Consider the following 56,329-nt stretch of genomic DNA (forward strand, 5'->3'; position numbering starts at 1 on the left):
CCAAATGCAACAGTAGCTGTCGTTGGAGCTGGCTTAAGTGGCGTTGAAGTAGCAAGTGAACTTCGTGAGAGCCGTTCTGATTTAAAAATCTATTTATTTGATCGAAAAGATAGAATTTTATTCCCATATCCAGAGAAATTAAGTAGATACGTAGAAGAATGGTTTGTAAAGCATAAAGTTACTATTATACGAAACTCTAACATTACAAAAGTGGAGCCAAATATTGTGTACAACCACGATGAACCACTTGAATGCGATGCAATCGTCTGGACAGCTGGTATTCAAGCAAGTGAAGTTGTTCGAAACCTTCCAGTTGAACAAGATGGTAGCGGAAGGGTTGTTTTAACGAAATATCACAATATTCCGAATAATGAGCATGTTTATGTGGTCGGAGATTGTGCAGCACTTCCACACGCACCATCGGCACAGCTTGCTGAAGGTCAAGGAGAACAAATTGTCCAAATATTATTAAAACGTTGGAACAATGAGCCTCTTCCTGATGAACTACCTGTTATTAAATTAAAAGGTGTTCTCGGTTCTCTCGGCAAAAAACACGGATTTGGTTTACTAGCAAACCAACCATTAATGGGGCGTGTACCAAGATTATTAAAATCCGGTCTTCTTTGGATGTACAAATATCATAACGGTTAATACTTTAAAGGCTGTCTACTATGTAGGCAGCCTCTTTTCATCAGTTGAAAAAATATTTTTCTATAAAAAGAAATTATCAGAAATGTTTTTCTCAATATTGATTCGTAAAATTTTCTATTTTTATATTAAAAACTATTGATGAAAAGTGTATGCTATTTGTAAGTTGTTTTTATTATTTCCTTTAGGACCGAATTCATTCGGTCCTATTTTTTATGTGATAAATACTTTTATAGGAGACATTACATTTCACTTATGAACTTAGCGAAACTAAACGATCGAATAGAAGCGAAGAAGAAAGAATTGATCTATCTCGTTGAGAAGTATGGATTCACTCATGATAAAGTGATTTCGTTCAGTCAAGAATTAGATCGTTTACTTAACTTATTAATAGAGCTCAAAACGAAGAAAAAACGTTGCTCTTTATAACCTTATTTTTCTATTTTTCTCTCTTTTTTGATACGATATAAAGTGAAACTTTAATCAGTGGGGGTTTTGTTCATCCCCCACTGATTATTAGTTGAACCAATCGGGCTTTTACGGGCAGCCCGACCCCCACCTAACTTCTTTGCTTTCGCTGAATTTTAAGGTGGGGGTCTTACTGCCCGGTGAATAGCGGGATAACTAGAATCAGAAAGGAGCAATTTATGTTTATATTAAAAGACGTTACATATAAAGATATACTTCACATTCCTTATTTACAGATTCAAAAAGAAAAAATCACTTGTATTATTGGTGAAAGCGGGAGCGGAAAGAGTACATTACTTCGTATGCTAAATGATTTACAATCTCCAACATCCGGTACAATCGAATATAACGGAAAACCAATTTTCGACTATCCCCCTATTCAATTACGCCGTGACGTAGTTATGCTCGGGCAAACTCCACCTATTTTTGACGGCACAGTTAAAGACAATCTATTAATGGGACTTCGCCTTTCCGAAAAGAATTTCCCAAATGATAGTACCCTACGGAACGCATTACAAACTGTTAACTTAGACAAACAATTAGAAGATAATGCCTCCTCTTTATCAGGCGGTGAAAAACAAAGGCTTTCTTTTGCTCGCATCATACTCATGGATCCGCCAGTCTATTTATTAGATGAGCCAACTTCGGCATTAGATAGTGATACAGAACGTCGCGTTATGAAACAATTCACTGCAATAGCAAAAGAAAAGAAAAAAACAGTCATCTTCATCACGCACTCGCAACAACTTCCAGAAGAAATCGCAGACGATATTATTGAAATTAGTAAAGCAAACGGTGTAACTAGAAAGGAAGTGCTCTCAGTTGAAGGGCGTTATTGAACTCCAAATTTGGCAACTTGCCGCTGCATATATTTTCATTCTTATTTTAATTGGGCTTGTGAGGTTAAAAGGAATACCGCGCGAGAAACAAATTACGATCGCAACATTCCGTATGACCATTCAGCTCGTACTTGTTGCATATGTCCTTACATACGTATTTGAAAATAGTAATCCGTTTTATACAATAGCTCTCATTACTTCTATTACTACATTTGCAATTTTTAACATTTATAAACGAGTTAATATTCCGATGTCAAAAGAACTAAAACGAGTAGCCGCTCTTTCTATGGTTGCTGGATCAATCGGACCGCTACTACTATTTATCTTTGTCATTATCGGTCATGACCCTTGGTATGCTCCGCAATATATCGTTCCTATTGCCGGCATGTTAATCGGTAATGCTATGACCGGTATTTGTCTCGGGGCAAATACCTTTTTAAACAGTATGAAATCACAAAGAGATCATATCGAAGGTACACTTATGCTCGGCGCAACACCGAAAGAAGCAACTGCTCCTCTCATTCGAGATGCTTTCGATTCTGCTATTTTACCAACAATCAATTCCATGGTCGGAATGGGAATTATAAGCCTCCCCGGCATGATGACTGGTCAAATATTATCCGGCGTATCACCATTTACAGCGATCCAATATCAAATCGCCATCATACTCGGTATTTCAGGGAGTACTGCTTTCGCTGTCATTATCTTCTTACAGCTTGGATATAAAACATTCTTTAATAAGCGGTGTCAGTTGAAAGAGGTTAAAGTGAGTTCATAACTTTAGGAGTGAACTATAGTAACTGGTACACCGTTCACGGTAAACGAAATTATATCGACTTACCGAAAAAAAATTCCAAAAAATAAAAAGGGAGGCTATTCGCCTCCCTTTTTTACTTACGCCTTCTTAACGAACTGTGATTTTAACTTCATAGCTCCGAAACCATCGATTTTGCAATCAATATCGTGATCTCCATCAACTAGACGGATGCTCTTTACTTTCGTACCAATCTTCACAACTGAAGACGTTCCTTTTACTTTTAAATCTTTAATTACAGTAACAGCATCGCCATCTTGAAGAACGTTTCCGTTCACATCTTTTACAACTTTTGTACCATCATTATTTTCAGCTTCCGCTTCTTGGCCCCACTCATGTGCACATTCTGGACATACGAAAAGAACACCATCCTCGTACGTATATTCTGAATTACATTTTGGACAATTTGGTAAAGTAGCCATAAATTCATTTCCTCCGTTCATTATTTATACGTAAAAATTAAATGTAATTTTTACATCTCGATAAATAAAATTTGTATAGCATTTCTTTATACTGCCATAGTCTCACGTTATTGACAAGCCTACCTCAAATTCTCATTTTTTATTGTATTTTACAAAATTTCAATTCGTATGGTGTTCCCAATAAAAAAAGAAGAACCTTCACAAGATTCTTCTTTTCAAAATTAACGAGTTCTCACTAGAACCCCCAACTATTTTCTTCAATGTAAAATTGATACTCTTCTAATTCTTCTTCACTTAACTTCTTATTATTTTCATATACTTCTTGCCATTCGAAATATTCTTCACTGAAATAAACAGCAAATTTAATTTTCACGTTTTTCTTCTCAGTATAATCATAACCAGTAAACTCTACTACGTCATAATCTTTTTCTTTCTTCACAAACTTCCAAGTTGGATTATCAGTCATAACCTCTAAAGTAAATCCTTCATCACTTGAACGAACAACATTTTTAATATTTGGTTCAGTTGGTAAAAGGGAGAGTCCGAACATAGCTCCACCAAATACTATCCCCACTATAACTTGTAAACCAATCATACCAGCAACACTAGCGCCACCCTTTGATTGTAAGTAATACGCCTTCTCATGATCAGGCATATCTTCTGCCTTATGTAAAACACGAACAGCGTGCTTATAATATAAACGGTTTCCTTGCCATCCAGTAAATATCATCATTCCTAATTGAAGAACTAAACTAAATGTTAAATAAATCCCATCTGGAATATCTATAAAAGGAGTTACAACTATACTAGGTACCGCCAATAATGTAAGTATAATAAATAACTTATACATTTTACGATGAGCTAACCAAAAAGATGGGAAGAAAAAGGCTACCCAATTCCATGTATTCTCTTTTCCTGGATTTTTTACTTTGCCCCATTTAAAGTCATAATAAGCTGTATTCTTTTGAATAACTTTATGTAATTCTTGTGGAGAAATTGTTTCTTGTAAAACTGTGTCCTTCACGTACATCATCCTTCTCTTATTTCTATATAATTTTATTGTATAGAAATAAAAATAAGGAATCTAACAAAAAAGACATATATTTCACAAAAATGAACGGAAATCGAATATATTCCGACAATTATCCGTTTTTTATTTCATTTTACTTTTAAATATATTAAAATACTTTTGAATGATGCATTTAATACACTAAGTTAAACATTTTGTAATAAAGAATGTTTCACATGAAACTATCCATATTTCGTATTACCTTTTCTACCTGCTACAAAATAAAAAAGACGCCCTTTTCAAAAAGGCGTCTTTTTATAGTTGAAAATTTACTAGTAAATAAAACAAATTGTTTAATAAATGAATGCCCCATGGAACGAGTAATTTATTTGTTTTTTAGTAATACCCCCTGTTGTTTTTCCGTTTTCTTCCCTACCATTTCTCTCTACACGTCTCAATCAAGTAAAGCAAATACCTCTTCGTCATATCAGCCCGTCTCCAAATAGAAAGTTTCTTCTTCCCCTTTGGATTATGCCGCATGCGCTCTACTTCTTTTAATAAAGACTCCCATTCTTCCTCTGAACGTTCTAACAAGTATTGCAATCCTCTATCTTTTGAGACGATTGTTTTATGATCTAACGTATATAAAATGCGTCCCATTGTAACGACAGCTGATTCTACCCATTCTTCTATGAAAAATAAATAGGGACGATTCACTTTTTCACTCCAGTAATGCTCTACGTTATATTTCATTGTGTGTACTACATCATCCCATTTTATTTGAAACGGAAGGTCTTCTGCTTCTTTCCCGATAACTGTAATGCCTTGGTTTTTCAACGTCCACCACGTGACCGCATTAATATCCCAATGACCAATATCGGCCTTACCATCTGCACAATACACGTACTCATTTATTTCATGATTGTATTTCCCTAAATCAGCAAGCGGAATATACATTCCGTCCATTCTTTTACCTAGCGTACTTTCACTCATTTTCTTATGCAGTTCTACAATTTGTTGTTTTTCAGCTTCATTCACGTAATCATTTATTACTACAACAAAGTCAACATCGCTCGTTTCTATATGAAATGCTCCTAGCGCGATGGATCCGTAAATGTATACCCCGACTATTTTTTCATCCGAAAAAATTTCTTTTAATTCTGCAATGTACTGCCCCATTAACTGTTTTACTTCTGCTGGTAGAGCATGCTTCACTACATTTTCCACATCGATCCCTCCATATAAAGTGAAACTTTAATCAGTGGGGGTTTTGTCCATCCCCCACTGATTATTAGTTGAACCAATCGGGCTTTTACGAGCAGTTATCTCCCACCTAACTTCCTTGCATTCACCGGGTTTTGAGGTGGGGGGGTTACTGCCCGTTAATGCGGGATAAAAAAAGCCTTCGCAAATTCGCAAAGGCTTCCTGATTTATAAATATTTCTCGATTTCTTCGTAAACATCCTTCAAACGAGGATTTCCTTCTCCAACAATTTCTCCATTCACAAGAACGACTGGATAAAATAAATCTTCTTCTACTACGCGCTCTGCGAATGCTTTTTTATCTTCATCTTCTTGTTCTTGTTGAAAATCAATATACTCGAAATTAAATTTATTTTCTTGTCCTTCATATTTACGACCAATCGCCGCTTGTAACCACTCAAACGTTTCTGTTGAAGATGGCATCCCAACGCAGCTCGCACAAATTACTTTCGTCCCATACACTTGAACATTAACCATTTCTTCTCCCCCACTTCTTGTTTCAACAGTATATTCAGATGTCTTAGTACATAAGCACATCATTTTACAAATTTATTCTATACCCCTATACTGAAAAAACACGTTGTAAACATGATAAAATATTTCGACAATAAAACAAGAAGAGAAAAAATAGATTTTCCCCTCTATCTTGATTATAATAAAACTGATGAAAGGAGTCGATAAAAATGGAAAACCCACATATGCAAGAACAAGTACTAGAAGTATTAGATAAATTACGTCCATTCTTACTTCGCGATGGCGGAGACGTTGAATTAGTAGACATTGAAGAAGGTATCGTAAAACTACGCCTTATGGGTGCATGCGGAAGCTGCCCAAGTTCTACAATCACACTAAAAGCTGGTATCGAACGCGCACTACTTGAAGAAGTACCAGGCGTTATTGAAGTAGAACAAGTATTTTAATTAAAAGCGGAAGCGGCTCGTTCAAAGCTACTTCTAAGAAAAGAGGCCAATATTGGTCTCTTTTTTGTATATGTAAAACTAAACTACTAATTCTCCTCAAAAAAACACCTTTCCTAAAAGGAATTCCCTCCCACAGCGAAGAAATATATATTTCACCATTTTTAACACACAAAAACATAATTGGAAATTATTATTAAAAAATGCGATAATTAATTATATGGTGAATCGTTCACAGAGATGGAAGTATAGGGGGACAGCTCATGCCAAAAATCAAAAATATCTCTTCTACAATTCAAGAATTAGAACAAAAGAAAGAATATTTATTAAGCCTTTCACCAGTTATTCCAACATGGAATACAAACTATCAGCCTTTATTTAAAGAAATCCACCAAGGATTATTAAAAAAGGTAAATGAAAAGATCGAAAAACACTATGTCATAATAAATATATGTTCAAATAAAAAAGTCAGCGTATAAATTTCATACAAAACGTGTGTATTTCCACAAAATTGTAATATTTTAACCGAATGTCCCAACTTTTATAAGACATCATTTGCTATCATATTATAATACATACCTTTGGGATATTTTTTATACAGTGAGATATAGGCTTCTTCTATGTATAAAAAAGAGACCTCAATTGGTCTCTTTTTTATACTTTTAAGATAGCCAATCTAATTTCCTAATGCCTAACTTATCAACTGGTAAACGAAATGACTCGTAAAAATGATTCATAAATTGCTCAGTGCGCTTCACATCATGTAAAATGATTTCTAAACGAGCTCTATATATGCCTTTTTGTTCTTCGTTTCCTGTTTGATAATATCGTTCAACCGTTTCAAAGTAGTGAAGCGGGAACAGAAGCCTTGCGAATAATAATCGCCAACCAAATGAAGAGAGCGAATAATTACGTTCATAATCTGTAATAAATTGAACTACCGTTTGCTCCCAGTCTTTCTTTTTTTCTATCATCATATATCGAATACATTCTGCTATGTCCCTACTTGGGTGATCATATACCCAATCAAAAGGAAGTTTTAAGCGCTTCGTTTGATGCCATAATAGAGGTGTAAATCGTTCTTGGCAAATTGTTGCTGCGTCAGTGATTTGTGGCGTATCGTCCATTTCTGTATCGACAACATATTGAATTGCATTTTCTGCAACTCCTAAGTAATACGGGAAGGATTCAATAAACAATTGATCGAATACGTCTGAAGGATGGTTCATCACTTGCGATTGCCAAAATCTTTCTAATTGGTCGAGCCTTTTTTCCCATAATGCTTTCCATTCACCAATGCGGCTTAATTGCTCAACTTCTTCCGGAAAGAATGCACCACGTTTATGAAATATAGAAAGCTCACTTCCTAATGATGTAGCATGTCGCTCTAACATACGCATACCTTTTAATAAGCAATAATTTTTTTCTTCTATCTCACTTACATAGTAGCCGTGTATAGTTGGAACGAAAGTCGAAACAGTTATATCCCCTTGCTGGTTCATATAATCACTGAGCTTTTTCATCTCTACAAGTACTTCTTCCTCCATTTCTCCAATTGGAACAAGTACATAAATTTTATTGCGAATCCAAAAGCTTTTATAGGGGCCAAGGGGGATTAATTCTTTAACATGCATGTGATAATGCTCATAAATATGCTGAATCATCGCAGTCGCCACCTATGGTTTTTCTTTATATATATGAGCTTGTGCTCGCCTTTCATTCCTATGCACATGATAAAGCAACGAAACGTATACAAATACTAAAAAGAAAAAAAGGTGATAAACATGAAAGAATCAAATCAACTACAAGAAAGAGCATTACAACTATTACAAGAACGCGGTGTAACAATTGACGATATTGCTGAACTTGTTCATTTTCTTCAAAAGAAATACCATTCAAATTTAGAGATGTCAGAATGTCGCTATAACGTTGAGCGTGTACTATCAAAACGAGAAGTACAAAACGCACTTATTACAGGCATTGAACTTGATGTCCTTGCTGAAAAAGGACTATTAAGTCAACCGTTACAAGATATCGTAAAACGCGATGAAGGACTATATGGAATCGATGAAGTTATAGCACTTTCTATCGTTAACGTGTACGGTTCTATCGGTTTCACGAACTTTGGATATATCGATAAATTAAAACCAGGCATTTTAGAATACTTAAATGATAAATCAACTGGAAAGGTGCACACATTCCTTGATGATATCGTTGGCGGAATCGCTGCCGCTGCTTCAAGTCGTTTAGCGCACCGAGCTGAGCATTCAGAATAAAGTGTCTAGGCCGTCAGTTTCATACTGACGGCCTTTCATATTCCATAAGCATAAACTCTCTTCCACGGCTCCAAAAAACGGGTCCTACTTGAAATCCAATATTTTTATATAGCCTAATCGCTCTCTCATTAAATGTCGCTACACTCAGTCGAAACATTTTCGAATTCAATTCCTCAGTAGCAAATGCTATTCCCGCTTGAAAAAATATTTCCCCCATCCCTTTCCCTGTCAAATCCGGCTTCATTCCAAGTCCGATATCTACAACATCTTCTCCCGCATATAAATTGGCATTTCTTCCGCCTGGAACTTGTGCATTTTCTCCAAAACAAAAATAGCCGATGAATTCTCCATTCTCTCCGCAACAACCGTAATACGTCCCGTCTAGCAACTCTTCTATTACTTCAGCATCTCCTGAAAAACTATATAAATTGTACGGTTCCTCATACGTCCACATATTTATCTCATTCGCTTCTTCCTCTGTTAATTTATGTATTTCCATTCCTCTCGCTCCTTATCAAATATTATATATATGTACTCATTCATTTTTTACATCCAATTTCCCTTTAATCGTAATATGCATAATTACATACGCACACTCATTTCAAAAATGCTAAAATTTATTTGAATCGCTGTTGTTACACTTCTTGATTAAGAAAGACCGTTAACCGGAAAATTAACGTCTTATCAAACTCAAGCAATTAGCACATTTTGTCATCATGAAAGACACTCGAAAGAGTGTCTTTTTTTCTATACCGGAGCAGGACCTGCTCATTTACAAAATAAACGCATAAAGTAATATAACTCTTTACACGCACTATTCCCTTTCTATACGTTGCGGTGTTCGTTGCGACAGATTCGGATAATAAAAAGCACTCCAGCCAGAGTGCTTTTTACTTTCAAACAAGGAGGTTACATAATATGGATAGTACTCTCATATTTAATTTCGGCATTGGTATTGTCATCATTTTATTTGTTTTATTTGTTCTTTGTATGAGCGGGGTATAGCAATCTTTTATGCTGATAACTCCTTTAAAGTATCACTTAATTTGAACTTTCTTAGTTGTAATGAAGCAATCAATGCTGCCCCTGCTCCAAGTATCACACTAGCTAGAGCCAATATGAAAACTTGATTATACGGAATAATAATAACCGTTAACTCTAAGCTTGATAACACAATATAACTAAACAAAATCCCGCCAAAAATGCCAATACAACCAGCTATCGCTCCAAGTAAAGTTCCCTCTAATAAAACAATCCGTCTCATTTGCTTCGGAATAGCTCCTACCGCACGAATCATACTAATTTCTGCACGTCTTTCATGTAAACTTGCGACAATCGCATTCATTAATCCTATACCAGAAATAATAAAAATAATGACAACTAACAAACGAATTAACATCATCATTTGCGATAATAACTGCTCCTGTTCTTTTAATAAATCATAGCTATTAATAACTTCTACGTTCTCTTTATTCTTTGTAATTTCTTTTACTTGCTTCTTAATCGCTTCAAATGATTGATTAGAATTTGTCATAACTTGAATTGCTTCATATCCTTGCACGTGAAACTTATCACGGGCCCATTGTTCATTAACAAAAACATCTGATGATCTTAGCCTTAATCCTTGCTCAATAATCGAAACGACTTTAATCGTTTGCTTTTCTTTTCCTTTCCCTTGTACTTCAATCGTATCCTGTAACTGAAGTCCTAAATTTTTAGCCGTTTCCTTCGTAACGACTCCCTCTCCCTCTTGTAATGGCTTGTTTAATTTTTGCCCTGCAATCACTTTCGCCTTTGTTACTTTCTCATACGACACAATATCGTTACCTACAACTTCGATTGAATCGTAGTTAAAATTATTTTTTTTCGCAAATTCATACCATTCTTGATTTGCTTTTTTAAAATCATAATTTACAAGCTTCGCTGTAAAGTCAGTAACATTTGCTACGCTCTCTTCTACACCATCAACTTTTTTAACCTTCTCCGTCCAACTAAATGGTAATACTTCAGTACTTTGCGACTCTATTGGAATTCTTATTACTAAATCAGCTGGTAAATGTTTTTGTAACCCATCTTTCATGCCTTCGTAAATAGAGTTTATATACATCGTTCCAACAAGTGCTAACATAAAACCAAATGCTAGTATAGCAACCGACACAGCTGCCTTATTCCGATAACGAATTACATTCCGGCTACTAATCGTCGTTTCAATTCGTAATATCATTTGAAGTGGTTTTGCAATCACTGGTGCTATCATCCGAATAAACAACGGAATCGCAAATAACAAACCGACCGCAAATAACAGCGCACCTATCGCACTTGGATTAAAACCGATATACCGCTCTAATACGTGACCCGTTAGTCCAATAACAGTACCAATGATTAGAATGCTACCACTAAAAGCACTCCACCTTTTTTCTTTTTTCTCATTACTAGGAAGACCTGGCCTAAGTGCTTGAACTGGTGGAATCTTTCTAACCATGAAGGCTGGTATAATAGCCCCTATAATAGACATAACAATTCCTAGTAAAAACGTAATGAGTAAAATCTCGCCTGAAATCGAGAATGATTCTTTCCCTGCCCCCTCAATATTCACCCATTTATTAATAAATGATGCGGCGATTGTTTGCGTACCTGCCCCAAGAATAACTCCCGCTAACGATCCAATCGCTCCAATACATAAAGCCTCTAATAAAACGACTAATATAATTTGATTGGGATTACTGCCAAGTGCACGTAATAATGCCCATTGCTTAAATCGACTTCTGACAGATAAGAAGAAACTTCCCATTATTAAAAGAGCTACAACAAATAAAGCAATACCACCTAAACTAAAAATTAACGGCTTCATTACATTTAATCGTTCAAATGCCTTATCAACATAAGTACGTTGATCCACCTTTATATTTTCTATCTTCTTATTTACGTCAAGAGCAATTGCTCTCTTCACATTTACATCGGGTGTTTTCACTTGAACGAGATTGAATTGATTTGGTAGATTTAATTCTTTTTGAAGCCAATGGATTGAAAAATAAGCACTATGCCCCATTGCCGCCATTAACGGCGGATTTAAAATGCCGACGACTTTCACCGTCTTTTCTCCATGCTGCGGGAATGGTAGTTTAATCGAATCTCCTACCCGTATATTTTCACGATCTGTATACCCTTTTGTCAGTGCTACTTCAGCCCCTTCTTTCGGATATCGACCTTCTAATATTTTATAAGAATGCATTTCTGGAGAATCTTGCTCAACACCCCAATAAGACGGCTTTCCCGATAACTCTTTATAATTTGGAAAAGGATATGGTATAAGTACTTTTGATATTTTTTCAGCATTTTCTAAGCCATCTATTCCTTTTAAACTTTCATTATTTAAATACATATCATTTTTTATATAGCCAAATTGCAAATTATAATCTCCATACCGACTTACTACTTGTTCCTTCACACTTTGCTCTACTGATTGATTGCCTAGTAATAACATCGTCGCTAACATAACACCTAAAGCTGCACCGAGGGCAATCAACATATTTCGCAACCAATTTTGTTTCATCGATTTTATCGCATACTTAATTACCCATCGCATCACCTTTACCTCCTACTTTAAAGTGACGATTCATAATCTCTTGAATGTGGATAACTTGTTGCGGGATATTTCGAAATTTCCATCCTTTACTTTCAGCATGTTCATGAATTACTTCACCATCTAATAAGAAAACAACTTTATCCGCATGGGCTGCTACGAACGGGTCGTGCGTTACAATGACAGCTGTTTGTCCTAACTCATCACACGCATTGCGCAGTGCCGCGATTATATTTTTGCTATTTTCTGAATCCAATGCCCCTGTTGGTTCATCAGCTAATATAATAGCCGGCTCATTTGCAAAAGCTCTTGCGATCGCAACCCTTTGCTGTTGCCCGCCTGATAACTGCGCTGGTAAATGTTTTTCTTTTCCCTTTAGCCCGACGAGATCTAATAAACGAGTTGCTGTCACCGCTGCCTTCTTTTGCGAGACATTATCTAACAGTAACGGTAATCCTACATTTTCCTCCGCACTAAACACTGGAATCAAATTAAACTGCTGAAAAATAAAACCGATTTTATGCCTTCTAAATAAAGCGAGCTCTTTCTCTTTTAATATTGAAATCTCTGTACCGTCAACTCGAATACTACCTACCGAAGGAATATCTAATCCACCTAATAGCTGCAATAAAGTCGTTTTCCCTGAACCACTTGCCCCCATAATACAAACAAAATCTCCTTTTTGAATTTGAAGATTAATACCTTTTAATATCTTTACTTTACTATCCCCAATATCAAACGATTTTTCTAACCTTTCAATTTCAATAATATTCATCACGATATCCCCTTCTCTCTCTATTTGCCAATCTATATATTCTATTCGGAATGCAAAATCCCTACTTTTTTGTATTTTTTTGTCACATACTAACATGTATCCCGCATTAGCTGATTAAATTTCCACTTTATTTCTCACGTCAGAAAAGTTGACTCTCGCAACAAAAGTAACCATACTAGTTACCCGAATACAAAAAGCTACTAACATATCCACAAATAGGAGGAAGAACAATGAAACATGTAATCGTTTATGCACACCCGAATACAGAAAGCTTCAACCATGCTATTTTAGAAACGGTAAAAAGTGAATTAGAAGGAAAAGGTCATGAAGTACGTGTTCGTGATTTATACGAATTAAACTTCAATCCAGTATTAGGCGCTTCCGATTTCATCTCATTTTCTCAAGGAAATACGCCAGAAGATATTAAAGAAGAACAAGAGCATATCTCTTGGGCTGATAGCATTACATTCATTTACCCAGTTTGGTGGGCGGGACTTCCTGCTATTTTAAAAGGATACGTTGACCGTGTATTTAGCCACGGATTCGCTTATGCTTACAGCGAAAATGGTATTGAAAAGTTATTAAGCAGTAAAAAAGGATTGTTATTATCTACAATGGGAAATACAAAAGAAGCATACATAGCAGGCGGTATGTTTGAAGCAATGAAGAAAACAGCTGATGTTGGTATTTTTGAATTTACAGGCATTGAAACACTTGAGCATACATTCTATACAAGTGTTCCTTCTGTGGATGATAGTGTGCGTAAACAATATCTTGAAGAAGTGAAAGACGTTGTGAATCGTGCGTTTTAATAAAAAAATCCGGTTATAACAACCGGATTTTTTATTTCATCGTCAATTTCGGAATATATCTTTGAAGAATGTTTTCTAATTCATTCATATCTTCCTGTCTAATAAGTAAATTCACATTGTCATTCATTTTTTCTCGCCCGCGATATAAAAATATATTTTCTTTTGGATTTTCCCATGTTGATGTTTTATAGCCCTTTAATTCTTCGTATGAATAAAAGTTCAATCCGTCTATTACACCTTTTTCATATATTTGTACACTTTTAATAAGATGGATAGCTATTAAAGTCATAAAACAACTTGCTAAAGCATGAATACCTAACTGAATGAGAAACTGTTCAATTGTACCAATATCACCACTTACGTACTGAACATATATATACATACATTGTCCGATGAAGTACGCTGGTCCAAGTAATGCGATCCAACGTCGTTTCACCCGAGGATATGTTGCAATAAGTTTTCCCGCGCTTTTTTTCATTTCATTTATTTTGTATATCTTCCATAGAACAAAGAACAAAACACATAATGTAAAAATAAACATAATACATGACATCCAATACACTCTTATTCCCTCCCCTTTATATCACCACATATAAATTTTACATTTTATATAACTATAGTACATATGCAATTATGCATAAAAAAAAACAGGCAACCTTTTCCGGTCACCTGCCTTTCATTACATCTTCTCAATCCACTCCGTCAAGTTATGCACAACTTGCGTCGGTTGTACTTCATATTCTGTTAACTTCTCCACAGTTGTGACTCCAGTGTGGACAAGAAGAGTATGCATACCAGCATTTACTCCCGCTAAAATATCTGTATCGTAGTTATCCCCAACCATTAAAGCTTCTTCTTTTCCTATGCCAAGCACTTTTAACGCTTGTTCCATAATGATTGATTCTGGTTTTCCGATAAAGATTGGCTCCACACCTGTTGATACTGTAACAACTGATGTTAATGAACCGTTCCCTGGTAATAATCCGCGCTCAGTCGGAATCGCAATATCCCCATTTGTTGAAATAAACGTCGCACCGTTACGCACAGCAAGACACGCTTTTGCTAATTTTTCATATGTGATATCACGATCTAAACCAACAACGACGAAATCAGGATTTTCATCCACAAGTTCAAATCCTTTTTCCACAAGTGCATCGTGTAAGCCCTCTTCACCAATCATATATACAGTTGCATCTTGTTTGCGCTCATAAATAAAGTTCGCTGTAGCCATGCTCGTTGTGAATACTTGCTCCGCTTTCGCTGGAATATCGAAACGAACAAGTTTTTCTGCAACTTGTTCTGGTTTACGAGTTGAGTTATTTGTAACGAATAAATATGGAATACCGCGTTCTCCTAATGCTTTTACGAAGTCGCTTGCTTCTTCAATTTGTTCTTCTCCGCGATACATCGTACCGTCTAAGTCAATTAAATAACCTTTATACATCTATTCGTCTCTCCTTCTATGCTAACGTTCTCACCTATCATACCACTCTTATATTAACCCCTTTTTCAAAAGAAAAAAACGCTTTACCCAAAAGCGTCCCATAACGTTCATTTTTTCTCTTTTATTTGATACGAGCAATTACAATCGCCCACGCACATGTTCGTTAATGTCTTCACATTTGCACCTGCAAATAACCGCTTGTACATATCTTTTTCATCTTCACACACTTGCGGGAATTTCTCCGCTATTTCCTTTAACGGACAGTTTTGCTTTTCAAGTATGAAAGAGCGTTCCCCATCTCTCTTTATTTGAACCATATAACCATTTTTCTCTTGCATAGCAGCTATTTCCTGTACTTTATACGCTAAATTACTTTGATTACTTATCTTCTTTTGCAACTGCTCTTCCATTCGTTTCGTTCTCGCTTGTAAAACGTAACGAAGTGTTTTTTCATCGTTCATTCGAGCTAAATCATCTAGCATTTCAATAGCAAACTGCTTATATTCTTTCGGGAATGTATCTTCTCCCTTTTGACTTAATCCATACAAATATGTTGGTCGTCCAACATGCTGCCTTAGCATCTTTGAATAAATTAGCTCATCTTTCTCAAGATTACTTAAATGCCTTCGAATTGCCATTTCCGTAATTTCTAAAGCTTCGGCTAATTCTGCTACAGTATGCTCTCCCTTTACCTTCAACAATTGTACAATCTCTTCTTTCGTCGTACGTGCTTGCCCCATAACTCGCCCTTCTCCCTTTTCTCATATACAATATAAGATCCCCAAAGGGAATTCCCGGGGATCTTATAAGCACAATTATTCTGGCACAAATGCAGATACAGGCCCTAATTCCTTTTCTAAATAACTGTGAATATTCGCTGGGTATTTCTCTACCACGGCGATATGTTTTTGAATCGTCTTATATAATTCATCATGATTCATTTGAATATAATCTTGCGTAAGCATTTTTCGAAGAAGAATAATTTCTTTCATTCCTCCTCCTTCTTCTGCACTTATCACTCGCTCGTCCATTAAAATATCGATAATATCTTCGTAACTTCCTGGATCGCGCATAATAAATCCATCAATCATCGCATTTCCTACATCTAATACACAATCAATAATAAGATGGGCTATGCGCTCTAATGCATAAAATTCAAACTCGGTTTCATAGATCTTCTTCTCTTGAAATGTATTTGTTGCTCGTTCTAAACATACTAGCATTTGTTCTATTTTCTTTCTGTCTACGAAGTACATTCATGTCACCTACCTGGAAATTAAAGCATTTACATTTTAATTGTAACGCTTTCTTCTGAAAAAATCGACAATTTTTCGAATTCACCTTTTCTCCGTTATTTGTTATAGTTATATCTGTATGATTTTTGAAATTGGAGGAATGCAATCTTGGAACGTGAACTCGCACTAGAAATTGTCCGTGTAACAGAAGCAGCAGCCTTAGCATCCGCACAGTGGATGGGCCGCGGAAAGAAAAACGAAGCAGATGATGCAGCAACTACAGCTATGCGTGATATGTTCGATTCAGTAAACATGGCAGGTACTGTTGTAATTGGTGAAGGAGAACTTGATGAAGCACCGATGTTGTATATTGGTGAAGAACTAGGAACAGGTAACGGTCCAGAAGTAGATATCGCCGTTGACCCATTAGAAGGTACAAACATCGTTGCGAAAGGCCTTGCAAATGCAATGGCAGTTATCGCAATCGCAGATAAAGGAAACCTTCTTCATGCTCCGGATATGTACATGGAAAAGATCGCGGTTGGTCCAAAAGCAGCTGGTAAAATTAGCTTAGATGATCCAATTGAAAAAACAATTGAAATTGTAGCAGAAGCAAACAATAAAAAAATTCGTGACCTAACGGTTATCGTGCAAGAACGTGAACGTCATCAAGATATTATTGACCGTGTTCGTGCAAAAGGTGCACGCGTAAAACTATTTGGTGATGGAGATGTTGGTGCATCAATCGCTACAGCTTTACCTGGAACAGGTATCGACTTATTCGTAGGTGTTGGCGGAGCTCCAGAAGGCGTTATTTCTGCAGCAGCATTAAAATGCCTTGAAGGTGAAATGCAAGCGCGCTTAGTTCCAATGAACGAAGAAGAAGAAGCTCGTTGTCGTGAAATGGGATTAGAAGATCCTCGTCAACTTCTTATGTTAGATGACTTAGTATCTGGTGATGACGCAATCTTCTCAGCAACAGGTGTATCTGCTGGTGAATTATTAGACGGCGTAAAATTCCTTGGCGGAGATTTAGCTGAAACATATTCTATCGTTATGCGTTACAAAACAAGAACGGTGCGATTTATTAAAACACACCACCATTTAGACCATAAACCACACTTAAACTTAGATATTTAATAAAGGAGCCATGTGTATGGAAGAACGTTTCTTTCTGTACGACGATACAGTCGCTACAAAAACTCGTTTCGTTAGCTTTATGGGGGAAAATGAGCGTCATGATTTAGCGCTTCTATACTCCGATCGTCATTACGGTAAAACGATAGTCCTTGATATGCAGAGCAACAAATTTGCTATCATCGGTCCTGACGATTTAAACGAACCAGGCTACTTAGAGCACGCATTTTCTATGTCTGAAGAAAATGCAGAAGAATTACGCTCATTTTTATTTGAACTTATATAATTTATCTCAAACACCAGCTAAAATAGCTGGTGTTTTTTCGTTTCAAGAGTTTTGAATTTTCAATCTTCTATGTTATAATTAAGAATAAATCTATTTGGATAGAAGGGACGTTATCTACGTATGCCAACATTTACTTTGTAGTGGATCAGCAATTGGATAGCATTACTCTCAAAAAAGCACCGTGCTTTTTCAAGGGAGTAGTCTGCCCATTCCCATTACAAAGGAACGTAACGCATCTGTAGTATGATGTTTACGGAGGTTCCTCTTTGGGGGGAATCTCCTTTTATTTTTGTCTTTTTCTCATGTCTTCATACTACAAGACATCCAAATAGCTGTATTACGTTTCTTTGCCACTAATATAAGAGGTGAAGGAAAATGCAGAAAGTACAACTTTCTTGGAGTTTATATGAAAATCAGCAAAACACAATCGAAAAGTATTGTAAAAATTGCAGACGCACTACCCTATTTACTGACACGAATACTCGTAGGCATAACGCCAATGGAAAAAACATATACCGCTTTGCCATTTATAAATGTCCAAAAGATCATACGTGGAATCAAAAACTACGTATTTACAAGGCATTTACTGATCATGTAGAAACAGTCGATATGACTCCGCAAGATCAAACGGAAACAAGTACTACCATTTCCATTACACAACATAAAGAAAGTGGCATAGCCGAAATAACAATCGTATTAGACATCGTTTTTGGTTCCCACCGAATTGATAAAATGTTATCCACATATATTTCAGATTGGAGCCGTACACTCATTGTGGATAAAATTAAAAATGGGGACATTCAATTGAACGGACAACGAATGAAACCAAACACACTACTTTCTGAAGGCGATTCTATTTCGATTTGTTTATAAGGGGGAGTCTCATGCTAAACGTGAGAAAAGGTACGATGGATTTATTAGACGAATTAGATGAAATGTATACAGAATGCAAAAAAGCGCTCTTACAAAATCAAATTTACCAATGGGATGACTCATATCCAGCTCGAGAACATATTTCCTATCACTTAAAACAAGGTGAACTCTACTGCCTATTTGAGCATGATTCACTCGTTGGTGCTGTCGTATTAAACGAATGGCAATCTCCCGAATACGCACTTATTGACTGGTCAGAAACAGATGGTCGCTTTCTTATCGTCCATTCTTTCGTCATCCACCCTTTCGCGCAAGGAAAAGGATATAGCAAAGTACTTTTATCCTTTTGGGAAAGTGCAGCGAAACAAAAAAACTATACTGGCATACGATTAGATGCTTTCACTGGCAATCCCGTTTCATTACGGTTATATGAAAAGAATCATTATATTTGCCGAGGTGCTGTTTATTTCAAAAGTAAACAGCCTCCTCATAATTGGTATAACTGCTATGAAAAAATCCTCTTACAATCGTAAGAGGATTTTTTCATTTCTTCACTTTTCGTAATACGAAGTGTGCACAACCGAAGTTACAGTACTCGTATAAATACTCTGATAAAGTACTAATTTTCGTGTCATATGTTGAACGTTGATTACTATCATCAAAGAAGCCACGCAATCTAAGTTGCTCATAACCCCAGTCCCCAACGATATAATCATATTTATTTAAAATTTCTGCATAACGCTCTTTAAATGCTTCTTCACTAAAACCGTCACGAAAGTTTTTAATTACTTCGTACTGAACATTATTAATGCTCACCGTAGTATGAATCTCTTGCTTTTGCTCCATCATTAACTTCCTCTCTAAGCATTCTTCTTTTTATCGTATCACAAAGCATAACAACCAACAATTTCAAATACAAAAAATTGCAAATTAGTACATGCTATGGAGAAGGAGGTGATACATCGTGAAAAAACAAATTGTACTTTCCCTTCTCACTCTTTCCTTATTTGCAGGCTGCCAATCAACGAATAAAGCCGAAATGGAACGCGAAGAAGGAAGCCGTGTTCTTGTTTCCAATAAAAACGACATGTATCATACAGAAAACACAAATACAAGACTCACGAGAGTCGGCTATTCATCTAAACAAAAGCATGAAGTATCTAACAAACAAGTAGGGGCCATTAACCGTGAGAAAGTCGCTGAAATGATTACGAGCATGACAGTCAAACTTCCTGACGTAACCAATGCCGCTACACTCGTTACCGACGACGAAGTATTCGTTGTATACCGTGCAAACACAACGGACCCGAAACTCGTAACAGATCAAGTATATAAAACAGCTTTGTCCATCGTCCCTCGCTATTATAAAGCATATGTATCAACAAACCAAAAGTTGATTTCTCAAATTCAAGGTCTTCAATCTGGTAGCTTAAACAATAAAGAATATGAACAAAGTCTTGATATGTTAAAACGTGAAATGAGCGATAATCCTCATTTGAACAATACGGGGGATCAAACTTTAAATAATATGATAAAAAAATAAAAAGGTGGAGAAAACATCCACCTTTTTACTATTTCTTACGATCCGCATAAACCTCCATCGCATCACACATAAACTGTGCTAAACCTTCACCAAACTTATCAATGTTTTTCGTAAAGCGCTCATCAGCAACATACATTTGACCGAGTCCCTTAAAAGCCTCTAATGAATATTCACCGAAGTTTTGCAAGTAATCGTACCATACCCCAATTGCTGATTGCGCCTCTTTAGAATCAGGTGCTCCATTTCGAAGTGTTGCTAGCTTTCTGTAAATATTATTAAACTCCTCCTGCTTCTCTTTAGACATACCCTTCGCTGTTTTATTCGCTTTATCTACAGCCTCATCTCCCCATCGTTCACGTGCTTCTTCTTCGTACGGGTTATGACTAAAATCAAATCCTTCAAATTTCTCTTTGTTCGTCATTTCAATCTCTCCTTTTGTATGCTGAATTGTTTTATTAATCGTCGCTATCACTTTATCCAATCTAGCCCGCTTTTCAAGAAGCATTTTCTTATGAAGCTGTAATGCCTCTTCACGGTCGAATGAAGGACTCATGATAATTTCCTTAATCTTCTTTAAAGGGAAGCCAAGCTCTTTAAAAAATAAAATTTGCTGTAGTGTTTCTAAATTTTCATTGGAATACAGACGATATCCAGACTCTGTCGTCTCATCTGGGGTTAACAACCCAATTTCATCGTAATGATGCAGTGTGCGCACACTAATTCCAACTAAATTAGCTACTTCTTTTACCCTCATTGTCATGCGTATCTCCCCCTTAATACATACGATAAAGTATGACGCAACGTTAGAGTCAATAAGTAAATTCATTTATCTCTAAAAGTTTCATCTCTCCTATATTTCATGCATAATAGATATGTACATATATTAGAAAGCGGTGAAAGTATGGTTTCAAATACTGTAATTGCCAGCATCATAATTCAACTCGTTGTTTCGGTTCTGGTCCCAATTATCGTACTCGTTTATTTCCGTAAGAAATATAATATTAATTGGAAAATAGTTGGCGTTGGTGTCCTTATCTTTATCGGGTTTACCCAAATACTCGAAACACCATTCCAATTATTCATGCGTGGTAACCCCACAACAGCTGAGTTTTTAAAGAATCCATTTATCTTTTCGATTTTCGGCGGACTAACTGCTGGTATTTTTGAAGAACTAGGTCGTTTCGTTGCCTTTTACTACTTACTGAAAAAATATCGAGATTATAAAGATGGTCTTGCGTACGGAATTGGACACGGCGGTATTGAATCGATTTTAGTCGGCGGATTCGCTGGGCTTCAAACTCTTACCTTTGCAACATCTATTAACAATGGTAGCTTCGCTCAAATGGTTGAACAATACCCACAGTTGAGCCATATCAAGGACTTGTTAATAGAGCAACCTGCCTATTTATACTTACTTGGTAGCTTAGAAAGAATTATGGCACTCGTTCTGCAAATTGCCTTCACAATGCTTGTCGTATACGCGGTAAAACAAAAGAAATACATTTTCCTCGCATACGCTATACTATTCCACGCACTTGTAGACTTTTTCGCAGCACTTTACCAAACAAAAATGATTAACATCTTTGTCGCAGAAGGAATTACTCTTCTCTTCGCGATTGGTGGTTTCATTCTTATTCGTAAAATGAAAGAGAAATTAGTGAGTACAGCAGAGTAAAAAATAAACCACCAAAATTGGTGGTTTATTTTTTATGTGGATTTTCGTAACAGTGATAACTTCGGCCACCTCGAAGTTCCTTCTTTGTTTCTGCATCTATAACTATATACTTATGAAACTCATCTACTGCATCTTGAGAAAAAGAAGCAAAAAAGTACACTTGGCGATTTGGATGAACAAATACATCTTGAATCACCACTCTACTTCGACAGCCAACATCTGTTTTTTTTCGGAAGGAAAATTCTGCATCTTGTACTTCTTTAAATAAGATTTTTTTACGAACGCTATATGCTGCATTGTTATATTCTTTATAGATTTTCTTATCTAACTGTTCATAAAACACATCCCCACTAACGAATGATTTACTTTGATTGCTCGAGTATTCTAATTTTTGATTAGATTGTGCATATGCTGTGGACAATTGTATGAGAAAACAAATACTGAATACAATGCATATCATTTTTTTCATAATTGCACCTCAAATTTTCATTTATCCACATTACTTTTCCACATACTTAGATCACTATGCCTTTTCCAATAAAAAGGAATTTTTTCCACATTTGTCGAAGTATATATCGTCAACTTGAAAGATGGGGATGAAATATGAAGAAAATTATTGTAATCAGGCATTGTTCAGCAACTGGACAAGAACGTAATGCGGAATTAACAAACGTAGGAAAAGATCAAGCAAACAACCTTGCTACATTCCTCTTAGAAAATCATCTACAAATAGATCATATTATTTCAAGCCCATTTGTCCGCGCTATCGATTCTATTCGGCCATATGCCCTCCAAGCTAATTTATCTATTCAAGAAGATGAACGGTTAGCAGAACGCATATTAAGCACTGTTTCAATGGATGATTGGCTTCAAAAACTAGAATACACTTTTACCAATATAGATATTGCCTTTTCGGGCGGAGAGTCAACAAAACAAGCGATGGATCGCGCCATCTCACTTATTCAGGAAGTTTTAAAACTAGAGCATGACACAACATTACTCGTGACACACGGCAACTTACTCACATTAATTTTAAAGCACTTTGATCATACTATTGGCTTTGATAAATGGAAAACTTTAACGAACCCTGATATTTATGAAATTACACTTGATGAACAATCTGTCATAAAACGATTGTGGGAAGCGCCATCCAAGTAATATCTCTTTCCAATACATTCAGTTGACACCGCGAGAAGATATGGTAGGGCTGCAGTAAAACATAGAGAGGGGTATCATTCAACATGTACGAAGACGTACTTTCTTTACTACATAAAACAAATGCTTCTTATGAAAAATTTGAACACGAACCAGTACTCGACTATGAGACAGATCGTATCGTTCGTGAAAGGCTCGGCTTACAAGGCACTCCAAGTAAAAGCCTATTTTTAAAATCAAAATCTGGGGCGTATTACGTATTCTTTACGTTAGAGGGAACTCGCCTCAACCGAGGAGAGATGAAAGAAATAACAGGAGAGAACTTATCGCTCTGTTCTCCTGACGAGCTAAGAGAAGAGACTGGTTGTACTCCAGGATGTGTAGCTCCTTTCGGTTATTCACAAGATGTAACGATTATTGTGGACAGTTCAATTTATACTTACAATAAAATTTTAATCACACCTGGTGTACCTGAATTTACAATTGAATTATCCACAGAGGAATTAAAAAGAATTTTATCAACGTGTCAAAATACAGTTTTAGAATATAAACAAAAAGAGAGCTAATATTAGCTCTCTTTTTTCATTATTTCGCTTCTGCTGTTTTTTCTTTCGCAGAACGTACTTGCTCGTCCGCATGGTAAGAAGAACGTACAAGTGGGCCAGCTTCACAGTGGCTAAATCCTTTGCTAAGTGCAATTTCTTTAAGCTCTGCAAATTCTGCTGGTGGATAATATTTAAGAACTGGTAAATGCTTCTTAGATGGTTGTAGGTATTGTCCAAGAGTTAAAATATCCACATTGTTTGCACGTAAGTCATCCATTGCTTCAATTAAATCTTCTCTTGTTTCACCTAAGCCCACCATAATGCTCGATTTAGTTGGAATATCAGGCTGCATTTCTTTTGCTCGACGTAAAAACTCTAATGAACGGTCATATTTTGCTCTAGCGCGAACTCGGTTAGATAATCGACGTACTGTTTCAATGTTATGGTTCAAAATATCTGGTTTTGCATCCATTAACATTTTCAAGTTTTCTTCTACCCCACCCATATCAGATGGTAATACTTCGATTGACGTAAATGGATTTTTGCGACGAACAGCGCGTACTGTTTCAGCAAAAACAGCTGCTCCACCGTCTTTTAAATCATCACGTGCAACCGCTGTTATAACAACGTGCTTTAAGCCCATTTGTACTACAGAATCTGCTACGCGTTCTGGTTCTTGTAAATCAAGCTCAGTTGGCAAGCCTGTTTTAACCGCACAAAAACGACAAGCACGTGTACAAACCGCACCTAAAATCATAAATGTTGCTGTTTTCCTTACAGCCCAGCACTCATGAATATTCGGACATTTCGCCTCTTCACAAACTGTATGAAGATTTTTAGAACGCATCATTTTCTTTAAGCCTGTATAGTTTTCATTCGTGTTTAACTTAATTTTCAACCATTCGGGCTTGCGCTTATATTCTGTTTGTTTTGTCATGGTTATCAACTCCGCACAATATGAAATAGTTTACCGTGTTCGCTTCTTTCAATGTAACATATCTATTCTAACGTATGAAAGCGATTTGCTCAAATGAAGATTCTAAGATTTTTTCCAATCGTTCCCTATAATGAAATACTCCGTATATCCCACACTAAAAAGAGTGATGTTGTGAAAGGAGTCTATTTCATGCTTCGAAAAATTTCTCTTTTGCTTTCGATTTGCTTTCTTCTCCACCAAAACATCGCTTACGGTGAAGATAATCAGCAAAGCATATATGATAAGCGCATGGCACTATATAAAGAAACCGAGCAATCTTCAGGCATTCCGTGGTATTACTTAGCTGCAATGGATCAGTATGAAAGAAATATACGGAGCGTAAGAAAGGATATTCCGAAAAAACCGGATGCTATCATTTCCCTTTATTTCAAACCAGAAATGTGGGCTGGACCTGTTAATAGCAACGATACTCTCCCCCACACCATTTCTCTATTTGGCGGAATGGGTTTAGATGGTGACAAAGATGGATTTGCAAATGCAAATAACGACCGTGATCTTCTGCATACAGCAGCAACTATTTTAAAGAAACAAGGAACGTCAGAAGACCGCATTAACATTATGCTTTGGGAATATTATAGACGTGCAAAAACTGTTGAGTTAATTACAGAATACGCCCAAATTTATAGACACTATGGACGTATTAATTTAGAAGGAAATGCTTTTCCTCTCCCTATTCGTAGTGATCATAGCTACCGTAGTACTTTTGGTGCTGGAAGAAGCTTTGGCGGACGGCGTATTCATGAAGGAACCGATATTTTCGCAGGATATGGCGTACCAGTACGATCAACTTGCTATGGCGTCATTGAAACGAAAGGATGGAATCGCCTCGGTGGATGGCGCATTGGTATTCGAGACCTTCATAATAATTACCATTATTACGCTCACTTAGGTGGGTTCTCAAAGGAAATACAGCTTGGACAAATTGTCGAACCAGGAAAAGTAATCGGCTTTGTCGGTAGCACTGGCTACGGTCCTCCTGGTACAGCTGGAAAGTTCCCACCACACTTACACTTTGGAATGTATAAAGACAACGGCTATACAGAATGGGCTTTCGATCCATACATGCATTTAAGCCTTTGGGAACGAAAAGAACGCGCAAATACAAAACGATAACCGTAGCGAATTGCTACGGTTATTTTTTATCTGGTACAACAACTCCGCCACTTCCGTAATAAGTAGGCACTTCACCTTGAACAATGCGCGTCGCAATCGGAATATTTTGCTTCACCGTAATTTCTTTCGTGCGTAACGGAATCATAACTTGTAATGTTACTTCCACTTCCATAATAATTTTGATCGCTGTATTATTAATCCCTTGCGGCTCAACTAGCTGTTTAATATCCGTATTCACATGGCCAATTGGCGTAAAATTAATCGGAATATCTGGTCCTATATTACCAAGAAGCGCATTATCAGTTATGCGCCCAAAAGGAACTGACATAGATACTCCATTCTCTTCAAAAATACCAAGTGCTTTCGTATCCCCTTTTTCTACTTGTTGTAAATATTTCTCTATGTATGCAGTAGTCGATGTTAATATTTCATTTACTTGTTTTGTATTTAAATCAATTGTAGATACTTTTCCGTTCCTATCCGTTTGTACTTTCATTAATGAATCTACATCAAACCCTTCATTAATTCTATCTTTTACCGCTTTCGTCATAACTGCTGTGGCCATTTTATGCGTCTCTGTTTCCCCATACTTAATTAACGTTGGCTGAATACTTTTATTTACAATCCATAACCCCTGAACTACCATTACGATAAAAATGATAAACGAAATAAGCAGTATATATCGAAAGGAAATCGGTCCCCTTCGAAACCGCGAATTTTTCGAACGAAATATGCTCATAAGAAAACCCTCCTTCTTATATTATTTCTATGCAAGAAAGAGGGACGATATATGCTTATCTCATTTTTAATAGTGCATCTTTTCCGATTGTTCCGGCCTTAATGCCTAAAACTTCGGCTTCAATCGTTACTGATTCCAGTGGCGCTTCAAGAAGTTGTTCAATCGTTCTTACGCCAACCGCACGGCCAGCAATAATTCCTCGATCTCCTAACTTCTCATTTAAAAGACCTACATCTAATGCACCACACATAATATATCCTTTATCGCTCATTACAGCTAGCAAATTTGTCTTTGGAAGTTTTACACTAACCGCAATGAACGTATAATTATCAATTATAATTGGCTCCACATTAACCATAGTTCACACTCCTCTCTTTCTTATCTTTATGACAAGAGAAAAATGAGTGTTACACGTTAACTAGCCTATAGTTTGACGGAAAATGTATGAGTTATCAACATGTCTGTTAACACATCTCTAAGTAGTTCTGGCATATAATATTGCTTATGAGAAAGTGTGGATAGCTCTGGGTATAAGTATCCAAACGTAAACATATCAATCGTTCCTACCGTATATATACGATCTAACTCCAGCGATTTCCCGTTAATCAATACATCTTCCAGTAAAATTTTATTCCCAGGAATCGTATCTGGAATCACTTCTAAACCATCGTAAATCATTTTCCCCATTACTTTTCCACGAAATCCGAATCCTTTCACCTCAAGATTCTCCATATTCGGGCGGCGTGCTTTCAAAATAACTTCTCTTAACGTTTTCCCTGGCACTTTTAATAGACATGGATTAATTGGATGTGGACAAATTCGATGAATATCTCCGCGCGTCACAACGCCTTCATTTAATCCCTCAAGTAGTACACCAGCGTTCACCATTCCAATATCCGCATTACACCACTCTTTAAGCGCACTTGCCAACATATGAGAAAACGTCGTCTCCTTAAACCAATCAACCGGCAATGATTCTTTTAAATGAACGACAGGCTCAGCCATTATCTGTTTACTTTCTTCCTGCAGCATTTCAATTGTGGATAACGGCTCGCTATAAGCACCTAACCGTTCTGTCTTAATCGCTCTACCGTCTTTCTTCAACAGTTTCTTCGTCTCTTTATCCACAGTAAGCTGCACGTGTCCAACGTAATGTCCCCACTTTTCACAACAGCAAAGCAAGGTATCGTTTACAAGAACGCCACGCTCAAATAAATGATGCGTATGTGCACCTAAAATAACATCTATATCATAATGCTCCGCCATATACTCATCCATACTTTTTCCAAGATGAGAAAGCACAACCGTAATATGAGCTGTATCCTTAACTTCTTCTAAAATAGACTCTAAATGGATGATTGGATCTTCAATATGCCAATCTAACATATGATAAAACTCTGGATAAGCTACCGTTAATCCAATAAAGGCAATCGTAATCCCATCTGTCGTTGTATGTAATTTATAAGGCTTCGCCCACGCCGGACGTACACCTTCTTTTTCAAATAAATTCGCTACAAGCACCTCAAACCCAGCAGCATCATATAGACGATTCAAATGCTCTTTCGCTAACGTAATTCCTTCATTATTTCCGATCGTTACATAATCATATAACGCCTCATTTAATAACCTCGTATTCCCAAGTCCATTTGTCGCTTCCGAAATACTATGAAAACGATCCACATGATCGCCAATATCCACAGTTAAAACCGTCTCTCCCGCTGCCTGTCTTCGCTTTTTCTCACCTAGTACAAACCGAGAAATTTGCGGCCAATTTTCAAAATGACTATGTATATCGTTTGTATGATAAAGGTGGATGATCGTTTCTTTATTTATATTCAGAGAAAAAACCTCCTCTCAGTTCCTTACTGCCATTTACGCTACACGTACGCAATAATCCTGTAAATACTTTTCGTCTTTTCTTGCTATTCTACATTGTACTCGCATTATGAGAAAAAGCAAAAGATTGCCCTTTTTAATATGAAAAACTTTATACTACTTTTTTTAGTCTGTTGATTAGTTTGAGGGATATCTTCTGTGGAATGATTCTCACTGTTAGGGGGATTTGTCAGGAAGTTTGTTGGGTGGTTCTCCGGGAGGTTTAGCGGGCGATTTGGTGGATTTCCAGCTGATTTGTCAGTATCTTTGTCTTACTTATATTAATTATTTTTATATTAGTATGCGTGCCTTTTATATTTGTAATGTTTCTGTTTTAGGGCTATTTATTGCTGGCTCTTTTTTATATTGAGGGGGTATTTCTCTCGCTCGACATGTCGTAATTTGTTGGTAAATCGACATATCATATCGAACCGTTGATATATTTAGTTTAACACCCACTCGGGTATCTTACAGCCGAATCCGAATATACAACATAAAAAAGCGCCCTGCTATGCAGGGCGCTTCCTTAATATATTATCCAGTTCCAGCGGCTAGAATATTCGGTGGCTTCACTTCTTCCTGCGAGGCAAAGAGCGCCTCTACGTCAGAAGCTCCATCCCCCTCATATTCTGAACGAGCCGCTTCCACTTTTATCTATTAACCGATAGAACCTTCCATCTCAAACTTGATTAGACGGTTCATTTCAACTGCGTATTCCATTGGAAGTTCGCGAGTGAATGGCTCGATGAAGCCCATTACGATCATTTCTGTAGCTTCTTGCTCAGAAATACCGCGGCTCATTAGGTAGAATAATTGTTCTTCTGATACTTTCGATACTTTCGCTTCGTGCTCAAGTGAAACGTAATCGTTTTTGATTTCGTTGTAAGGAATTGTATCAGATGTAGATTGGTTATCCATGATTAACGTATCACACTCGATGTTAGAGCGAGAGTTTTTCGCTTTTGGTCCGAATTGTACGATACCACGGTAAGTTACTTTACCACCATGCTTCGCAATCGATTTAGAAACGATTGTTGAAGATGTGTTTGGTGCTAAGTGAATCATTTTCGCACCAGCATCTTGGTGTTGGCCTTTACCAGCAATCGCGATAGATAATGTTAAACCACGAGCGCCTTCGCCTTTTAAGATAACTGCTGGGTATTTCATCGTTAATTTAGATCCGATGTTACCGTCAATCCATTCCATCGTTGCGTTTTCTTCACAAACCGCACGTTTTGTAACTAGGTTGTATACGTTGTTCGCCCAGTTTTGGATTGTTGTATAACGGCAATATGCATCTTTCTTAATGATGATTTCTACTACCGCACTATGAAGTGAGTTAGTTGTGTAAACAGGTGCTGTACAACCTTCTACGTAGTGTACGTGCGCGCCTTCGTCTACGATGATAAGCGTACGCTCGAATTGTCCCATATTTTCAGAGTTAATACGGAAATACGCTTGAAGTGGTGTATCAACTTTAATACCTTTTGGAACGTAGATGAATGATCCACCAGACCAAACTGCAGAGTTTAATGCAGAGAACTTGTTGTCTGTTGGTGGGATTACTTTTCCGAAATGCTCACGGAAAATATCTTCGTTCTCTTTTAATGCGCTATCTGTATCTTTGAAGACGATTCCTAGAGCTTCTAGGTCTTCTTTCATGTTGTGGTATACAACTTCAGATTCGTACTGTGCAGATACACCAGCTAAATATTTTTGCTCAGCTTCAGGAATACCTAATTTATCAAATGTAGCTTTAATTTCCTCAGGTACTTCATCCCAAGACTTCTCAGATTTCTCAGATGGTTTTACGTAGTACGTAATTTCATCGAAATCTAAGTCGTTTAAGTCGCCGCCCCATTGTGGCATTGGCATTTCGTAGAACTTATCCAGTGATTTTAAACGGAAGTCTAACATCCACTGTGGTTCTTCTTTCATACGTGAAATCTCTTCTACGATTTCTTTTGTTAAACCGCGTCCAGCACGGAAAATTGAAACGTCTTTGTCCTTGAAACCATATTTATAATCGCCGATATCTGGCAGTTGCTTCGCCATGTTGGTGTGTCCCTCCTTAGATAACCTCGTTTTTAGGAACCTTTAACATTACTTATCTTCGTTTAAGCCCTTTTCTAACGCTTTCCACGCTAATGTTGCACATTTAATACGTGCTGGGAACTTGCATACGCCTTGTAATGCTTCAATATCTCCTAAATCAATGCTGTCATCGTACTCTTTTCCTAGCATCATGTCAGAGAAAATTTTCGAAAGCTGAAGTGCTTCTTCGATTTTCTTTCCTTTTACTGCTTGTGTCATCATTGAAGCTGAAGACATTGAGATTGAACATCCTTCTCCTTCAAACTTCGCCTCTTGTACAATACCTTCTTCTACTTTCATCGTAAGTTGAATACGATCGCCACAAGTTGGATTGTTCAAGTTAACGGTAACACTATCTTCTAATACGCCATGGTTACGAGGATTTTTGTAATGATCCATAATAACTTGACGGTATAACGTATCTAAATTATTAAATGACATTTGTGAAATACTCCTTTGTCTTGATTAGCGATTCAACAAATGTATCAATTTCTTCTTTTGTATTATATAAATAGAAGCTCGCACGTGCTGTTGAAGAAGCTTTTAGCCACTTCATAAGCGGTTGTGCACAGTGGTGTCCTGCGCGAACCGCAATGCCTTCTACATCTAATACAGTCGCTACATCGTGAGGATGTACGTCTTCAATATTAAATGTAACAAGACCAGCGCGATGCTTTGGACCATAAATTGTAACGCCATCTACTTCTGATAGTCTTTCTAAAGCGTATTGCGCTAATTCATGCTCATGCTTTTCAATATTATGAAGACCGATTTCTTCTAGGAAATCAATTGCCGCACCAAGCCCGATTGCATTACCGATAATCGGTGTACCTGCTTCAAACTTCCACGGAAGCTCTTTCCAAGTAGATTCTTGTAAATCTACGAAATCAATCATTTCACCGCCAAATTCAATTGGCTCCATATTGTTTAGCAATTCTTTCTTACCATATAATACGCCGATACCTGTAGGTCCGCACATCTTATGAGCAGATAATGCGTAGAAATCACAGTTTAAATCTTGTACATCCACTTTCATGTGAGGTGTACTTTGTGCACCATCAACGACCATAATTGCTCCGTTTTCGTGTGCGATTGCTCCGATTTCTTTTACAGGGTTAATCGTTCCAAGTACGTTTGATACTTGCATAATAGAAACGATTTTTGTATTCGGTGTAACAGTTTGACGAACATCTTCTAAAGAAATTGTACCGTCTGGTTGAAGCGGAAGGTATTTCAAAGTTGCGCCAGTTTTCTTCGCAACTTGTTGCCACGGAATGATGTTACTATGGTGTTCCATGTAAGAAATAACGATTTCATCGCCTTCTTTTACATTTTCAAGACCATAGCTAGCTGCTACTGTATTTAATGCAGTTGTCGTTCCGCGCGTGAAAATAATCTCTTCCATTGATTTCGCGTTAATAAACTTGCGAACTTTCTCACGTGCACCTTCATACGCGTCGGTAGCTTTCGTACCGAGCGTATGAACACCGCGATGCACGTTAGAATTATATTCTTTATAGTAACGTTCTAACGTTTCAATGACTTGAATTGGTTTTTGAGAAGTTGCTGCACTATCGAAATAAACAAGTTGTTTGCCGTTCACTTTTTGATCAAGAATTGGAAACTGTTTGCGTATTTCATGAATATTCATTAGCGAACTTTCCTTTCAATTACCTCAACAAGCTGTGCTTTTACTCCTTCAATTGGAAGCTCATTTACTACAGGTGCTAAGAATCCATGGATGACTAAACGTTCTGCTTCGCGTTTTGGAATACCACGGCTCATCAAGTAGTATAATTGGTACGGATCTACGCGACCTACTGAAGCTGCGTGACCTGCCATTACATCATCTTCATCAATTAAAAGAATTGGGTTTGCATCCCCGCGAGCTTTCTCGTCTAACATAAGAACGCGAGAAGATTGTTGTGCATTTGATTTAGATGCACCGTGTTCAATCTTACCAATTCCGTTAAAGATAGATGTTGCACTATCTTTTTGTACACCGTGTTTTAAGATCCAACCTTCAGAGTGTTTACCGAAGTGAACAACTTTAGTTGTAAAGTTTTGTGTTTGGTTACCACGGCCAATTGTTACTGTTTTTGTATCAGCATATGATCCGTCGCCCATTAAGTTCGTAACGTTCTCTGAGATTGTGTTTCCGTCATTCATAAGACCTAGAGCCCAATCAATACGGCCGTCGCGTCCAACAACACCGCGGCGGTTAACGTAAGTTGTTACGTCTTTTGCTAATAAATCAACCGCACCGAATTTCACTTGTGCGCCTTGTTCCACGATTACTTCTGCTACGATATTTGCAATACCTTTAGCATTTTCATTTGCAACGTAGTTTTCAACATAAGTTGCAGTACTGTTCGCATCAGCTACGAATAATACGTGGTTATATACGTTAGCTTCTTCGCCGTCTACTAAGAATACAGCTTGAAGTGGAGTTTCAAGAACAACGTTTTTCGGAACATATACGAATGCACCGCCGTTGATTAATGCAGCATGAAGTGCAGTTAGACGATGCTCGTCTACTTTCACGCCGTCTTTCATTAAATACTTTTGTAATAGTTCAGCATGCTCTGTTGCAGCTGTTACGATGTCTGTAAAAATAACACCTTTTTCTTTTGCTTCGTCTGCTAAAGAAACGAAAGCAGTTGTACCAGTACGTTGTACTAATACGCTGTTATTTTCATCGATTAAGTTTTTCACTGCTTCTGGAAGCTCTGTTAAAGAACTTACAGGCTCTTGCTTAGCAGCGTCGCCTTTTCCGATAAAGTCCCATTTGTCAATTTTCGTTTTATCAGGCGTTGGCATTGGAAGTTCAGTTGCTTGTGCAAGAGCTTGTAAGCGGAACTCAGTCAACCAAGCAGCTTCGTTTACTTCGCTTGCGCGCTGACGGATTGTTTCTTGATCGAAAGGTAATGTACCGATTGTCATGTTTATGCTCCTCTCTTACGCTTCTTGCTCTGCTGTTTCGTCTTCAATACCTAATTCTTTTTTAATCCAGTCGTAACCTTCAGCTTCTAGACGTTGTGCAAGCTCAGGGCCACCAGATTTAACGATACGACCGTTCATCATAACGTGAACGAAGTCTGGAGTGATGTAGTTTAATAAACGTTGGTAATGCGTAATCATTAGGCAACCGAACTCTTCGCCGCGCATTTGGTTAATACCTTTAGATACAACTTTTAATGCATCGATATCAAGACCTGAGTCGATTTCATCTAAGATTGCGATTTTTGGCTCAATCATCATTAATTGAAGAATTTCGTTACGTTTTTTCTCTCCACCAGAGAAACCTTCGTTTAAGTAACGTTGTGCCATTTCTGGATCCATTTCTAGGAATTCCATGTTTTTATCTAATGTACGGATAAATTTCATAAGAGAAATCTCATCGCCTTCTTCACGACGTGCGTTAATTGCAGAACGTAAGAAGTCAGCGTTTGTTACTCCGCTAATTTCACTTGGATATTGCATTGCTAGGAATAGACCGGCTTGTGCGCGCTCATCTACTTCCATTTCTAATACATCTTCACCGTCGATGATGATGCTACCTTCTGTTACTTCATACTTTGGGTGACCCATAATCGCAGAAGATAAAGTTGATTTACCTGTTCCGTTAGGTCCCATAATTGCGTGGATTTCTCCACCCTTTACTTCAAGGTTTACACCTTTTAAAATTTCTTTGCCATCAATTGATACGTGTAAGTCTTTAACCGTTAATGTAGAACCAGCCATCTCAATACCTCCATTAATCCTATATATACATTTTAAAAATTACTAAAACGTTCATATTCTCATTTTATTCTCATTCTAATCTTATATCAAATAAAATGATATCGCAAACGATGAAAAAATGTAACAATTTTTTCACAAATGTATATAAGTATTTCCCTTGCATCCTTATATGATACACCTTTCTTCTTATTTATATAAAGAAAAAAGAACTGGGAAATTCCCAATCCTTTCCTTATACTTATTCACTTACCGGAAGTACAGCACCTTTATATTCTTTATTAATAAAGTCTTGAATTTCTTTTGAATGCAGTACTTCTACTAACTCTTTAATTTCTTTTTTCTTCTCGTCACCTTTGCGAACTGCAATAATATTTGCATAAGGAGAGTCTGATCCTTCAATTGCAATTGCATCCTTTGTTGGATTTAATTTCGCATCAATTGCGTAGTTTGAATTAATAAATAAAGCATCGCCTTCATTATTTTCGTACAGCTTCGGTGAAAGTCCAGGTTCTACATCTGTTTTAAACTTTAAGTTTTTCGGATTTTCCACAACATCTTTTACTGTCGCCTTAACAACGTCTACTCCATCTTTAAGCTTAATAACGCCACCTTTTTGTAATAACGCTAGCATACGGCCACGCTCAGCTACGTTATTACTCATAATAACCGTTCCTCCATCTGGAAGATCTTTTAAGCTTTTATATTTCTTAGAATAAATGCCCATTGGCTCTAAATGAATTTTTCCTGCGTTTACAATTTTATATCCTTTTTCTTGAATTTCTTTATCTAAATACGGAATGTGCTGGAAGTAGTTCGCATCAATTTCTTTATCCGCTAACGCTTTATTCGGCAACACATAATCTTGGAACTTTTTAATCTCTAATTTAATACCCTTTTTCTCTAATATCGGCTGTGCTTTCTCTAAAATAACAGCATGCGGCACGTTAGAAGCTCCAACAACAAGCTTATTCTCCTCTTTCCCCCCGCAAGCAGCTAATGTAAATACAGACAGCGCTGTAACAACTGATAGTATAATCTTTTTCATATAATGTCCCCTTCTCCCCTATAGTTATGTAGCTATGAAAAAGAGCCGGCATACACCAGCCCTTCTTCAAACGATTATTCTTTTACAGGAACAACTGCCCCTTTATATTCTTTAGTAATAAAGTCTTCAATTTCTTTAGAATGCAACACTTCTACAAGAGCTTTAATCTCTTTTTTATCTTTATCACCTTTACGAACAGCTACTACGTTTGCGTACGGAGAATCACTACCTTCAATTGCAATTGCATCTTTTTCTGGGTTTAATTTCGCATCAATTGCATAGTTAGAGTTAATTAGAACAGCGTCGCCTTCTTTATTGTTATACACTTGTGGCAATAAACCAGGTTCGATATCCGTTTTGAACTTTAGATTTTTCGGATTATCCGCAATATCTTTCGGAGTCGCTTTAACTGGATCTACTCCATCTTTAATTTTTAAAATACCTTCTTTTTGTAAAATTGCTAAACCACGTCCATGGTCAGCAACAGAATTACTCATAATAATTGTAGCCCCGTCTGGAAGCTCTTTTAAGCTCTTATATTTTTGAGAATACACACCAATTGGTTCTAAATGAATTTTTCCTGCTACTTCAAAATCATATTTTTTATCTTTAATTTCTTTTTCTAAATACGGAATGTGCTGGAAGTAGTTTGCATCTAATTCCTTATCCGCTAACGCTTTATTTGGCAACACGTAATCTTGGAATTTTTTCACTTCTAATTCAATTCCTTTTTTCTCAAGTAACGGTTTTGCCTTTTCTAAAATTTCAGCGTGCGGTACGTTAGAAGCACCAACAACAAGTTTATTTTCCTCTTTATCTTTCGCGCCACAAGCAGCTAACCCAAAAATTGAAGTTGAAATAAGTGCTGTAAGTAATAATTTTTTCATTTGAAATACCCTCCCGTTTTTCATTATCTTTTATCTATTCGAGTCGTTAAACTATCACCAATCCACTGAATTAAAAATACAACTAGTAATACACAAATTGTCGCAACGATTGTTACATCATTATTTCCTCGCTGGAATCCTTCTAAATAAGCAAGTGTTCCAAGACCGCCAGCACCAACAACTCCTGCCATTGCTGTATAGCCTACTAAAGCAATTGTCGTGACCGTAATACCAGATACTAACGCTGGTAACGATTCTGGAATTAACACTTTCAAAATAATTGTGCTTGTTTTTGCTCCCATTGCTTTTGAAGCTTCAATTACACCTTTATCAATTTCACGAAGTGCGATTTCAACCATTCTTGCATAAAATGGTGCCGCTCCGATAATTAAAGCTGGCAATGCCGCACTCGCTCCAAGAATTGTTCCAAGAATAATCTTTGTGAATGGAATTAATAAAATAATTAAAATGATGAACGGTATAGAACGGAAAATGTTTACGAACGCTCCAATCACCGTATTAATTGCTTTGTTTTCCCATAAATTATCTTTCGCTGTCATAAAGAGTAATAGTCCTAAAATAAGTCCTAAAACAAATGTGGCAAGCGCTGCGATTGCCGTCATATATAACGTTTCACCAGTCGCTTCTAGCATTTGATTCCAATCAACATTTGCGATTAACTTATCCATGTGCAATCACCTCCAGCTCTACTTGATCTTGATGAATTCCTTCTATTGCTTGCTGGATCGCTGTTTCTTCGCCATTTAAATGAACGACTAAACTACCGTAAGAACCGTTATTTGTTTGTGCGATATTTCCTTGCAAAATGCTAACTTCTATATCACCGCGCTGCATTAACCTTTGAAGTACTGGTCTTTCTACAGCCTCACCGACAAACTGCAAGCGAATTACTTTTCCATCTGGATATTTTTCAATTAAACTTTCAATTGTTTCATTTGTATCTTCAGAATCCGTTAATTGCTGTACGAAGCGTTTTGTAATGTCCTGCTGCGGGTTACGGAATACGTCAAGTACTGGACCTGTTTCTACGATTTTCCCTTTCTCCATTACCGCAACACGATTACAAATCTTTCGAATTACGTGCATCTCATGTGTAATCAATACAATTGTTAAACCGAGACGCTTATTAATATCGAGTAGTAAATCTAAAATTTGATCCGTCGTTTCTGGATCAAGAGCTGACGTTGCTTCATCACATAAAAGTACTTGTGGATTATTTGCTAACGCTCTTGCAATCCCAACGCGCTGCTTTTGTCCACCACTTAACTGAGATGGATATGCGTCTCCTCTTCCTTCTAATCCAACGAGATGAATTAACTCATCAACACGTTTTCTTCTCTTCGCCTTATCCACACCCGCAATTTCAAGTGGGAATTCGATATTTTCGCGTACAGTTCGTGACCAAAGTAAGTTGAAGTGCTGAAAAATCATTCCGATTTCTTGTCTTGCCTTACGAAGTTCACTTCCTGTAATTGCTGAAATTACACGATTTGCGATTGTAATTTGACCAGACGTTGGTTTCTCTAACTGATTAAACAATCTAATTAAAGAACTTTTCCCAGCGCCACTATATCCGATAACACCAAATATTTCGCCTTTCTCTATTTGTAAGTTGGCGTTATCTACAGCAGTGACATCACCGCTTTTTGCCTTATATATTTTCTTTACATTTTCTAATAAAATCATGATGTTCACCCCTTTTTTGTTTGGATAGACTCCGCAATTTTTTTATTTTTGATGCGTGTAGTCCATCCGTATAGCTCCTCTTATTATTTGAATGTCCTCCACATTCAAACAACAAAAAAACCTTTCCGCTTTTAGAGAAGCAGAAAGGTTTATATGCGTATATAACAACATTATCCCTCTCTCTCATCTCTCAAAGCATTTGCTTTGCAGGAATTGGCACCATTTCAACATAAGTTGACGGTTGCCGGGCTTCACAGGGCACAGTCCCTCCACCTCTCTTGATAAGAGAAATCAGATTAAATTTTCGTCTGATTTAAAATTTATTAAATTGTCTATATTTTATGAATTGAATTGTATCAATATCCACACACCATGTCAACAGAAATTTTCGCAAAAAAAGAAACTTCAGACTTTTAAGCGCCCACTGACATCGGCTTACATATATGAAACATTGATTCAATTAACAACATCGTTCGATACGTTCCCGAATATTGCACACGCCCATCGCTCATTAACGTCTGCAACCTTACATTTCCATTCACCAAACGTTCTACATCCTCTTCCCATAAACAAACGATTTGTTCTGTTCCTCTTTCCTCTTTCAAAAGTTCAATATAATCCCTTGAAATTTGTAATGAACAGCATTCATCTCCAAAACGAAAATTAACAGTTCTTTCTCCTTGCCTTAAAAGCGGTTCTAAATGATATTGACCATTAGCGTAATTTACAAATGATTGTAGCAAAGAATATAATTCCACCCTAAATCACATCCTTCATATCACTTTCTATTACATACCATTCCCTCTTACTAAAGAGCAATCCTGTTACTTTCGCTCGACAAATACTGTACCCATCCCGCATGTCGACATATTTCTTGGGAAATATGTCGAGGCGGCAAAAACTTTGCCGCCTACTTTAATTCCGTATATAAATATTCAACCGAATGAAATGCATATATTTTCTTCATCAGTGTCCCATTTTCAAAAATAAGTAAACACGGTACGCTTTCTATTCCATACTCTTTCGCTAAATGCGGGGCATAATTTAAATCTAACATTCCAATTTCCAAATCTTCAATCGTCATCTCGACGACCGTTAACATCTTCTTTGCTAATTGGCATGTTCCACACATTGGTGTATATACATATAGCACTGTTTTTTCTTCATTTTCTATTAGGGCTGCAGCTTCGGCACCTGTCCAATCAATCACTTCTATCATTCCTTACCGTAAATATTCTGTATAAACGTCAATGTCAGCTCCCCATAATACATTTGCTAAATGTGAAGAAGGCGCAGTCGCCACCTCGCGATACGAGCGATCAATATAAATATGCTCTGCTTGCGGAAATTCTTTTCGAAATTGTTTCCTTAACTTTTCCCCTGCATCATCAGCATCCACTAGCACATATACATCCTTATCAAAAAACTGATCAATGAGCTCATCCATTTTCGACAAACCAATTGTACCATTTGTACAAACAATTTCCACTGGTTCACGAATAATAGATTCAATCTTTCTTCTGTCCGATTTACCTTCTACAATAATGACTTTTTCCACATAAATCATATGTCATCACCCGATCACCATATACTATACAACCTTTAACTTAGTATATAGTATATTCGTTATTTTCATGTTGTTTCCTGTTTATTTTTGCAAAAGAAAAGCGGAACCGACTGTTTAGCCCTGTTGGCTAAGGTTCTTTCGCACAGAAGACGCTTTTTGTCTTCTCGTGCGGAAGGTTCTTAGACATGAAGAGCTAGGAGGTGGAGCTGGACAATGAAAAGCGGAACCGGCTCAATCAGCATGCAACCTCGGCGAAAAAAGTTTTTCAAAAACCTTCTCCTATATGATAATTAATATATATGTGCTTTCAAATTCATTATGTAACACAACATAAAAAAGGACAGCACAAAGGCTGTCCTTCAGTCGACTATAATTAGTCTTGGTTTGTCATTTCTGCATATTTTTCTGCAGTTAATAACTTCTCAACTTGGCTTGCATCAGAAAGTTCAACTTTAACCATCCATGCACCCTCGTATGGAGATTCGTTAACAAGTTCTGGTTGGTCACTTAATTCTTCGTTTACTGCTACAACTTTACCACTTACAGGTGCGTATAATTCAGAAACTGTTTTAACAGATTCTACGCTTCCGAATGGCTCGTCAGCTTGGATTGTTGCACCTACTTCAGGAAGTTCAACGAATACGATATCGCCTAGCTCACCTTGTGCAAAGTGAGTAATACCGATAACAACTTCATTACCTTCTGTTTTTACCCATTCGTGTTCTTCAGAGTAACGTAAATTATTTGGAATGCTCATGACTGTACCTCCAGTGAATGTATTAATTATGTAAAAATACCTTATTGGTACTTTTTCCACACACTTTCAAACTGCTCTTCGTTAAAACCAAGTGTTACAATCGTTCCATCTGTTACGATTGGACGTTTAATCAACATGCCATCAGATGCTAAAAGTTCGTACATTTCGTCTTCGCTTGCATCCTTTAACTTATCTTTTAGGCCAAGTTCGCGGTAACGCATTCCACTTGTATTAAAGAATTTTTTTAATGGCAATTCACTTTTCACGTGTAAATTACGTACATCTTCTTTTGACGGTGGATTTTCAACAATATGAATCATCTCATATGCTACATCGTTTGCCTCAAACCATTTCTTTGCTTTTTGACATGTGCCACACTTTGGATATGAATAAAATGTTACTGTCATAAATTCACCTACTTTTTTACTAACCTTTACCTTTATCATATAGAAAACGTTTTATTATTTCAAACGATTATTCGCTAAACTTTAACTTATTTCGTGATAATTTTTAATAATCCTGCGAATTTTTCTTATTTTTCCGCCATTTTCAAGGGAAAATAAATATATAATTTTTTTTAGAATCTTTTCCAACTGCATCAAACATATATCTTAAAACAAACGTTTGATTAATTTTCTATTTTTCTATGTGAACCTTTGAGCTGCATCAATTCTTTTCTACCGAACATACTTCTTAAACAAACGTTTGATTAATTTCCTAGTTTTCTATGGTAGTCCTTGAGCTGCATCGATTCTTTCCTACCGAACATACACCTTAAACAAACGTTTATTTAATTCCCTATTTGTCTCCGTTTCTCTACGAAAACATCGATTTTCCCTACCGAACATATGCCTTAAACAAACGTTTATTTAAAAAAATAAAAAGCCTTCTATATAAAGGCTTCTCATGATCTATTCAAATAATCTGCAATTGTTTGAAATACTACGATATACATATTATGAATACTTTCTTCTGTATTTCCGCCATTTGATAAACCAACTCCCCACTGTTGCCCTTCACCACTCCCAATATTCGCAAAACCTTGCGTATACATAGCATTTATATCTTTTGGTGCGCTTTTATACTCTATTTTTTTTGTGATAAAAATCGAATATGATTTATCTTGTAAACCGATAAAAAATACTGGTTTCTTTAAAGATGAAAATAAATCTTTATACGGCTCTTTTGAAGCTTCTTGAAAGTGCTCTTTCATTATTAGAAAACCATCAACTTTTGCTGATTTCTCCTGCATCTCTTCTAACTTCACTTTTTCAAACTTTATATTTCTAAATGTATCTTTCGGCTTTTCACCAACAACTCCAATGACGAGTGCTCTCCCGTTATATTCTAATGTCTCTCCCTCATTATTCTTTGCACACCCAGTACTCACTAGGCATAACAATATAAAAACTAAGAAATAAAGTGAACGCTTCATTAAGCACCCTCCCCCTCTTTTAAGTCAAGTGACAAAAATGTAAGGTGAATTCAAGAAAATGTAAGTAAAATCGATAGCCCAATTTTGGTTTCTATATTATAATCAATTGAATTTACTTACATTACTAAAACATAGGAGTTTATCATGAAGAAATTTAAACTTTCATCTTTTCTTCCGTTAAGTTATATACTTCTACTCGTACTCGTGAGTCCCCTTTACGATGTATTAAATAAATCTATTGTTCACGCAGTAGATGTCACAACCGTAGTAGATGATTGGATTCCATTTGTGAAAGCATTTATTATTCCTTATTTACTTTGGTTTCCATACTTATACGGCGCACTTATTTATTACTGTTTTGCTGATCGAAAGCAATATTATGTCACTTTAAGTAGTGTAATTCTTGGAAAACTTGCTTGTTTTTCTATTTATTATTTTTGGCAGACAACTGTACCACGTCCAACAGTCGTTGGAACAGACGTATTTTCCGAACTAGTCCGCTATATTTATAGTATTGATCAACCAGTAAACTGTTTCCCGAGCATTCATGTCCTTACAACATTTGTAATTATGCTCGCTGCCTTTAAGCGTAGAGAACAGCATGCTTTTGAATATTACATCCTTACTTTCTTCGGTACGCTTATTATTTTATCAACGCTATTTACAAAGCAACATGCTTTTGTAGATGCCGTTTCTGGAATGACGCTTGCAAGCGTATTATACTTCGGCGTTCAGCTGTTATTAGCAAAAGAAACCGTACGTGTTCCAGTAAAACAAAATCATAAAGTGAAACTTTAATCAGTGGGGGAGTTGTTCATCCCCCACTGATTATTAGCCTTCACCAATCGGGCATTTACGGGCAGTTGATCTCCAACCTCGCTTCTTTGCTCCAGCCGAATTTTGAGGTGGGAGTTTTACTGCCGGCAAATAGCGGGATAAAATGTAACGTAACAAAAAAGCAGACTGTGGCTTCTTCAGTCTGCTTTTATCTATTATTAAGGAGATTTTCAAATTAAGATTGCGGTACAGTCATATCACCAGAATGAATACGACCTGATTTTTTTAGAGCAATGTAAAGTATATAAGAAACAGCTACTGGGATGATGATATAAGTGATTATCATCGCTGGGACAACCTCCCACCCTTGGCTGGAAATTAAATTAATTGGTGCGATAAGAGAGCTTAATCCAAGACCTGCAATTTCTTTCCCTGCTTCTAGCTGGAAAATTAATGCTGATACTGGACCGACTATAGCACTGGCGACGACAGTTGGGACGAGAATCATTGGATTTTTAGTAATGTTCGGCAACTGTACTTTTGGAGTACAAAGTGCCTGAGCTAATATGCCGCCTAAATTATTTTCTTTCGCTGAAATAACAGAGAATCCGATAAATTGAGCAACACATCCTGCAAGTGCTGCACCTCCCGCAACACCATCTAAGCTAAGTGCTATCGCTAAAGCAGCTGATGAAGCTGGAGAGATAAGTAATAGTCCCCAAACTACAGCAATCACGACAGAAGCGATAAATGGGCTACCAGCTGAACTATCTTTAATGAATGCTCCAACTGTATTTAAAACTGGGCTAATATTTTGAGCTAACCAAATACCGACTAAACCAGAACCGAGTATTGCTGCAAATGGAACGAGCATCATATCTAAAGCAGTTTTTCCACTTAATCGTTTACCAATATAAACTGCTAAAGTCGCTGTTAATAATGCACCGATTGGTTCACCTGTTTTAATGATGAGACCAGCTTCAGTAATTGAAATTGAACCAGCTCCAATTGCTCCGGCTACCATCGCTGAGAAAATTACGAGTCCGTTTGCACCGAGCATAAAAGCAATTCCGGCTCCAATCGCTGGTGCCATAAGTGATTTTGCAACAACTCCGATTGTAATAAGTAATGGGATATCAACAATTCTTCCTATATTTTCGATTAGTAAACCAATTCCAAGGGATACGAAAATACCCTGTGCGATTCCGGCAGAAGCTTTAAACACACGAGACATTATATATTCCTTCATTTGTTTCACCTTCTCCTATAATTTAGTAACCAATTGTTTTCATATAATCGCGTAAAACATCGTTTGATTTTGCAAAGCGGCTTTCTTCATCTTCTGATAAGTTTAGTTCTACAACTTCTCTTACACCGTCTCTAGTAATAATTGCTGGTACTCCTGTACAAATATCGTATTCGCCATACTCACCATCTAAAATGGATGAAACAGCGATAACACGGTGATCATCATTGAAAATTGAGCGAGCAATATATGCCAGAGAGTTTCCAATTCCATAATAAGTAGTTCCTTTACGCTTATAAATTTCCCATCCAGCTTTTGCAGTCTTCTCAACAATTTCATCTAAATCTATTTCACCTAATCGTTCTTTTTGTTCCTCTAAAATTTGTAGAATTGGCTTTCCGCCAACCGTTACGTGAGACCAAGCAACCATTTGAGAATCACCATGTTCTCCTAAAGAATATCCATGAATACTGCGAGGATCTACCTCTAACATCTCAGATAAAATCGTTCTTAAACGAGAAGAATCTAGTGATGTACCAGTACCAAGTACACGATTTCTTGGTAAACCAGATAATTTCCAAACTTGATATGTAATAATGTCAACTGGGTTCGATGCGATTAAGAAAATACCGTCAAATCCACTTTCCATTACGCCGCTAACAATGCTTTCCATAATTTTTGCACTTGCTCCTAAAGTATCTAAACGACTTTGTCCAGGCTTCGGTGCTGGTCCTGCTGTAATAATGACAATATCCATATCTTTGCAGTCTTCATAGTTTCCTGCATATACTTTTGTTCTTGTATTTGTAAAGTTAATGCAGTGCGATAAATCCATCGCTTCTCCAACTGCACGTTCATAATTTATATCAATTAACAATAGTTCTTCGCAAATGCCTTGATTTACAATGGAATACGCACAACTTGATCCAACTAATCCAGTACCAATAATTGCAATTTTTCTTGTATTTCTTCTCATGGCAATCTCTCCTAATTGATTATGTAATCTATTTCTTTTGCTCTTTACACTCCTAATTATAGAGATTTCCACAATAGAAACCATGGATACTTTGTGAAAAATTGAACAAACTTTTGTCCTTTTTGTGAATTGTCATATTCAATTTTCGTCATATTTGTTACAACTGGAAAAATATTTATTATATATTTATTGACATATATAAAGTGAAACTTTAATCAGTGGGGGGTTTTGTTCATCCCCCACTGATTATTAGCCTTCACCAATCGGGCTACCCGGCAAATAGCGAGACAAAACAAAAAAACGAGCGACTTCATTCGCTCGTTTTTTCAGCACGCTATTCCGCACTTAATTGACTTTTTAATTGCTCTACAATCATCGGATTCGCAGGTGCTGCTGGCTTATAATAACTTTTTTGCTTTGCGTATTCATACATATTACGTTGGCGCGCCTCGTCTTGATTACGAATTTGAATTAACGTTTGATGTAACTGTTCATTATCAGACTGTGAAATATAATTTGCATAACTTGTTAAACTTGCATTTAATCCTGCTAAATAATCATTTACCATATCTTTTTCATTCATCTTTCGCTTCCTCCTATCCTAGGAACGTCATTAATTGCTGTTTCGTATTTCGTGCATCTTGTGCATCCTTTTGTAGCATTTGTTTCAACTCTGGATCTGTACATGCCTGTGCATACTGGTCCAATTTGTTAATAATCGTTGCGTGTCCACCAATTAAATGACGTAAGTTTTCTACTTCAAGCTCTGTTAAATTTTGCATAGGATACTCCTACCTTTCTTTGTTCATTCGTCATTAGTATTTGGCTCTTTTTAAATCGTATTCATTAAAAATCATTCTTAAATTCATTTCATACTAAAATCAGCAACATCTATTTATATAGACAAAAAAATGTTATAATTACAGAAAAATACAAATATTAAAAATGCATCCTTAACTTTATAATTCACAGATACAGCATATTAAGAAGGTGTGCCCATGCAAAGAACGTTTAAAGTCATCTTCTTCATCGCTTATGCGATCCTATATGTAAATTTGTTAATTGATGTATTAACTTTAAAACCACTATCCACCTCTATACCTTTACACATGTTATTTCTCATTTGTTTTCTATTTATAGCACTTAACAATTATAAAAATCGGAACACTACATTTTTCTTATTATTTATTAATGCAACTCTATTAGTAAGCGGTAGTTTGAAAAAACTCCCTTTTATAAACTCTACATAACAAAGGAGCAATACTCATGAAAATCCACGACTTTCTTACAAAAAGCCAAGAAGCTTATGATTCTGAGTCAAGCCACGACCCTTTCGTATTTACGTTTTTCAATTTTGTTTTAGCAATATATACATTTCTAAAGCCTGCTAAATAATATTATTTAGCAAGAAAGAGCCTCTAAATCATTAGAGGCTCTTTCTCATTTTCAAGCCCTGTTCAATTTCGCATAGAATGCTCTTATCTTTCTTTGCTCATTCACGATTGAATATTTATTTCTTTTTGAGTTATGTGCACTAAAAAACCTTAGAATCGTTTCTAAGGTTTCCTCTTATTCATTCTCTCATTACATGTAATCCTTTAATAAACGTTTCCAGTAATAAATGTAAACTTGTATCTAAATCCAGCGGTAAACCAAATCCCCTCTGCTGTTCAATCGACGCAAATCCATGGCAAATACTTCTGAATCCGCGTGTCGCATGAAGTGCATTCTCTCCTTCTAAGCCGTATTGTTGTAAAATCCGAAGACAAAGCTCTACAATTCCATCCCCTGCTTTTCTTACTTCTTCATCTCGTAAAAAGGTTGCTTCATACAATCCAGGATGTTTTCGGACAAACGCTACGTACGCTCCTCCTAATGCATGAATTGCTTCATCCACGCTTTTACCCGAGGCCGCCTCTTCCAGTCTGTTATGCAGCTGTTTTATTCCGTAAATACCAAGATTTTTCCGGACATCTTGTAACCCTTTCACATGATTATATAGAGAGGGCGAACGTATCCCCAACCTTTGCGCTAATGACGATACTGTTACTTCTTGTATCCCATTTGTATCTGCGATTTCTGCCGCTGTGTCTACAATTTTCTGTAATGTAAGTCCGATTCTCGGTGACATAAATTAACCCTCTTTCATGCTTTCTACATTTCGCTTAGCTTCCTTAATAGCAATCTCTATGGCAGCGCCTGGATTTTTCATCATTTTTCCATGTCCTGTCGCAAGCAAAGAAGGCTCATATCCTCTTAGCTTCTCTGCACTTTGTAATGCTACTTCTTTACTCCACGTTGCCATCGCAGGAAACGGAAACCAAAATTTCATTTGTCCCGAAACAGCCATACCTCCTCTTGTTTGGAAGGCATCCCCGACAATAAGAGCTTTATTTCGTACATCGAGAAACGACATGGATCCTGGCGTATGTCCCGGTGTCATAATCGCAAGAAGCGATCCAATGCGGTCGCCATCTTCCAATAAAACATCAGGTACCGTTTTTACCTTTTTAGGTACACCGCCTTTTATTGGTATATTTGGTTCATCCTTTTGTAACGATGTATCTCCCTCTAACAGCTTTGCGTCCCGCTTAGAAATATAGACTGGGACATCAGGAAGTACTTCCTTTAATTCGTCTAGTGCACCGATGTGATCATCATGCGCATGCGTTAATACAATCTTAGTAATTGGTTTCCCTATTTTCTTAGCCTCCTGTAAAATACCTTTTGCGCTATATGGCAAAGCCGCATCAATTAAAGTTAAACCATCTTCTTCCTCCACAAAGTAACAATTCACAGGAAACACTCTTGGTAAAAATGACAATTGATATACCGTTTTTTCATGTATCATTCTCATATTTCCAGCTCCCTTTCCAAAAACTAATACCATTAGTTTTGTTATACTAATGGTATTAGTTTTCGTCACTAAAAATTCCATTTTTGCGCAAAAAAAACAGTAGTCGTTTATACAACTACTGTTTTTTGAAGGTATTAAACTGTATAACGCTCGTCTTCTAAAATTTTCGCAGCGATTTCACGTTTCTTCGGAATTACGTTAAGTGGTGTGTGGCGAGTTAATTTGCGTAATGATGATAACATCATGCGCAGCATGTCGCCGTTTTCAACTGCGATAAGTGTTTCTTTCGCATCTGCTTCGATTTCGTTGAATGCTTCTTGGCAGAATACTTCAGTGTATAACACTTTTTGTTTATTCTTTTCAAGACCAGTTGTTTTAATTGCTTTTTCTGTACGAAGAACAGCTGATTCCATTGCGTATAGGTTGCTTACGATGTCAGCGATATTCACAAGAATTTCTTGCTCTTTATCTAATGCTTTACCGTATTTTTGAGCAGCTAATCCAGCTACCATTAAGCCGATTTTCTTCGCGTTAGTTACTAAATACTTTTGAAGTGCTAATGGCTCATCGCCTACTTCTTCTGGCATCATCATCATTAACTCTTCTTGTAATTTTTGTGCTTTTTGAAGAAGTGGTAATTCACCTTTCATCGCTTTACGTAAGAACGTACCTGGTACGATTAGGCGGTTAATCTCATTCGTTCCTTCGAAAATACGGTTAATACGAGAATCGCGGTACATTCTTTCAATCTCATACTCTGCCATAAATCCGTAACCACCATGAATTTGAACGCCTTCATCTACTGTATAGTCTAGTACTTCAGAACCGAATACTTTATTTAAAGAGCACTCGATTGCATATTCAGCGATAGAAGCTGCTACTGCTTTACCGTCTTTTACTTCCTCTTCAGATAATGTGCTCATGCGGCTTTCGAATAAACCTACTGTACGATATACAGAACTTTCAGCTGCATATGTTTTCGCTGCCATATTCGCAAGTTTTTCCTGAATTAATGGGAAGCGAGCAATTGGTTGCTTGAACTGTTGACGCTGATTTGCATATTGTGCTGAAATTTCTACCGCACGTTTCGCAGATCCAACTGTACCAACACCTAATTTATAACGACCGATATTTAAAATGTTGAATGCGATAATATGACCTTTACCGATTTCTCCAAGTAAGTTTTCTTTCGGCACTAATGCATCTTCTAAAATTAATGTACGAGTTGATGAACATTTAATACCCATTTTCTTCTCTTCAGGGCCTGTAGATACACCAGCGTATTCTTTCTCTACGATAAATGCTGAGAAGTGCTCACCATCTATTTTTGCGTATACAACAAATACGTCAGCGAAAGCAGAATTTGTAATCCATTGTTTTTCACCGTTTAATACGTAATGTGTACCTTCTGCATTTAAACGTGCAGTAGTTTTTGCACCTAATGCGTCAGAACCTGAACCTGGCTCAGTTAATGCATATGCAGCTAATTTTTCACCAGTTGCAAGTAATGGTAAATACTTTTTCTTTTGCTCTTCATTACCGAATAATACGATTGGTAATGATCCGATACCTACGTGAGCACCGTGAGTAATTGCAAAGCCACCAGCACGAGAGAATTTCTCTGCGATTAACGCTGAACTTACTTTATCAAGGCCAATTCCGCCGTACTCTTCTGGTACGTCAGCGCCTAGTAAACCAAGTTCACCAGCTTCTTTTAAAAGACGAACAGAACGATCAAACTCGTGTTGCTCTAAATATTCAAGCTCTGGAAGAACTTCATTTACGATAAATTCCTCTGTCGTTTTTGCAATCATTTTATGCTCAGATGAAAAATCTTCTGGCGTAAACACTTGATCAATCGTAATATCATCTACTAAAAAGCTACCGCCTTTAACCGCACTTCCTACTGTTTTTTCCATGAAAATTTCCTCCTTCATATTTTCATGAGCCGCTTCTCTCTTTTTGAAAGAAGCTAGCTCTCCCTTTTGTTTTTATAAACCTTTGTTGCTTCCATTCTTTTTTATAATCCAGTTCCAGCGGCTAGAATGTTCGGTGGCTTCGCTTCTTCCTGCGAGGCAAAGAGCGCCTCTACGTCTGAAGCTCCATCCCCCTCACATTCTGAGCAAGCCGCTTCCACTTTTTTTTATAGTAATTCAAATACTCCCGCTGCTCCCATTCCGCCGCCGATACACATTGTTACGATACCGAATTGTTGGTTGCGGCGTTTCATTTCGTGAATAAGGGATAGTGTTAGTTTTGCTCCTGTACAGCCAAGTGGATGTCCAAGTGCGATTGCACCGCCGTTTACGTTTACTTTTTCTTCATCTAAACCAAGTTCACGAATAACTTGGATAGATTGAGAAGCAAATGCTTCATTTAGTTCAAATAGACCGATATCGGATAGCTCTAATCCTGCTAGTTTTAACGCTTTTGGAATTGCAGCAATTGGGCCGATTCCCATTACTTCTGGTGGTACTCCAGCTACTGCGAATGAACGGAATTTCGCAAGTGGCTTCATGCCATCGCTCACTGCTTTTTCACGATCCATTAATAGTACAGATGCTGCTCCGTCACTCATTTGTGAAGAGTTACCAGCCGTTACAGAACCGCGAACGTTAAATGCTGGACGTAATTTACCTAAAATGTCTAGCGTCGTCTCTGCTCTTACACCTTCGTCTTGTGCGAAAATGATTGTTTCTTCTTGCAGTTTGTTGTTTGATCCAACAGTACGTAACGTCACATCTACAGATACTGTTTCATCAGCAAAGTTTCCTGCCGCTAATGCTTTCGCAGCACGTTGATGACTTCTTACTGCAAATGCATCTTGTTCTTCACGAGAAATTCCATATTTCACAGCAACTTGCTCTGCTGTATGTCCCATACCCATATAATATTCTGGAGCTGCTTCTACAAGGCGACTATTCGGACGAACAACGTGTCCCATCATTGGAACTAAACTCATTGATTCCGCTCCGCCTGATAATACAGCTTCCGAGTGACCAAGCATAATGCGCTCTGCTCCGTAAGCGATACTTTGTAACCCTGAAGAACAGTAACGGTTAATTGTAATAGCTGGAACATCGTAAGAAAGTCCTGCTAGTCCGCCGATATTACGAGCCATATTTAACCCTTGCTCTGCTTCTGGCATCGCACAACCGAAAATTAAATCGTCGATTGGTCCTTCATAATTCGCACGCTTTAACGTTTCCTTTACTACTAACGCCCCTAGATCGTCAGGACGAACTGTTTTTAATGAACCCCTCTTTGCTTTTCCAATTGGTGTTCTTGCTCCCGCAACAATGACAGCTTCTCTCATGAACGATATCTCCCCTCGTTATTAGTTACGTAATGGCTTTCCTTTTACAAGCATGTGCTGCATTCTTGCTTGTGATTTCATCTCACTTACTAAGCTAATAAATGCTTCACGTTCTACATCTAATAAATACTGCTCATCAACTTCTGTTCCGTACGGCACTTTTCCGCCCGCAATGACATATGCAAGTTTCTTCGCAATGTGAAGATCATGTTCAGAAATGTAACCTGATAAATGCATTGCTTCTGCACCAAGTACAAGAGTTGCATATCCTGTTTCACCAACAACTGGTATCTTTTTACGGATTGGTGCTTTATAGCCAGCTTCATATAAAGCAAGTGCTTTTTGTTTCGCATCATATAGTAAGTGATCACCATTCACACTAATACCGTCTTTATCGCCTAAGAAGTTGTTCGATACAGCTTCTTGTGCTGATGTAGAAACTTTCGCCATCGCTACACATTCGAATACTTTATTTGCAACTTTTTGCAGATCAAACTCTACACCGTTTGGCATTTTATTTAAGTGTTTAATGTATAGCTCTTTATTACCGCCTCCGCCAGGGATTAAGCCAACACCAACTTCTACTAAGCCCATATACGTTTCGCTAGAAGCTTGAATGCTAGCTGCTGGTAAACAAACTTCTGTACCTCCGCCAAGCGTCATACCATATGGTGCTGCTACAACTGGCTTAGAAGAGTACTTAATTTTCGTCATTGCATCTTGGAAGTTTTTCACAACCCACTCAATTTCAAAGTAGTTGTCATCTTGTGCTTCCATTAAGATCATTGCTAGGTTGGCACCAACGCAGAAGTTCTTCGATTGGTTACCGATAACAAGACCTTTATAATTCTTTTCTACTTCATCAACAGCGTAGTTAATCATTTGCGTAATATCCATACCGATTGCATTGCTCTTCGAATGGAATTCTAAGCAAAGGATACCGTCACCTAAATCAATTAAGCTCGCTCCGCTATTTTTCTTTAATACGCCATTTTTCGCTTTTAATTGCTTAAGAGAAATTGCCTTTTTATTACGTTCGATTAGCTTATATTCGCCATTATCGTAATAGTAGCTATCTCCGTTATCATGTTTATAGAAAGTAGTGAAACCTTTCTCTAACATTTCTTTCACCCAAGTCGGAACAACCGCCCCGTTTTCTTCCATCTTTTGAACGGACTTTTCAACGCCAATTGCATCCCAAACTTCAAATGGTCCTTGCTCCCAGCCGAAGCCCCACTTCATCGCTTGATCAATTGCAACGATATCGTCAGCAATTTCTTTATGAAGTTTTGCAGAGTATAAAAGAGTCGGTGTAATGATGTTCCATAACAACTCTCCTGCGCGGTCTTTCGCGTATACAAGCGCTTTCAATTTATTCGATAAACCTTTTTCTTGTTTACTTAACTCGATAGATGCAGCTTTTAATTTTTTGCGAGCTTCGTATTCCATCGTTTCAGGATTTAGTTCTAAAATTTCTTTTCCTTGTTTTAAGAAGAAGCCTTGACCTGTTTTACTTCCAAGCCATTTTTTATCAAGCATGTCATGCATGAAAGCTGGTACTTTAAATACATCACGCTCTTCTTCTTGTACGTTTTCATATACGTTATTTGCAACGTGTACGAATGTATCTAAACCGACAACATCTAATGTACGGAACGTTGCGCTCTTCGGACGACCAATAAGTGGGCCTGTTACAGAATCAACTTCCCCAATGCTATAGCCGCGTTTTATCATCTCTTGAAGAGTTACTAATAAACCGTACGTACCGATGCGGTTTCCAATAAAGTTTGGTGTGTCTTTTGCGATAACAACGCCTTTTCCAAGAACGTCTTCGCCAAATAGTTTCATGAAGCTTAATACTTGTGGATCTGTTTCTTTCGTCGGTATTACCTCTAGAAGTTTTAAATATCGTGGTGGGTTAAAAAAGTGTGTGCCTAAGAAGTGCTTCTGGAAGTCGTCTGAACGACCTTCTGCCATTTTTTCTACTGAAATGCCTGACGTATTCGAGCTTACAATAGAACCCGTTTTACGAACAGCATCTACTTTTTCAAATAGTTTCTTTTTAATATCTAAGTTTTCAACTACTACTTCAATAATCCAATCTACATCAGCTAGACGCTCAAGATCATCTTCTAAGTTACCTGCTTCAATCAGTGCTAGATTTCCTTTCACTGTCAGAGGAGCTGGTTTTTGCTTTAATAGTTTTTGCACAGCCGTATTACTAAAACGATTTCTCACACTTTTATGTTCTAATGTAAGTCCCTTCGCTTCCTCTTCTTTTGTTAGCGCAGGTGGTACAATATCAAGCAATAATGTCGGAATACCAATATTAGCTAAGTGTGCCGCAATCCCTGAACCCATTACGCCTGAACCTAGAACAGCAGCCTTTTTAATTTGGAACATCCATTTCTCCCCCTATTCTTGAATGAATGCTCATTCAATTTTTCGACATAAGTCGCAATCAATGAGTGAGCCTCTACTAATAAATATATGATACAGTTTGAATTTTCGCAATATATTTATTGATAAAATTTTCTGAAATAAATATATTTCTTTCATTTGGCTATGCTATACATGTGTATCTTCTTCACTAAAATGCACTTTTCCTTTTTATAATCTGACGAAACTGGAGGAATAAATATGGCAAAACTTAAGAAGAACCCTTCAAAAGCTGGAATTAGCGCAGCAAGCGTAACTGGAAATGCAGGTCCGCATAATCACGGTGTGGAAAAAGGCCGTCAAGGTAATAACCAACAATATAAGAAGCATAATATGGGCGAAAAATAACGCTATATTTTTGGGCAGAGAACGTGGCATAATGATTAATGGCTGCTTTTCTGCCCAATTTATTTGTACATATGGAAAACAAAAGAGGGAACGACGATGAAACGAACAATAATTATGATTGTAATGATCGCCACACTATTTACAGGGATGATTTTCTTTTCTTACGCGCAAAGACAAAAAGATGTAAGAGCAGATCAGCCTAACATTACTGGGCAATATGGGATTACAATCGATGCAGACACAGGTGAAATTTTGTATGGAAAACGGGAAGATGAACGCTCTTATCCGGCTAGTATAGCCAAAATGATGACAACTCTTCTCTTACTAGAGAATGTAAAAGAAGATGAAGAAATTACTATTACAGAAAACGCGATTAAAACAGAAAGCCAAAGTGCTAAAATTAAGCTTCGTGCTGGTGAAAAATTAAAGCGTGATGAGGCATTAAAACTTATGCTTATCATTAGTGCAGACCCAATTGCTGAATCAATTGCAGAACATATCGCAGGATCAAAAAATGAATTTGTGAAAATGATGAATGCGAGAGCGAAGGAACTTGGTACAAAGCATGCGACTTTCAAAAACGCAAGTGGTGCTGATGCACTTGGAAATAAAGTATCACCTTATGACATTGCTATTATTACGAAAGAAGCATTAAAGTATCCAATTGTTTTAGATTATATGAATTCAACACGTACTACTCTACATACTTCAGAACGCTCTCCAAAAATCGCAAACTATGGACGAGAAGAACTATATGACGATCCATATGCGATTGGAAGTAAAAGCGGTTTATCAGCACTCGGAAATTACACGGTCGTAACAGTGGATGAAAAAGACGGTAAACGCGTCATTAACGTCGTGTTATCTTCTACTCGTACGCAGCTATACCCTGATACGAAGAAAATGGCACATTACGCATTTCAGCAATTAAAATAACCAAGGAGTATAGTCTCCTTGGTTATTTTTTGATCATACCTTTTAATACGAACGCAACGTTTGCTGGGCGCTCTGCTAGACGACGCATGAAATAGCCATACCAGTCGTTTCCATAAGGCACGTAAACACGCATTTTGTAGCCTTCTTTTACTAGCTCAAGTTGACGCTCATTACGAATACCAAATAACATTTGGAATTCAAATTGATCCCTCGGAATGTTGTGTTCTTCGGCAAGTTTTTTCGTATATTCAATAATCGCTTCGTCATGTGAAGCAATTGCAGTATAATTTCCATTTAATAAGTGCATTTTAATAATTTTTTTATAGTTATCATCTACATCTTTCTTATCCGGGAACGCTACCTCTTCAGGTTCTTTATAAGCCCCTTTTACAAGACGTAAATTAGGATTATAAGCGTTTAAGTCTTCCATATCCTTTTCTGTACGATATAGGTAAGCTTGAATAACAGTACCAATATTATCGTATTCAGATTTTAATTGTTTAAAGATATCAATTGTTTTCCCGCAGCGTGTATAGTCTTCCATATCAATTGTAACAAACACACCATTTTCTTTTGCAGCTTCTAAAATACGGCGCATATTGTTCATTACGATTTCGTCAGAGATATCTAATCCCATAGAAGTCATCTTTAAAGAAAGTTGTGAATCAAGACCTTCTCTTCCAATTGCACGGATCGCTTCAATCGATTGGGTAGCCATTTCATTTGCTTCCGCTTCATTATCAACGAATTCACCTAAATAATCGATTGTTACACAAAGACCTTGCTTATTTAATGCTTTAATTGCAGCTGTCGCTAATTCAATCGTCTCCCCTGCGACGAAGCGACCCGCGCCAAAGCGTAAACCGTACTTTTTAGCCAGTTTTGTTAGCGCTTTATTTTTAGACAAGAAAAGAAACGAATTTCGCATTAATTGTTCCATGTAATTCACCCCTAAGACTATACTTTATCTGTTTTTTACCCCTCTTCAAAATTATATCACTGTTTAAAATTATTTGATACAAATAATTATTTAGATAATTTATAAAATACTATCAAAACATTTAAAACCCTATATTCTCGCTTGCAAATATGAAGAAAATATTTTTCGACATTTAGAAAAAAGGAGTTTACTAGGGAAAAATGAGCATGCCGAAAATATTCGACATGCTCACAAAACCATTTATATTTCATGTAAATTATATGAGGATATTAATAACAAAAACTTGAAGTAACATTATCTCAAGCTTTCTTACTTCTCATTTCGCTTCTCATCATTCAGCTTTTTAATATTTGTAATTAACTGTACCATCTCTTCTTTTGCATCTGGATACGTCTCATTCCAATGCTTCACTAAAGCTGGCATCGTTTTAGCTATGTAAGAATAAAGTGCCCACTTCTGCACCTGTTCCTTTCTCTCTTCATTGCTCTCTCCTAGTAATAACTCCGTGTATTTCTCTAGTAATCCGTCAAACTGTTCGTTAAACTTTTCACTCATCCTATTTACCTCCAATATGAAAAAAGCAGCGAAGATCGCTGCTTTTTCTTATAATTTTGATCGAACAGAGTTTAATTTCTTCTCCATTGTGCTTACTTTATCACGACGATCATCGATACGAATGGTTGTCGCAACGCGCTGTGCACCCTTCGTATATGGAACTTCATGCATTTGTTGAATGACTTCTAAAATAACCGGAAGATCCCCTTCGATAACTGTATTCATCGGTGTTAATTGATACTTCACGCGATCTGCATTTT

General features: G+C 37.0%; 66 protein-coding genes, 1 pseudogene and 1 riboswitch (2 of these 68 running past the window's edge). Of the genes and pseudogenes, 20 read left to right on the forward strand and 47 right to left on the reverse strand.

Translation table 11 applies throughout. The annotated features are described in order from the left end of the window. The 4 genes from QUF93_RS26110 to QUF93_RS26125 form a co-directional block, all read left to right on the forward strand. Positions 1–651, forward strand: the 3' portion of a protein-coding gene (locus QUF93_RS26110; RefSeq protein ID WP_088060369.1) for an NAD(P)/FAD-dependent oxidoreductase. It extends 420 nt beyond the left edge of the window; 651 of the gene's 1,071 nt are visible here — the last part of the coding sequence; the start codon falls outside the window, past its left edge; the stop codon is at positions 649–651. 252 nt (positions 652–903) lie between these two features. After that, a complete protein-coding gene (locus QUF93_RS26115; RefSeq protein WP_289360658.1) occupies positions 904–1,077 on the forward strand; it encodes an aspartyl-phosphate phosphatase Spo0E family protein in 174 nt (57 codons plus the stop codon). A 218-nt stretch (positions 1,078–1,295) separates the two neighbouring features. Then, positions 1,296–1,955 (forward strand): ABC transporter ATP-binding protein, encoded by a 660-nt coding sequence (locus tag QUF93_RS26120; RefSeq protein WP_289360659.1) that lies wholly within the window; start codon positions 1,296–1,298, stop codon positions 1,953–1,955. Then, on the forward strand, positions 1,939–2,733 hold the full coding sequence (locus QUF93_RS26125) for an ABC transporter permease (protein ID WP_289360660.1): 795 nt from the start codon (positions 1,939–1,941) through the stop codon (positions 2,731–2,733). Before QUF93_RS26120 ends, QUF93_RS26125 begins: the two co-directional genes overlap by 17 nt. A gap of 116 nt (positions 2,734–2,849) precedes the next feature. Here QUF93_RS26125 and phnA read toward each other — a convergent pair whose 3' ends face one another. The 5 genes and pseudogenes from phnA to QUF93_RS26150 form a co-directional block, all read right to left on the reverse strand. Beyond that, complete coding sequence (phnA, locus tag QUF93_RS26130) at positions 2,850–3,191, reverse strand: alkylphosphonate utilization operon protein PhnA (protein WP_289360661.1); 342 nt, start codon at positions 3,189–3,191, stop codon at positions 2,850–2,852. Between the two features lie 235 nt (positions 3,192–3,426). Beyond that, positions 3,427–4,221, reverse strand: coding sequence for a DUF2628 domain-containing protein (locus QUF93_RS26135; protein WP_289360662.1), 795 nt, complete (start codon positions 4,219–4,221; stop codon positions 3,427–3,429). A 294-nt stretch (positions 4,222–4,515) separates the two neighbouring features. Further along, positions 4,516–4,596, reverse strand: a pseudogene (locus QUF93_RS26140) (CPBP family intramembrane glutamate endopeptidase); the annotation flags it as partial. A gap of 36 nt (positions 4,597–4,632) precedes the next feature. Then, positions 4,633–5,427, reverse strand: coding sequence for a nucleotidyltransferase domain-containing protein (locus QUF93_RS26145; protein ID WP_289360663.1), 795 nt, complete (start codon positions 5,425–5,427; stop codon positions 4,633–4,635). A gap of 204 nt (positions 5,428–5,631) precedes the next feature. Beyond that, entirely contained in the window at positions 5,632–5,940 is a 309-nt protein-coding gene (locus QUF93_RS26150) for a YuzD family protein (RefSeq protein WP_000248598.1), read from the reverse strand. Between the two features lie 206 nt (positions 5,941–6,146). On the opposite strand from QUF93_RS26150, the gene QUF93_RS26155 reads away from it, so the two are divergent. Both QUF93_RS26155 and QUF93_RS26160 read left to right on the forward strand, forming a co-directional pair. Further along, positions 6,147–6,383 carry a NifU family protein gene (locus QUF93_RS26155; protein WP_000431159.1) on the forward strand — a complete coding sequence of 79 codons (237 nt, stop codon included), beginning with the start codon at positions 6,147–6,149 and terminating at the stop codon, positions 6,381–6,383. A 260-nt stretch (positions 6,384–6,643) separates the two neighbouring features. Then, complete coding sequence (locus QUF93_RS26160) at positions 6,644–6,859, forward strand: carbonic anhydrase (RefSeq protein ID WP_289360664.1); 216 nt, start codon at positions 6,644–6,646, stop codon at positions 6,857–6,859. A gap of 183 nt (positions 6,860–7,042) precedes the next feature. Here the strand turns inward: QUF93_RS26160 and yutH are convergent, their stop codons facing one another. After that, on the reverse strand, positions 7,043–8,044 hold the full coding sequence (gene yutH / locus QUF93_RS26165; protein ID WP_002124276.1) for a spore coat putative kinase YutH: 1,002 nt from the start codon (positions 8,042–8,044) through the stop codon (positions 7,043–7,045). A 120-nt stretch (positions 8,045–8,164) separates the two neighbouring features. On the opposite strand from yutH, the gene QUF93_RS26170 reads away from it, so the two are divergent. Then, on the forward strand, positions 8,165–8,656 hold the full coding sequence (locus tag QUF93_RS26170) for a phosphatidylglycerophosphatase A family protein (protein WP_289360665.1): 492 nt from the start codon (positions 8,165–8,167) through the stop codon (positions 8,654–8,656). 19 nt (positions 8,657–8,675) lie between these two features. On the opposite strand, the gene QUF93_RS26175 is transcribed toward QUF93_RS26170, so the two are convergent. From QUF93_RS26175 to QUF93_RS26185, 3 genes are all read right to left on the reverse strand, one after another. Beyond that, a complete protein-coding gene (locus QUF93_RS26175) occupies positions 8,676–9,155 on the reverse strand; it encodes a GNAT family N-acetyltransferase (RefSeq protein WP_289360666.1) in 480 nt (159 codons plus the stop codon). Between the two features lie 513 nt (positions 9,156–9,668). Continuing rightward, positions 9,669–12,242 carry an FtsX-like permease family protein gene (locus tag QUF93_RS26180; RefSeq protein WP_289360667.1) on the reverse strand — a complete coding sequence of 858 codons (2,574 nt, stop codon included), beginning with the start codon at positions 12,240–12,242 and terminating at the stop codon, positions 9,669–9,671. Beyond that, a complete protein-coding gene (locus QUF93_RS26185) occupies positions 12,226–13,014 on the reverse strand; it encodes an ABC transporter ATP-binding protein (RefSeq protein WP_289360668.1) in 789 nt (262 codons plus the stop codon). Before QUF93_RS26185 ends, QUF93_RS26180 begins: the two co-directional genes overlap by 17 nt. A gap of 230 nt (positions 13,015–13,244) precedes the next feature. Here QUF93_RS26185 and QUF93_RS26190 point away from each other — a divergent pair, with 230 nt between their 5' ends. Next, positions 13,245–13,826: an NAD(P)H-dependent oxidoreductase gene (locus QUF93_RS26190; RefSeq protein ID WP_289360669.1), complete on the forward strand. Its 582-nt coding sequence runs from the start codon at positions 13,245–13,247 to the stop codon at positions 13,824–13,826. A gap of 31 nt (positions 13,827–13,857) precedes the next feature. Here the strand turns inward: QUF93_RS26190 and QUF93_RS26195 are convergent, their stop codons facing one another. The 4 genes from QUF93_RS26195 to QUF93_RS26210 form a co-directional block, all read right to left on the reverse strand. Beyond that, positions 13,858–14,388 (reverse strand): iron ABC transporter substrate-binding protein, encoded by a 531-nt coding sequence (locus tag QUF93_RS26195; protein WP_289360670.1) that lies wholly within the window; start codon positions 14,386–14,388, stop codon positions 13,858–13,860. Between the two features lie 117 nt (positions 14,389–14,505). Next, complete coding sequence (locus QUF93_RS26200) at positions 14,506–15,270, reverse strand: 5' nucleotidase NucF (RefSeq protein WP_289360671.1); 765 nt, start codon at positions 15,268–15,270, stop codon at positions 14,506–14,508. 107 nt (positions 15,271–15,377) lie between these two features. After that, positions 15,378–16,010: a helix-turn-helix transcriptional regulator gene (locus tag QUF93_RS26205; RefSeq protein ID WP_289360672.1), complete on the reverse strand. Its 633-nt coding sequence runs from the start codon at positions 16,008–16,010 to the stop codon at positions 15,378–15,380. 75 nt (positions 16,011–16,085) lie between these two features. Further along, positions 16,086–16,526 carry a DUF86 domain-containing protein gene (locus QUF93_RS26210; protein ID WP_289360673.1) on the reverse strand — a complete coding sequence of 147 codons (441 nt, stop codon included), beginning with the start codon at positions 16,524–16,526 and terminating at the stop codon, positions 16,086–16,088. 147 nt (positions 16,527–16,673) lie between these two features. Between QUF93_RS26210 and glpX the strand changes: the two genes are divergently transcribed. From glpX to QUF93_RS26230, 4 genes are all read left to right on the forward strand, one after another. Beyond that, positions 16,674–17,645, forward strand: a complete 972-nt coding sequence (gene glpX / locus QUF93_RS26215) for a class II fructose-bisphosphatase (protein ID WP_000439096.1) — start codon at positions 16,674–16,676, stop codon at positions 17,643–17,645. A gap of 16 nt (positions 17,646–17,661) precedes the next feature. Then, positions 17,662–17,928, forward strand: a complete 267-nt coding sequence (locus QUF93_RS26220) for a DUF3055 domain-containing protein (RefSeq protein WP_002124268.1) — start codon at positions 17,662–17,664, stop codon at positions 17,926–17,928. Positions 17,929–18,303: 375 nt separating this feature from the next. Next, positions 18,304–18,801, forward strand: a complete 498-nt coding sequence (locus QUF93_RS26225) for a cytoplasmic protein (RefSeq protein ID WP_289360674.1) — start codon at positions 18,304–18,306, stop codon at positions 18,799–18,801. An 11-nt stretch (positions 18,802–18,812) separates the two neighbouring features. Next, the gene (locus QUF93_RS26230) at positions 18,813–19,334 is read left to right on the forward strand and encodes a GNAT family N-acetyltransferase (RefSeq protein WP_289360675.1); all 522 of its coding nucleotides are present in this window, start codon (positions 18,813–18,815) and stop codon (positions 19,332–19,334) included. 10 nt (positions 19,335–19,344) lie between these two features. Here the strand turns inward: QUF93_RS26230 and QUF93_RS26235 are convergent, their stop codons facing one another. After that, a complete protein-coding gene (locus QUF93_RS26235; RefSeq protein WP_002124260.1) occupies positions 19,345–19,647 on the reverse strand; it encodes a YutD family protein in 303 nt (100 codons plus the stop codon). 118 nt (positions 19,648–19,765) lie between these two features. Between QUF93_RS26235 and QUF93_RS26240 the strand changes: the two genes are divergently transcribed. Beyond that, entirely contained in the window at positions 19,766–20,344 is a 579-nt protein-coding gene (locus tag QUF93_RS26240; RefSeq protein ID WP_289360676.1) for a YhcN/YlaJ family sporulation lipoprotein, read from the forward strand. A 28-nt stretch (positions 20,345–20,372) separates the two neighbouring features. Here QUF93_RS26240 and QUF93_RS26245 read toward each other — a convergent pair whose 3' ends face one another. Further along, positions 20,373–21,104 carry a MerR family transcriptional regulator gene (locus QUF93_RS26245; protein ID WP_289360677.1) on the reverse strand — a complete coding sequence of 244 codons (732 nt, stop codon included), beginning with the start codon at positions 21,102–21,104 and terminating at the stop codon, positions 20,373–20,375. A gap of 99 nt (positions 21,105–21,203) precedes the next feature. Between QUF93_RS26245 and QUF93_RS26250 the strand changes: the two genes are divergently transcribed. Next, complete coding sequence (locus QUF93_RS26250) at positions 21,204–22,019, forward strand: YhfC family intramembrane metalloprotease (protein WP_289360678.1); 816 nt, start codon at positions 21,204–21,206, stop codon at positions 22,017–22,019. 25 nt (positions 22,020–22,044) lie between these two features. Here QUF93_RS26250 and QUF93_RS26255 read toward each other — a convergent pair whose 3' ends face one another. Next, positions 22,045–22,488: a hypothetical protein gene (locus QUF93_RS26255; protein ID WP_289360679.1), complete on the reverse strand. Its 444-nt coding sequence runs from the start codon at positions 22,486–22,488 to the stop codon at positions 22,045–22,047. Positions 22,489–22,622: 134 nt separating this feature from the next. Here QUF93_RS26255 and QUF93_RS26260 point away from each other — a divergent pair, with 134 nt between their 5' ends. Both QUF93_RS26260 and QUF93_RS26265 read left to right on the forward strand, forming a co-directional pair. Next, positions 22,623–23,177 (forward strand): histidine phosphatase family protein, encoded by a 555-nt coding sequence (locus QUF93_RS26260; protein ID WP_289360680.1) that lies wholly within the window; start codon positions 22,623–22,625, stop codon positions 23,175–23,177. Between the two features lie 83 nt (positions 23,178–23,260). Then, a complete protein-coding gene (locus tag QUF93_RS26265; protein ID WP_289360681.1) occupies positions 23,261–23,740 on the forward strand; it encodes a YbaK/EbsC family protein in 480 nt (159 codons plus the stop codon). Positions 23,741–23,759: 19 nt separating this feature from the next. On the opposite strand, the gene lipA is transcribed toward QUF93_RS26265, so the two are convergent. Then, complete coding sequence (gene lipA / locus QUF93_RS26270; RefSeq protein ID WP_000166375.1) at positions 23,760–24,656, reverse strand: lipoyl synthase; 897 nt, start codon at positions 24,654–24,656, stop codon at positions 23,760–23,762. Between the two features lie 189 nt (positions 24,657–24,845). On the opposite strand from lipA, the gene QUF93_RS26275 reads away from it, so the two are divergent. Continuing rightward, the gene (locus QUF93_RS26275) at positions 24,846–25,829 is read left to right on the forward strand and encodes a M23 family metallopeptidase (RefSeq protein ID WP_002124247.1); all 984 of its coding nucleotides are present in this window, start codon (positions 24,846–24,848) and stop codon (positions 25,827–25,829) included. Between the two features lie 19 nt (positions 25,830–25,848). On the opposite strand, the gene yunB is transcribed toward QUF93_RS26275, so the two are convergent. The 18 genes from yunB to QUF93_RS26365 form a co-directional block, all read right to left on the reverse strand. Then, positions 25,849–26,568 (reverse strand): sporulation protein YunB, encoded by a 720-nt coding sequence (yunB, locus tag QUF93_RS26280; RefSeq protein WP_128281944.1) that lies wholly within the window; start codon positions 26,566–26,568, stop codon positions 25,849–25,851. A gap of 55 nt (positions 26,569–26,623) precedes the next feature. Next, a complete protein-coding gene (locus tag QUF93_RS26285) occupies positions 26,624–26,926 on the reverse strand; it encodes a YunC family protein (protein WP_289360682.1) in 303 nt (100 codons plus the stop codon). 65 nt (positions 26,927–26,991) lie between these two features. After that, positions 26,992–28,407 carry a bifunctional metallophosphatase/5'-nucleotidase gene (locus QUF93_RS26290; protein ID WP_353050856.1) on the reverse strand — a complete coding sequence of 472 codons (1,416 nt, stop codon included), beginning with the start codon at positions 28,405–28,407 and terminating at the stop codon, positions 26,992–26,994. 693 nt (positions 28,408–29,100) lie between these two features. Then, entirely contained in the window at positions 29,101–30,498 is a 1,398-nt protein-coding gene (gene sufB / locus QUF93_RS26295; RefSeq protein WP_001118829.1) for a Fe-S cluster assembly protein SufB, read from the reverse strand. Between the two features lie 48 nt (positions 30,499–30,546). Continuing rightward, positions 30,547–30,978 carry a Fe-S cluster assembly sulfur transfer protein SufU gene (gene sufU / locus QUF93_RS26300; protein WP_000009523.1) on the reverse strand — a complete coding sequence of 144 codons (432 nt, stop codon included), beginning with the start codon at positions 30,976–30,978 and terminating at the stop codon, positions 30,547–30,549. Further along, positions 30,968–32,188 (reverse strand): cysteine desulfurase SufS, encoded by a 1,221-nt coding sequence (gene sufS, locus QUF93_RS26305; RefSeq protein WP_001020769.1) that lies wholly within the window; start codon positions 32,186–32,188, stop codon positions 30,968–30,970. Before sufS ends, sufU begins: the two co-directional genes overlap by 11 nt. Then, complete coding sequence (gene sufD / locus QUF93_RS26310; protein WP_002124239.1) at positions 32,188–33,480, reverse strand: Fe-S cluster assembly protein SufD; 1,293 nt, start codon at positions 33,478–33,480, stop codon at positions 32,188–32,190. The genes sufS and sufD overlap by 1 nt, the downstream gene beginning before the upstream one ends. 15 nt (positions 33,481–33,495) lie before the next feature. Further along, positions 33,496–34,281 (reverse strand): Fe-S cluster assembly ATPase SufC, encoded by a 786-nt coding sequence (sufC, locus tag QUF93_RS26315; RefSeq protein WP_000929162.1) that lies wholly within the window; start codon positions 34,279–34,281, stop codon positions 33,496–33,498. 238 nt (positions 34,282–34,519) lie between these two features. Then, the gene (gene metQ, locus QUF93_RS26320) at positions 34,520–35,326 is read right to left on the reverse strand and encodes a methionine ABC transporter substrate-binding lipoprotein MetQ (protein ID WP_016130793.1); all 807 of its coding nucleotides are present in this window, start codon (positions 35,324–35,326) and stop codon (positions 34,520–34,522) included. A gap of 74 nt (positions 35,327–35,400) precedes the next feature. Beyond that, a complete protein-coding gene (gene metQ, locus QUF93_RS26325; protein WP_289360683.1) occupies positions 35,401–36,213 on the reverse strand; it encodes a methionine ABC transporter substrate-binding lipoprotein MetQ in 813 nt (270 codons plus the stop codon). A gap of 23 nt (positions 36,214–36,236) precedes the next feature. Continuing rightward, positions 36,237–36,902: a methionine ABC transporter permease gene (locus tag QUF93_RS26330; RefSeq protein ID WP_289360684.1), complete on the reverse strand. Its 666-nt coding sequence runs from the start codon at positions 36,900–36,902 to the stop codon at positions 36,237–36,239. Continuing rightward, positions 36,895–37,920: a methionine ABC transporter ATP-binding protein gene (locus QUF93_RS26335; RefSeq protein WP_289360685.1), complete on the reverse strand. Its 1,026-nt coding sequence runs from the start codon at positions 37,918–37,920 to the stop codon at positions 36,895–36,897. Before QUF93_RS26335 ends, QUF93_RS26330 begins: the two co-directional genes overlap by 8 nt. Positions 37,921–38,100: 180 nt before the next feature. Next, positions 38,101–38,208, reverse strand: a riboswitch (SAM riboswitch). Positions 38,209–38,333: 125 nt separating this feature from the next. Continuing rightward, positions 38,334–38,678, reverse strand: coding sequence for a hypothetical protein (locus QUF93_RS26340; protein WP_289360686.1), 345 nt, complete (start codon positions 38,676–38,678; stop codon positions 38,334–38,336). Between the two features lie 152 nt (positions 38,679–38,830). Beyond that, a complete protein-coding gene (locus QUF93_RS26345) occupies positions 38,831–39,139 on the reverse strand; it encodes a thioredoxin family protein (protein WP_289360687.1) in 309 nt (102 codons plus the stop codon). A 3-nt stretch (positions 39,140–39,142) separates the two neighbouring features. Continuing rightward, positions 39,143–39,487, reverse strand: coding sequence for a toprim domain-containing protein (locus QUF93_RS26350; RefSeq protein WP_000640865.1), 345 nt, complete (start codon positions 39,485–39,487; stop codon positions 39,143–39,145). A 373-nt stretch (positions 39,488–39,860) separates the two neighbouring features. Beyond that, entirely contained in the window at positions 39,861–40,244 is a 384-nt protein-coding gene (gcvH, locus tag QUF93_RS26355; protein ID WP_000026898.1) for a glycine cleavage system protein GcvH, read from the reverse strand. Between the two features lie 41 nt (positions 40,245–40,285). After that, positions 40,286–40,651, reverse strand: coding sequence for an arsenate reductase family protein (locus QUF93_RS26360; protein WP_289360688.1), 366 nt, complete (start codon positions 40,649–40,651; stop codon positions 40,286–40,288). Positions 40,652–41,148: 497 nt separating this feature from the next. After that, the gene (locus tag QUF93_RS26365; RefSeq protein ID WP_289360689.1) at positions 41,149–41,679 is read right to left on the reverse strand and encodes a hypothetical protein; all 531 of its coding nucleotides are present in this window, start codon (positions 41,677–41,679) and stop codon (positions 41,149–41,151) included. A 144-nt stretch (positions 41,680–41,823) separates the two neighbouring features. On the opposite strand from QUF93_RS26365, the gene QUF93_RS26370 reads away from it, so the two are divergent. After that, on the forward strand, positions 41,824–42,477 hold the full coding sequence (locus QUF93_RS26370) for a phosphatase PAP2 family protein (protein ID WP_289360690.1): 654 nt from the start codon (positions 41,824–41,826) through the stop codon (positions 42,475–42,477). A gap of 214 nt (positions 42,478–42,691) precedes the next feature. Here the strand turns inward: QUF93_RS26370 and QUF93_RS26375 are convergent, their stop codons facing one another. From QUF93_RS26375 to QUF93_RS26415, 9 genes are all read right to left on the reverse strand, one after another. Continuing rightward, positions 42,692–43,705, reverse strand: coding sequence for a PTS sugar transporter subunit IIC (locus tag QUF93_RS26375; protein ID WP_289360691.1), 1,014 nt, complete (start codon positions 43,703–43,705; stop codon positions 42,692–42,694). Positions 43,706–43,727: 22 nt separating this feature from the next. Then, positions 43,728–44,678 carry an L-lactate dehydrogenase gene (locus tag QUF93_RS26380; protein ID WP_434476085.1) on the reverse strand — a complete coding sequence of 317 codons (951 nt, stop codon included), beginning with the start codon at positions 44,676–44,678 and terminating at the stop codon, positions 43,728–43,730. 334 nt (positions 44,679–45,012) lie between these two features. Beyond that, the gene (locus QUF93_RS26385) at positions 45,013–45,261 is read right to left on the reverse strand and encodes a spore coat protein (protein WP_002124213.1); all 249 of its coding nucleotides are present in this window, start codon (positions 45,259–45,261) and stop codon (positions 45,013–45,015) included. A gap of 13 nt (positions 45,262–45,274) precedes the next feature. After that, entirely contained in the window at positions 45,275–45,460 is a 186-nt protein-coding gene (locus QUF93_RS26390; RefSeq protein WP_002112687.1) for a hypothetical protein, read from the reverse strand. Positions 45,461–46,251: 791 nt separating this feature from the next. Continuing rightward, entirely contained in the window at positions 46,252–46,809 is a 558-nt protein-coding gene (locus tag QUF93_RS26395) for a TetR/AcrR family transcriptional regulator (protein WP_289360692.1), read from the reverse strand. Positions 46,810–46,812: 3 nt separating this feature from the next. Next, the gene (locus QUF93_RS26400; RefSeq protein ID WP_289360693.1) at positions 46,813–47,535 is read right to left on the reverse strand and encodes an MBL fold metallo-hydrolase; all 723 of its coding nucleotides are present in this window, start codon (positions 47,533–47,535) and stop codon (positions 46,813–46,815) included. Positions 47,536–47,669: 134 nt separating this feature from the next. Beyond that, entirely contained in the window at positions 47,670–49,454 is a 1,785-nt protein-coding gene (locus tag QUF93_RS26405; RefSeq protein ID WP_002124205.1) for an acyl-CoA dehydrogenase FadE, read from the reverse strand. A gap of 224 nt (positions 49,455–49,678) precedes the next feature. Then, the gene (locus QUF93_RS26410; RefSeq protein ID WP_001206343.1) at positions 49,679–50,851 is read right to left on the reverse strand and encodes an acetyl-CoA C-acetyltransferase; all 1,173 of its coding nucleotides are present in this window, start codon (positions 50,849–50,851) and stop codon (positions 49,679–49,681) included. A 21-nt stretch (positions 50,852–50,872) separates the two neighbouring features. Further along, positions 50,873–53,254, reverse strand: coding sequence for a 3-hydroxyacyl-CoA dehydrogenase/enoyl-CoA hydratase family protein (locus QUF93_RS26415; protein WP_289375869.1), 2,382 nt, complete (start codon positions 53,252–53,254; stop codon positions 50,873–50,875). Between the two features lie 237 nt (positions 53,255–53,491). On the opposite strand from QUF93_RS26415, the gene QUF93_RS26420 reads away from it, so the two are divergent. Together QUF93_RS26420 and QUF93_RS26425 are read left to right on the forward strand one after the other, a co-directional pair. After that, a complete protein-coding gene (locus QUF93_RS26420; RefSeq protein ID WP_001096344.1) occupies positions 53,492–53,638 on the forward strand; it encodes a YuzL family protein in 147 nt (48 codons plus the stop codon). 96 nt (positions 53,639–53,734) lie between these two features. Further along, positions 53,735–54,574, forward strand: coding sequence for a D-alanyl-D-alanine carboxypeptidase family protein (locus tag QUF93_RS26425; RefSeq protein ID WP_088060407.1), 840 nt, complete (start codon positions 53,735–53,737; stop codon positions 54,572–54,574). Positions 54,575–54,596: 22 nt separating this feature from the next. Here QUF93_RS26425 and QUF93_RS26430 read toward each other — a convergent pair whose 3' ends face one another. The 3 genes from QUF93_RS26430 to QUF93_RS26440 all read right to left on the reverse strand — a co-directional run. Next, a complete protein-coding gene (locus QUF93_RS26430) occupies positions 54,597–55,514 on the reverse strand; it encodes a proline dehydrogenase family protein (protein ID WP_002124201.1) in 918 nt (305 codons plus the stop codon). Positions 55,515–55,823: 309 nt separating this feature from the next. Further along, positions 55,824–56,069 carry a YusU family protein gene (locus QUF93_RS26435; protein ID WP_002145027.1) on the reverse strand — a complete coding sequence of 82 codons (246 nt, stop codon included), beginning with the start codon at positions 56,067–56,069 and terminating at the stop codon, positions 55,824–55,826. Between the two features lie 48 nt (positions 56,070–56,117). Then, positions 56,118–56,329 carry the 3' portion of an MTH1187 family thiamine-binding protein gene (locus QUF93_RS26440; RefSeq protein WP_001018862.1) on the reverse strand. It continues 91 nt past the right edge of the window, so the window shows 212 of its 303 coding nt (coding positions 92–303); its start codon lies off the right edge, out of view; it ends in the stop codon at positions 56,118–56,120.

Source organism: Bacillus hominis (assembly GCF_030348325.1).
GTDB lineage: Bacteria > Bacillota > Bacilli > Bacillales > Bacillaceae_G > Bacillus_A > Bacillus_A hominis.

What these genes read in the sequence shown, in the direction of transcription:
- QUF93_RS26405 (WP_002124205.1), bottom strand. Translation starts at nt 49,454, where the DNA reads ATGGAAAAAACAGTAGGAAGTGCGGTTAAAGGCGGTAGCTTTTTAGTA.
- QUF93_RS26250 (WP_289360678.1), top strand. Translation starts at nt 21,204, where the DNA reads ATGCATAATAGATATGTACATATATTAGAAAGCGGTGAAAGTATGGTT.
- metQ (WP_289360683.1), bottom strand. Translation starts at nt 36,213, where the DNA reads ATGAAAAAATTATTACTTACAGCACTTATTTCAACTTCAATTTTTGGG.
- QUF93_RS26370 (WP_289360690.1), top strand. Translation starts at nt 41,824, where the DNA reads ATGAAGAAATTTAAACTTTCATCTTTTCTTCCGTTAAGTTATATACTT.
- metQ (WP_016130793.1), bottom strand. Translation starts at nt 35,326, where the DNA reads ATGAAAAAGATTATACTATCAGTTGTTACAGCGCTGTCTGTATTTACA.
- sufU (WP_000009523.1), bottom strand. Translation starts at nt 30,978, where the DNA reads ATGTCATTTAATAATTTAGATACGTTATACCGTCAAGTTATTATGGAT.
- QUF93_RS26200 (WP_289360671.1), bottom strand. Translation starts at nt 15,270, where the DNA reads ATGTATAAAGGTTATTTAATTGACTTAGACGGTACGATGTATCGCGGA.
- QUF93_RS26120 (WP_289360659.1), top strand. Translation starts at nt 1,296, where the DNA reads ATGTTTATATTAAAAGACGTTACATATAAAGATATACTTCACATTCCT.
- QUF93_RS26415 (WP_289375869.1), bottom strand. Translation starts at nt 53,254, where the DNA reads ATGTTCCAAATTAAAAAGGCTGCTGTTCTAGGTTCAGGCGTAATGGGT.
- QUF93_RS26275 (WP_002124247.1), top strand. Translation starts at nt 24,846, where the DNA reads ATGCTTCGAAAAATTTCTCTTTTGCTTTCGATTTGCTTTCTTCTCCAC.
- QUF93_RS26175 (WP_289360666.1), bottom strand. Translation starts at nt 9,155, where the DNA reads ATGGAAATACATAAATTAACAGAGGAAGAAGCGAATGAGATAAATATG.
- QUF93_RS26430 (WP_002124201.1), bottom strand. Translation starts at nt 55,514, where the DNA reads ATGGAACAATTAATGCGAAATTCGTTTCTTTTCTTGTCTAAAAATAAA.
- yunB (WP_128281944.1), bottom strand. Translation starts at nt 26,568, where the DNA reads ATGAGCATATTTCGTTCGAAAAATTCGCGGTTTCGAAGGGGACCGATT.
- QUF93_RS26155 (WP_000431159.1), top strand. Translation starts at nt 6,147, where the DNA reads ATGGAAAACCCACATATGCAAGAACAAGTACTAGAAGTATTAGATAAA.
- QUF93_RS26170 (WP_289360665.1), top strand. Translation starts at nt 8,165, where the DNA reads ATGAAAGAATCAAATCAACTACAAGAAAGAGCATTACAACTATTACAA.
- QUF93_RS26285 (WP_289360682.1), bottom strand. Translation starts at nt 26,926, where the DNA reads ATGGTTAATGTGGAGCCAATTATAATTGATAATTATACGTTCATTGCG.
- QUF93_RS26390 (WP_002112687.1), bottom strand. Translation starts at nt 45,460, where the DNA reads ATGCAAAATTTAACAGAGCTTGAAGTAGAAAACTTACGTCATTTAATT.
- gcvH (WP_000026898.1), bottom strand. Translation starts at nt 40,244, where the DNA reads ATGAGCATTCCAAATAATTTACGTTACTCTGAAGAACACGAATGGGTA.
- sufD (WP_002124239.1), bottom strand. Translation starts at nt 33,480, where the DNA reads ATGACAATCGGTACATTACCTTTCGATCAAGAAACAATCCGTCAGCGC.
- phnA (WP_289360661.1), bottom strand. Translation starts at nt 3,191, where the DNA reads ATGGCTACTTTACCAAATTGTCCAAAATGTAATTCAGAATATACGTAC.
- QUF93_RS26385 (WP_002124213.1), bottom strand. Translation starts at nt 45,261, where the DNA reads ATGAATGAAAAAGATATGGTAAATGATTATTTAGCAGGATTAAATGCA.
- QUF93_RS26435 (WP_002145027.1), bottom strand. Translation starts at nt 56,069, where the DNA reads ATGAGTGAAAAGTTTAACGAACAGTTTGACGGATTACTAGAGAAATAC.
- QUF93_RS26335 (WP_289360685.1), bottom strand. Translation starts at nt 37,920, where the DNA reads ATGATTTTATTAGAAAATGTAAAGAAAATATATAAGGCAAAAAGCGGT.
- sufS (WP_001020769.1), bottom strand. Translation starts at nt 32,188, where the DNA reads ATGAATATTCATGAAATACGCAAACAGTTTCCAATTCTTGATCAAAAA.
- QUF93_RS26225 (WP_289360674.1), top strand. Translation starts at nt 18,304, where the DNA reads ATGCAGAAAGTACAACTTTCTTGGAGTTTATATGAAAATCAGCAAAAC.
- QUF93_RS26375 (WP_289360691.1), bottom strand. Translation starts at nt 43,705, where the DNA reads ATGAAGGAATATATAATGTCTCGTGTGTTTAAAGCTTCTGCCGGAATC.
- QUF93_RS26260 (WP_289360680.1), top strand. Translation starts at nt 22,623, where the DNA reads ATGAAGAAAATTATTGTAATCAGGCATTGTTCAGCAACTGGACAAGAA.
- QUF93_RS26400 (WP_289360693.1), bottom strand. Translation starts at nt 47,535, where the DNA reads ATGAGAATGATACATGAAAAAACGGTATATCAATTGTCATTTTTACCA.
- QUF93_RS26330 (WP_289360684.1), bottom strand. Translation starts at nt 36,902, where the DNA reads ATGGATAAGTTAATCGCAAATGTTGATTGGAATCAAATGCTAGAAGCG.
- QUF93_RS26180 (WP_289360667.1), bottom strand. Translation starts at nt 12,242, where the DNA reads ATGCGATGGGTAATTAAGTATGCGATAAAATCGATGAAACAAAATTGG.
- QUF93_RS26190 (WP_289360669.1), top strand. Translation starts at nt 13,245, where the DNA reads ATGAAACATGTAATCGTTTATGCACACCCGAATACAGAAAGCTTCAAC.
- QUF93_RS26220 (WP_002124268.1), top strand. Translation starts at nt 17,662, where the DNA reads ATGGAAGAACGTTTCTTTCTGTACGACGATACAGTCGCTACAAAAACT.
- QUF93_RS26245 (WP_289360677.1), bottom strand. Translation starts at nt 21,104, where the DNA reads ATGACAATGAGGGTAAAAGAAGTAGCTAATTTAGTTGGAATTAGTGTG.
- sufC (WP_000929162.1), bottom strand. Translation starts at nt 34,281, where the DNA reads ATGGCTGGTTCTACATTAACGGTTAAAGACTTACACGTATCAATTGAT.
- QUF93_RS26185 (WP_289360668.1), bottom strand. Translation starts at nt 13,014, where the DNA reads ATGAATATTATTGAAATTGAAAGGTTAGAAAAATCGTTTGATATTGGG.
- QUF93_RS26205 (WP_289360672.1), bottom strand. Translation starts at nt 16,010, where the DNA reads ATGGGGCAAGCACGTACGACGAAAGAAGAGATTGTACAATTGTTGAAG.
- QUF93_RS26360 (WP_289360688.1), bottom strand. Translation starts at nt 40,651, where the DNA reads ATGACAGTAACATTTTATTCATATCCAAAGTGTGGCACATGTCAAAAA.
- QUF93_RS26365 (WP_289360689.1), bottom strand. Translation starts at nt 41,679, where the DNA reads ATGAAGCGTTCACTTTATTTCTTAGTTTTTATATTGTTATGCCTAGTG.
- QUF93_RS26115 (WP_289360658.1), top strand. Translation starts at nt 904, where the DNA reads ATGAACTTAGCGAAACTAAACGATCGAATAGAAGCGAAGAAGAAAGAA.
- QUF93_RS26160 (WP_289360664.1), top strand. Translation starts at nt 6,644, where the DNA reads ATGCCAAAAATCAAAAATATCTCTTCTACAATTCAAGAATTAGAACAA.
- QUF93_RS26235 (WP_002124260.1), bottom strand. Translation starts at nt 19,647, where the DNA reads ATGGAGCAAAAGCAAGAGATTCATACTACGGTGAGCATTAATAATGTT.
- QUF93_RS26135 (WP_289360662.1), bottom strand. Translation starts at nt 4,221, where the DNA reads ATGTACGTGAAGGACACAGTTTTACAAGAAACAATTTCTCCACAAGAA.
- QUF93_RS26350 (WP_000640865.1), bottom strand. Translation starts at nt 39,487, where the DNA reads ATGATTTATGTGGAAAAAGTCATTATTGTAGAAGGTAAATCGGACAGA.
- QUF93_RS26265 (WP_289360681.1), top strand. Translation starts at nt 23,261, where the DNA reads ATGTACGAAGACGTACTTTCTTTACTACATAAAACAAATGCTTCTTAT.
- QUF93_RS26420 (WP_001096344.1), top strand. Translation starts at nt 53,492, where the DNA reads ATGGCAAAACTTAAGAAGAACCCTTCAAAAGCTGGAATTAGCGCAGCA.
- QUF93_RS26395 (WP_289360692.1), bottom strand. Translation starts at nt 46,809, where the DNA reads ATGTCACCGAGAATCGGACTTACATTACAGAAAATTGTAGACACAGCG.
- QUF93_RS26425 (WP_088060407.1), top strand. Translation starts at nt 53,735, where the DNA reads ATGAAACGAACAATAATTATGATTGTAATGATCGCCACACTATTTACA.
- QUF93_RS26150 (WP_000248598.1), bottom strand. Translation starts at nt 5,940, where the DNA reads ATGGTTAATGTTCAAGTGTATGGGACGAAAGTAATTTGTGCGAGCTGC.
- QUF93_RS26345 (WP_289360687.1), bottom strand. Translation starts at nt 39,139, where the DNA reads ATGATAGAAGTGATTGATTGGACAGGTGCCGAAGCTGCAGCCCTAATA.
- yutH (WP_002124276.1), bottom strand. Translation starts at nt 8,044, where the DNA reads ATGATTCAGCATATTTATGAGCATTATCACATGCATGTTAAAGAATTA.
- QUF93_RS26255 (WP_289360679.1), bottom strand. Translation starts at nt 22,488, where the DNA reads ATGAAAAAAATGATATGCATTGTATTCAGTATTTGTTTTCTCATACAA.
- QUF93_RS26230 (WP_289360675.1), top strand. Translation starts at nt 18,813, where the DNA reads ATGCTAAACGTGAGAAAAGGTACGATGGATTTATTAGACGAATTAGAT.
- QUF93_RS26210 (WP_289360673.1), bottom strand. Translation starts at nt 16,526, where the DNA reads ATGTACTTCGTAGACAGAAAGAAAATAGAACAAATGCTAGTATGTTTA.
- sufB (WP_001118829.1), bottom strand. Translation starts at nt 30,498, where the DNA reads ATGGCGAAGCAACTGCCAGATATCGGCGATTATAAATATGGTTTCAAG.
- QUF93_RS26410 (WP_001206343.1), bottom strand. Translation starts at nt 50,851, where the DNA reads ATGAGAGAAGCTGTCATTGTTGCGGGAGCAAGAACACCAATTGGAAAA.
- QUF93_RS26380 (WP_434476085.1), bottom strand. Translation starts at nt 44,678, where the DNA reads ATGAGAAGAAATACAAGAAAAATTGCAATTATTGGTACTGGATTAGTT.
- lipA (WP_000166375.1), bottom strand. Translation starts at nt 24,656, where the DNA reads ATGACAAAACAAACAGAATATAAGCGCAAGCCCGAATGGTTGAAAATT.